The 57,671-nt window shown below is 46.7% G+C and carries 54 protein-coding genes (1 of these 54 cut by a window edge); 14 read left to right on the top strand and 40 right to left on the bottom strand.

Annotated features, from left to right (window positions below):
* The 5 genes from A8709_RS22190 to A8709_RS22170 form a co-directional block, all read left to right on the top strand.
* Positions 1 to 1,257: the 3' portion of a YheC/YheD family endospore coat-associated protein gene (locus tag A8709_RS22190; protein WP_065855258.1), read on the top strand. 132 nt of this gene lie to the left of the window's left edge; only the last 1,257 of its 1,389 coding nucleotides appear in the window; its start codon lies beyond the left edge, outside the window; it ends in the stop codon at positions 1,255 to 1,257.
* Between the two features lie 14 nt (positions 1,258 to 1,271).
* Positions 1,272 to 2,378: a YheC/YheD family endospore coat-associated protein gene (locus tag A8709_RS22185; RefSeq protein WP_208607730.1), complete on the top strand. Its 1,107-nt coding sequence runs from the start codon at positions 1,272 to 1,274 to the stop codon at positions 2,376 to 2,378.
* A gap of 103 nt (positions 2,379 to 2,481) precedes the next feature.
* Positions 2,482 to 3,846 carry a YheC/YheD family endospore coat-associated protein gene (locus tag A8709_RS22180; protein WP_065855254.1) on the top strand — a complete coding sequence of 455 codons (1,365 nt, stop codon included), beginning with the start codon at positions 2,482 to 2,484 and terminating at the stop codon, positions 3,844 to 3,846.
* The gene (locus tag A8709_RS22175; RefSeq protein WP_065855252.1) at positions 3,846 to 4,973 is read left to right on the top strand and encodes a YheC/YheD family endospore coat-associated protein; all 1,128 of its coding nucleotides are present in this window, start codon (positions 3,846 to 3,848) and stop codon (positions 4,971 to 4,973) included. The genes A8709_RS22180 and A8709_RS22175 overlap by 1 nt, the downstream gene beginning before the upstream one ends.
* 6 nt (positions 4,974 to 4,979) lie before the next feature.
* Positions 4,980 to 6,089, top strand: coding sequence for a YheC/YheD family endospore coat-associated protein (locus A8709_RS22170; RefSeq protein WP_065855250.1), 1,110 nt, complete (start codon positions 4,980 to 4,982; stop codon positions 6,087 to 6,089).
* A gap of 62 nt (positions 6,090 to 6,151) precedes the next feature.
* Here the strand turns inward: A8709_RS22170 and A8709_RS22165 are convergent, their stop codons facing one another.
* The 4 genes from A8709_RS22165 to A8709_RS22150 form a co-directional block, all read right to left on the bottom strand.
* Complete coding sequence (locus A8709_RS22165) at positions 6,152 to 6,526, bottom strand: ArsR/SmtB family transcription factor (protein ID WP_065855248.1); 375 nt, start codon at positions 6,524 to 6,526, stop codon at positions 6,152 to 6,154.
* A 28-nt stretch (positions 6,527 to 6,554) separates the two neighbouring features.
* The gene (locus A8709_RS22160; RefSeq protein WP_065855246.1) at positions 6,555 to 7,601 is read right to left on the bottom strand and encodes a cation diffusion facilitator family transporter; all 1,047 of its coding nucleotides are present in this window, start codon (positions 7,599 to 7,601) and stop codon (positions 6,555 to 6,557) included.
* A 207-nt stretch (positions 7,602 to 7,808) separates the two neighbouring features.
* On the bottom strand, positions 7,809 to 8,042 hold the full coding sequence (locus tag A8709_RS22155; RefSeq protein ID WP_244163288.1) for a spore germination protein: 234 nt from the start codon (positions 8,040 to 8,042) through the stop codon (positions 7,809 to 7,811).
* A 65-nt stretch (positions 8,043 to 8,107) separates the two neighbouring features.
* The gene (locus A8709_RS22150; RefSeq protein WP_065855244.1) at positions 8,108 to 8,779 is read right to left on the bottom strand and encodes an HAD family hydrolase; all 672 of its coding nucleotides are present in this window, start codon (positions 8,777 to 8,779) and stop codon (positions 8,108 to 8,110) included.
* A gap of 255 nt (positions 8,780 to 9,034) precedes the next feature.
* Between A8709_RS22150 and nagB the strand changes: the two genes are divergently transcribed.
* Both nagB and nagA read left to right on the top strand, forming a co-directional pair.
* Positions 9,035 to 9,763, top strand: coding sequence for a glucosamine-6-phosphate deaminase (gene nagB / locus A8709_RS22145; protein ID WP_065855242.1), 729 nt, complete (start codon positions 9,035 to 9,037; stop codon positions 9,761 to 9,763).
* Positions 9,760 to 10,938, top strand: a complete 1,179-nt coding sequence (nagA, locus tag A8709_RS22140; protein ID WP_065855240.1) for an N-acetylglucosamine-6-phosphate deacetylase — start codon at positions 9,760 to 9,762, stop codon at positions 10,936 to 10,938. The genes nagB and nagA overlap by 4 nt, the downstream gene beginning before the upstream one ends.
* A gap of 1,257 nt (positions 10,939 to 12,195) precedes the next feature.
* Here the strand turns inward: nagA and A8709_RS22135 are convergent.
* The 11 genes from A8709_RS22135 to A8709_RS22085 all read right to left on the bottom strand — a co-directional run bounded on the left by A8709_RS22135 (position 12,196) and on the right by A8709_RS22085 (position 23,542).
* Positions 12,196 to 12,765: a manganese catalase family protein gene (locus tag A8709_RS22135; protein ID WP_065855239.1), complete on the bottom strand. Its 570-nt coding sequence runs from the start codon at positions 12,763 to 12,765 to the stop codon at positions 12,196 to 12,198.
* Positions 12,766 to 12,780: 15 nt separating this feature from the next.
* A complete protein-coding gene (locus A8709_RS22130; RefSeq protein ID WP_065855236.1) occupies positions 12,781 to 13,047 on the bottom strand; it encodes a spore coat protein CotJB in 267 nt (88 codons plus the stop codon).
* Positions 13,044 to 13,280, bottom strand: a complete 237-nt coding sequence (locus A8709_RS22125; protein ID WP_065855235.1) for a spore coat associated protein CotJA — start codon at positions 13,278 to 13,280, stop codon at positions 13,044 to 13,046. Before A8709_RS22125 ends, A8709_RS22130 begins: the two co-directional genes overlap by 4 nt.
* 157 nt (positions 13,281 to 13,437) lie before the next feature.
* Positions 13,438 to 14,487 carry a sporulation integral membrane protein YtvI gene (ytvI, locus tag A8709_RS22120; protein ID WP_065855233.1) on the bottom strand — a complete coding sequence of 350 codons (1,050 nt, stop codon included), beginning with the start codon at positions 14,485 to 14,487 and terminating at the stop codon, positions 13,438 to 13,440.
* A gap of 14 nt (positions 14,488 to 14,501) precedes the next feature.
* Positions 14,502 to 15,839, bottom strand: coding sequence for a hemolysin family protein (locus A8709_RS22115; protein ID WP_065855231.1), 1,338 nt, complete (start codon positions 15,837 to 15,839; stop codon positions 14,502 to 14,504).
* 26 nt (positions 15,840 to 15,865) lie between these two features.
* On the bottom strand, positions 15,866 to 16,993 hold the full coding sequence (yfkAB, locus tag A8709_RS22110; RefSeq protein WP_065855229.1) for a radical SAM/CxCxxxxC motif protein YfkAB: 1,128 nt from the start codon (positions 16,991 to 16,993) through the stop codon (positions 15,866 to 15,868).
* Between the two features lie 130 nt (positions 16,994 to 17,123).
* On the bottom strand, positions 17,124 to 19,349 hold the full coding sequence (locus A8709_RS22105) for an MMPL family transporter (RefSeq protein WP_065855227.1): 2,226 nt from the start codon (positions 19,347 to 19,349) through the stop codon (positions 17,124 to 17,126).
* A gap of 74 nt (positions 19,350 to 19,423) precedes the next feature.
* Positions 19,424 to 20,557 (bottom strand): HD-GYP domain-containing protein, encoded by a 1,134-nt coding sequence (locus A8709_RS22100; RefSeq protein WP_065855225.1) that lies wholly within the window; start codon positions 20,555 to 20,557, stop codon positions 19,424 to 19,426.
* A 117-nt stretch (positions 20,558 to 20,674) separates the two neighbouring features.
* Complete coding sequence (locus A8709_RS22095) at positions 20,675 to 21,487, bottom strand: undecaprenyl-diphosphate phosphatase (protein WP_065855223.1); 813 nt, start codon at positions 21,485 to 21,487, stop codon at positions 20,675 to 20,677.
* Positions 21,488 to 21,549: 62 nt separating this feature from the next.
* A complete protein-coding gene (locus tag A8709_RS22090) occupies positions 21,550 to 23,004 on the bottom strand; it encodes a bifunctional metallophosphatase/5'-nucleotidase (protein WP_065855221.1) in 1,455 nt (484 codons plus the stop codon).
* Between the two features lie 67 nt (positions 23,005 to 23,071).
* Positions 23,072 to 23,542 carry a molybdopterin-dependent oxidoreductase gene (locus A8709_RS22085; protein ID WP_065855219.1) on the bottom strand — a complete coding sequence of 157 codons (471 nt, stop codon included), beginning with the start codon at positions 23,540 to 23,542 and terminating at the stop codon, positions 23,072 to 23,074.
* A gap of 123 nt (positions 23,543 to 23,665) precedes the next feature.
* Here A8709_RS22085 and A8709_RS35490 point away from each other — a divergent pair, with 123 nt between their 5' ends.
* From A8709_RS35490 to A8709_RS22070, 3 genes are read left to right on the top strand one after another with little or no spacing between them, the layout of a single operon-like run.
* Positions 23,666 to 24,367, top strand: a complete 702-nt coding sequence (locus tag A8709_RS35490) for a molybdenum cofactor biosynthesis protein (RefSeq protein WP_065855217.1) — start codon at positions 23,666 to 23,668, stop codon at positions 24,365 to 24,367.
* A gap of 25 nt (positions 24,368 to 24,392) precedes the next feature.
* A complete protein-coding gene (locus A8709_RS22075) occupies positions 24,393 to 25,457 on the top strand; it encodes a ThiF family adenylyltransferase (RefSeq protein WP_065855215.1) in 1,065 nt (354 codons plus the stop codon).
* Positions 25,458 to 25,503: 46 nt separating this feature from the next.
* Positions 25,504 to 26,553, top strand: a complete 1,050-nt coding sequence (locus A8709_RS22070; protein ID WP_065855213.1) for an HD-GYP domain-containing protein — start codon at positions 25,504 to 25,506, stop codon at positions 26,551 to 26,553.
* Between the two features lie 20 nt (positions 26,554 to 26,573).
* Here the strand turns inward: A8709_RS22070 and A8709_RS22065 are convergent, their stop codons facing one another.
* The 7 genes from A8709_RS22065 to A8709_RS22035 all read right to left on the bottom strand — a co-directional run bounded on the left by A8709_RS22065 (position 26,574) and on the right by A8709_RS22035 (position 31,584).
* A complete protein-coding gene (locus A8709_RS22065; RefSeq protein ID WP_065855211.1) occupies positions 26,574 to 26,963 on the bottom strand; it encodes a DUF350 domain-containing protein in 390 nt (129 codons plus the stop codon).
* A complete protein-coding gene (locus A8709_RS22060) occupies positions 26,960 to 27,610 on the bottom strand; it encodes a hypothetical protein (RefSeq protein WP_244163287.1) in 651 nt (216 codons plus the stop codon). The genes A8709_RS22065 and A8709_RS22060 overlap by 4 nt, the downstream gene beginning before the upstream one ends.
* Positions 27,607 to 28,803: a glutathionylspermidine synthase family protein gene (locus tag A8709_RS22055; RefSeq protein ID WP_065855209.1), complete on the bottom strand. Its 1,197-nt coding sequence runs from the start codon at positions 28,801 to 28,803 to the stop codon at positions 27,607 to 27,609. The genes A8709_RS22060 and A8709_RS22055 overlap by 4 nt, the downstream gene beginning before the upstream one ends.
* Before the next feature lie 4 nt (positions 28,804 to 28,807).
* A complete protein-coding gene (locus A8709_RS22050; protein WP_141692623.1) occupies positions 28,808 to 29,476 on the bottom strand; it encodes a hypothetical protein in 669 nt (222 codons plus the stop codon).
* Positions 29,473 to 29,694, bottom strand: coding sequence for a hypothetical protein (locus tag A8709_RS22045; protein WP_065855205.1), 222 nt, complete (start codon positions 29,692 to 29,694; stop codon positions 29,473 to 29,475). The genes A8709_RS22050 and A8709_RS22045 overlap by 4 nt, the downstream gene beginning before the upstream one ends.
* Before the next feature lie 120 nt (positions 29,695 to 29,814).
* Positions 29,815 to 30,924, bottom strand: coding sequence for a C40 family peptidase (locus A8709_RS22040; RefSeq protein ID WP_065855203.1), 1,110 nt, complete (start codon positions 30,922 to 30,924; stop codon positions 29,815 to 29,817).
* A 126-nt stretch (positions 30,925 to 31,050) separates the two neighbouring features.
* The gene (locus tag A8709_RS22035) at positions 31,051 to 31,584 is read right to left on the bottom strand and encodes a hypothetical protein (RefSeq protein ID WP_065855201.1); all 534 of its coding nucleotides are present in this window, start codon (positions 31,582 to 31,584) and stop codon (positions 31,051 to 31,053) included.
* A gap of 202 nt (positions 31,585 to 31,786) precedes the next feature.
* Here A8709_RS22035 and A8709_RS22030 point away from each other — a divergent pair, with 202 nt between their 5' ends.
* Positions 31,787 to 32,212 (top strand): PH domain-containing protein, encoded by a 426-nt coding sequence (locus A8709_RS22030; protein ID WP_065855199.1) that lies wholly within the window; start codon positions 31,787 to 31,789, stop codon positions 32,210 to 32,212.
* Positions 32,213 to 32,289: 77 nt separating this feature from the next.
* Here the strand turns inward: A8709_RS22030 and sufB are convergent, their stop codons facing one another.
* From sufB to A8709_RS21995, 7 genes are all read right to left on the bottom strand, one after another.
* On the bottom strand, positions 32,290 to 33,687 hold the full coding sequence (gene sufB / locus A8709_RS22025) for a Fe-S cluster assembly protein SufB (RefSeq protein ID WP_065855197.1): 1,398 nt from the start codon (positions 33,685 to 33,687) through the stop codon (positions 32,290 to 32,292).
* A gap of 55 nt (positions 33,688 to 33,742) precedes the next feature.
* Positions 33,743 to 34,177, bottom strand: a complete 435-nt coding sequence (gene sufU, locus A8709_RS22020) for a Fe-S cluster assembly sulfur transfer protein SufU (protein ID WP_065855195.1) — start codon at positions 34,175 to 34,177, stop codon at positions 33,743 to 33,745.
* A complete protein-coding gene (locus tag A8709_RS22015) occupies positions 34,164 to 35,390 on the bottom strand; it encodes a cysteine desulfurase (RefSeq protein ID WP_065855193.1) in 1,227 nt (408 codons plus the stop codon). Before A8709_RS22015 ends, sufU begins: the two co-directional genes overlap by 14 nt.
* Positions 35,387 to 36,682 (bottom strand): Fe-S cluster assembly protein SufD, encoded by a 1,296-nt coding sequence (gene sufD, locus A8709_RS22010; RefSeq protein WP_065855191.1) that lies wholly within the window; start codon positions 36,680 to 36,682, stop codon positions 35,387 to 35,389. The genes A8709_RS22015 and sufD overlap by 4 nt, the downstream gene beginning before the upstream one ends.
* Before the next feature lie 51 nt (positions 36,683 to 36,733).
* Positions 36,734 to 37,564: a Fe-S cluster assembly ATPase SufC gene (gene sufC / locus A8709_RS22005; RefSeq protein ID WP_065855190.1), complete on the bottom strand. Its 831-nt coding sequence runs from the start codon at positions 37,562 to 37,564 to the stop codon at positions 36,734 to 36,736.
* Between the two features lie 166 nt (positions 37,565 to 37,730).
* Positions 37,731 to 38,300 (bottom strand): DUF1802 family protein, encoded by a 570-nt coding sequence (locus A8709_RS22000; RefSeq protein ID WP_065855188.1) that lies wholly within the window; start codon positions 38,298 to 38,300, stop codon positions 37,731 to 37,733.
* A gap of 129 nt (positions 38,301 to 38,429) precedes the next feature.
* Positions 38,430 to 38,609 carry a hypothetical protein gene (locus tag A8709_RS21995; protein ID WP_065855186.1) on the bottom strand — a complete coding sequence of 60 codons (180 nt, stop codon included), beginning with the start codon at positions 38,607 to 38,609 and terminating at the stop codon, positions 38,430 to 38,432.
* A gap of 294 nt (positions 38,610 to 38,903) precedes the next feature.
* Between A8709_RS21995 and mtnK the strand changes: the two genes are divergently transcribed.
* Positions 38,904 to 40,124, top strand: a complete 1,221-nt coding sequence (mtnK, locus tag A8709_RS21990; RefSeq protein ID WP_065855184.1) for an S-methyl-5-thioribose kinase — start codon at positions 38,904 to 38,906, stop codon at positions 40,122 to 40,124.
* Positions 40,121 to 41,200, top strand: coding sequence for an S-methyl-5-thioribose-1-phosphate isomerase (gene mtnA / locus A8709_RS21985; protein ID WP_065855182.1), 1,080 nt, complete (start codon positions 40,121 to 40,123; stop codon positions 41,198 to 41,200). Before mtnK ends, mtnA begins: the two co-directional genes overlap by 4 nt.
* Positions 41,201 to 42,171: 971 nt before the next feature.
* On the opposite strand, the gene A8709_RS21980 is transcribed toward mtnA, so the two are convergent.
* Together A8709_RS21980 and A8709_RS21975 are read right to left on the bottom strand one after the other, a co-directional pair.
* Complete coding sequence (locus A8709_RS21980; RefSeq protein ID WP_065855180.1) at positions 42,172 to 43,134, bottom strand: helix-turn-helix domain-containing protein; 963 nt, start codon at positions 43,132 to 43,134, stop codon at positions 42,172 to 42,174.
* Positions 43,135 to 43,168: 34 nt separating this feature from the next.
* The gene (locus A8709_RS21975) at positions 43,169 to 44,185 is read right to left on the bottom strand and encodes a Gfo/Idh/MocA family protein (RefSeq protein ID WP_065855178.1); all 1,017 of its coding nucleotides are present in this window, start codon (positions 44,183 to 44,185) and stop codon (positions 43,169 to 43,171) included.
* Positions 44,186 to 44,523: 338 nt separating this feature from the next.
* Here A8709_RS21975 and namA point away from each other — a divergent pair, with 338 nt between their 5' ends.
* Complete coding sequence (gene namA, locus A8709_RS21970) at positions 44,524 to 45,528, top strand: NADPH dehydrogenase NamA (RefSeq protein ID WP_065855176.1); 1,005 nt, start codon at positions 44,524 to 44,526, stop codon at positions 45,526 to 45,528.
* A 62-nt stretch (positions 45,529 to 45,590) separates the two neighbouring features.
* On the opposite strand, the gene A8709_RS21965 is transcribed toward namA, so the two are convergent.
* The 9 genes from A8709_RS21965 to A8709_RS34720 all read right to left on the bottom strand — a co-directional run.
* Complete coding sequence (locus A8709_RS21965; RefSeq protein WP_084225304.1) at positions 45,591 to 46,448, bottom strand: M15 family metallopeptidase; 858 nt, start codon at positions 46,446 to 46,448, stop codon at positions 45,591 to 45,593.
* A 194-nt stretch (positions 46,449 to 46,642) separates the two neighbouring features.
* Positions 46,643 to 47,938 carry a homocysteine synthase gene (locus A8709_RS21960; RefSeq protein ID WP_065855174.1) on the bottom strand — a complete coding sequence of 432 codons (1,296 nt, stop codon included), beginning with the start codon at positions 47,936 to 47,938 and terminating at the stop codon, positions 46,643 to 46,645.
* Between the two features lie 226 nt (positions 47,939 to 48,164).
* On the bottom strand, positions 48,165 to 49,046 hold the full coding sequence (locus A8709_RS21955; protein WP_065855172.1) for an ABC transporter ATP-binding protein: 882 nt from the start codon (positions 49,044 to 49,046) through the stop codon (positions 48,165 to 48,167).
* A 2-nt stretch (positions 49,047 to 49,048) separates the two neighbouring features.
* Entirely contained in the window at positions 49,049 to 51,952 is a 2,904-nt protein-coding gene (locus tag A8709_RS21950) for an ABC transporter permease (RefSeq protein ID WP_065855170.1), read from the bottom strand.
* Between the two features lie 19 nt (positions 51,953 to 51,971).
* Positions 51,972 to 53,006, bottom strand: coding sequence for an efflux RND transporter periplasmic adaptor subunit (locus A8709_RS21945; protein WP_065857258.1), 1,035 nt, complete (start codon positions 53,004 to 53,006; stop codon positions 51,972 to 51,974).
* The gene (locus A8709_RS21940; protein ID WP_065857257.1) at positions 52,996 to 53,664 is read right to left on the bottom strand and encodes an ABC transporter ATP-binding protein; all 669 of its coding nucleotides are present in this window, start codon (positions 53,662 to 53,664) and stop codon (positions 52,996 to 52,998) included. The genes A8709_RS21945 and A8709_RS21940 overlap by 11 nt, the downstream gene beginning before the upstream one ends.
* A 262-nt stretch (positions 53,665 to 53,926) precedes the next feature.
* Positions 53,927 to 55,468: a response regulator gene (locus A8709_RS21935; RefSeq protein WP_065855168.1), complete on the bottom strand. Its 1,542-nt coding sequence runs from the start codon at positions 55,466 to 55,468 to the stop codon at positions 53,927 to 53,929.
* Between the two features lie 4 nt (positions 55,469 to 55,472).
* Positions 55,473 to 57,218 carry a sensor histidine kinase gene (locus A8709_RS21930; protein WP_065855165.1) on the bottom strand — a complete coding sequence of 582 codons (1,746 nt, stop codon included), beginning with the start codon at positions 57,216 to 57,218 and terminating at the stop codon, positions 55,473 to 55,475.
* Between the two features lie 180 nt (positions 57,219 to 57,398).
* A partial coding sequence (locus A8709_RS34720; RefSeq protein ID WP_167357151.1) for an integrase core domain-containing protein occupies positions 57,399 to 57,671 on the bottom strand: 273 nt, incomplete at its 5' end.

The following is a 57,671-nucleotide window of genomic DNA, read 5'->3' as shown; positions in this document are numbered from 1 at the left end:
GGCTCATCTAAACAGGATGTCAAAGTGGTCACCGCTGCTGTATCGAATAGCCTCCGTCTCGACCCTTCACTTGCATCTAAGATCGGTCTTCAACAAGGGGCACGGCTTAATCTCCACTATAAGCCCACTTCGAATATCATGTCGATTGGACCGTTGATTGGCGTCATGATCAGCCGCGTTAATACGAGTTCACCAAGCCGCCCTTTCGGCGCGATCACTACGTTTTGTAAAGAACTGACCAACGCTTGTGAACAAATTGGGGCAAGTGTGTGTTTCTTCCCGCCACGGGAAATGCGCCCTAACGCTACCTCAATTGCTGCATATTCGTATGCGAATGGCTCTTGGATCAAATCAACGTTCCCGATTCCGAACGTAATTTACAACCGGCTCACTTCACGGAAGTACGAGAACATGGCTAATGTTCAACAATTCATGAAGGACGTCAAAACCCGCTATGGGACGGAAATTTTCAATGAAAAGTATTTGAATAAAACCGAAGTCTTCGAGGCTCTGCGCAAAGAAAGCTCCTTGCATACCTATTTACCAGAGTCTTACCTGTTCAAAAACTTTCAAATGCTGAAATCGATGGCTTCCCGCCATAGTGTTCTCTTCCTTAAACCGATTACCGGAAGTCTTGGCAATGGCATTATTCGTATTCGCAGAGAAGGCGGCGGAGAAGCGTATACCGCTCACTCCACAAGTCTCGCCGGTGTCCGTAAACAGACATTCCCTTCTCTTCTAGCCACCTTTCAGTCCATTTCCGGCAAGCTCAAAACGCAGCGTTTTCAAATCCAACAAGGACTCGATCTCATCACCACAGACGGCAATCCGATTGATTTCCGGGCACTCGTGCAGCGAGGGGAAACCGGAAAATGGGAGATCACATCGATCGTGGGCCGAATTGCAGGTGCGCAGCACTTTGTCTCTAACCTCGCCCGTGGCGGCTCACTATCAACGGTACCTGCCGCTTTAGCCAAAGCTGGATTTTCCACAGCGACCCGCAACTCGATTAAACAACGATTACGTAAAGCCTCCCTGGATATCGCCAAAGGAATCGAGACTCAAATCCCTAGTCATTTCGGTGAACTAGGCATCGATCTTGCCGTGGATCGTTCAGGCCGCGTATGGCTGCTGGAAGTCAACTCCAAGCCATCTAAAGATGATAATACTGCGCTGAACACCGACACGAATAAAAATAAAATTAGACCCTCTGTTCGAACGTTGGTCAAATACGCTCGTTTTTTAGCGAAGCATTGAGGTGAAACATGCGATTGCGAACACAACGCCCTTCGTTAGGCATCATGGTAACCGAACTGAATCGAGAACTTCCTTTTGCCAACTCGAATTTCTATCAGAATCTCAGTTACCACGGCAGTAACGAGGGGATGGATGTAATTGTTTTCTCGCCAAATCGTATCAACTGGGAACAAGACATGGTCAGAGGATACATGTACGAGCGAGAGACACAAACATGGATCGCCAAGCTGTTTCCACTTCCTTCGCTCATCTATGATCGCTGTTTCTTTTCCAACAAACAGAGCTATCTGATGTATCAATCTCTTGTTCGCAAGCTGCGCGAGAAGCCTCACATTCGATTCCTTGGCTACGGGTTAGGCGGAAAGTGGGAAGTCGGTCAGATTTTACAGAGGGATGCAGACCTGCAGCCTTACTTGCCCGAAACCAATCGACTTCGGAACAAACGCCAATTAGAAGCGTGGCTGCATAACCGAACAGACGCTTTCTTGAAGCCGCAAGGGGGCAGCCAAGGAAGAGGCGCGCTTCACGTACACAAAGAGGGGCTTTTGTTTCAAGTTCAAGGACGGGATGGATCCAACCATCCCATTGCCCGTGATTTTATGGATTGGGATTCTTGTTGGCAGTGGCTGAAGAACCTCATTGGCACACGCCCATATCTTCTTCAAGAATACTTACATCTCCATTCGTTGAATGGCATGGCTTATGATGTACGATCTTTGGTACAAAAAAATGGCCGCGGATATTGGGAACATACGGGCATGGCCGTTCGTATTGGTAAACCTGGAAGTATCACCTCCAACCTGCATGGGGGAGGCACTGCCGAGGATGTCACTGATTTTCTCGCGAGAGAATTTGGGGAGACGAAATCACAACAGCTGTTAGACACGATTGCGACACTTTCGAAGCACATTCCTACATTGCTCGAGGCCTCTCATGGTCGTCTTGTTGAGCTAGGTATCGATCTGGGCATTGATACCAGTGGACATGTGTGGATTCTTGAAGTGAATTCCAAGCCGGGCAGGACGGTTTTTGCCCGTTTGCATAATGAGCGAGCACGTATGAAATCAATTACAAATCCGATCCACTACGCAGGATTTTTGCTTAACAAACAACTGAGCTGAAGCCAGCTAAGCTTTGTTTGATCGTGCTCATAAGGCAGAAGATCATCTCTGTCTTTTTAGACACGGAAAGCCCGTAGGGCAACAAGTTTAGGAGGGTAACCTAATGAGTTTGACATCGTGTATGCTCCACGCCGTACAACGAACAGATAGATCGGTCTACTTAACGAGTGATCTCGCCAAAGCTTTACGGTTAACCGGGACTAAAACCATTACTGTAAGGGTTGGGAGTAAAAGTACTACGTTACCGGTCCGTCTGATCAAAAAAAGTGGTCAGCATATGTACATCCCGCTTTCCTTAATGGCCTCCTTACGTATTCCTCGCACAGGGAATGTGTTAGTTGCTAATACCAGCAATAAAGAGCTTCGTATTGGTCCGCTTATTGGAGTTCTTACCAATATCGAGAATGGCACCTCGCCTTTCGGCAGCAAGACCGGCTTCATTCGCCAAGTCATTAATACAGGTTCAAGCCGTTCCTTTTCCTTCGCATTCTCTCCCAGGAGTGTAAACTGGGTGCAAGAAACCGTCATCGGTATGGTCCCTAAAGAAGGCGGGGGTTGGATACGCAAAACGTTCCCGCTGCCTGATGTCATATACAATCGGCTTTCGAGCCGTGCGGCGGATAAATCAGCGAGTATGGAGAGCTTCAAAAATCGGTTCGTACGCCGAGGCATCCCCCTCTTTAATTGGAGCTTCTTCGACAAATGGGATGTTTATAAAATGTTAGACGGCGACGATGCCTTTCGTTTTGTCCCTGAGTCCCGCATCAATCCTTCAGCGGAACAGCTCAAAGAAATGTTAGATAAACATAAATTTATCTACTTGAAACCCACCGCTGGAAGCTTAGGCATCGGCATTTATCGCGTAACCTACAATCCGAAGCGAGGTTATTTCGTCCGTTATCGGAAAGGAAGCAAGAATGTCTTGATTCGTTTCTCCAAATTTGAAGGGCTGATGCAAATGTTGGGTACGGGGCGGGGCCGCCTTACCAACTACGTAGCCCAACAAGGCATTCGACTCATTGAAATTGATAATTGTCCTATCGATTTCCGCTTTCATTTAACAAAAAACGGTAATAACCAATGGATTGTTGCTGCCATTGGCGCCAAGAAATCCGGAAAAGGCAGTGTAACTACGCATATCCGTAATGGCGGTCAACTGCTGACTCCAGAACAAGTATTGCGCCACGTTTATGGCACTCGTGCGGAGTCCATTCTTGACAATGCCAAAGACACAGCCATTAAGCTGGCTGAAGGCATTGAGAAAAATTATGATCATTTGCTTGGGGAATTAGGCTTTGATATTGGGATTGATCAGAATGAGAAGGTGTGGATGTTCGAAGCGAACGCCAAACCAGGACGATCGATTTTCAAGCACCCTTCGCTTAAAGATGGCGATTATGCCACCATACAAAGCGTTTATGAACACTGCCTTTATTTGAGCCGCTTCCGCTCTAGGAGGGAAACCTAATGAGTTTGACCCTTCATGAGAAAGGACATAGGCCAACGCTTGCGATCCTCACCGTCAAAGACAGCTCACGTGTATTTCGAGGTAATTTGGACAATTTTCTAGACTTAATCGCGACAGGTGAGCGCTACGGTCTCGACGTCTATGTCGTAACAACGAAGGACTTCAGTCTATCGAGCTCAGAGCTCTATGGATATCGCTATCATCACGCAGCCAAGAAATGGAGCAGGGAACTCGTTCCCGCTCCTCAGGTTGTCTATAACCGAATTCCCTACCGTAAAATGGAAATGAGACCCGAGGTCCAACAAACGATTCAGGCTTGTAAACGCAGCACCAGTGTGCATCTATTTAACCCTTCTTTTTTCAACAAATGGACATTATTCAGCTGGTTAAATAATGCGAAAGAAAGCAAACCTTACATGCCTGATACACTGCAATTAACCGAAGCAAGTGATATTACGAAGTTATCGCAAAAGCACCCTGTTCTCTACCTGAAACCAGTAAAGGGAAAAGCAGGCAAGGGGATCATGCGAATTGATCAGGTTCAACCTAAAACCAGTTCCGGGCAATTTCGTCTAAGTCGTCAAGAAGACAAGAAAATGGTATACAGCTACCATAACTCCATGGATGAACTTTGGAATGAATGGAATCGCCATCGGGGATCCCATGATTATATCGTGCAGCAAGGCATTGCCTTAACCAGGTATAAAGATAGAGCCTATGATCTGCGTGCATTAATCCAGAAAACCTCCAAGGGAAATTGGAGCGTATCCGGCATTGGCGCACGTGTAGCTGGCAAATTAAGTATAACCACACATGTGCCCCGCGGCGGCTCGATCGATGAGCCTCAAAAACTGCTGACACACGCTTTCGGTTCCAAGGAAGCCAAAAACATTCTGCAACGCGTTCGCAAAGCCGTAGTCACCCTTGCTACTCAAATAGAGAAATCCTCCGGCAGTCCTCTTGGCGAAATGTCCATGGATATCGGTGTTGACACCTCTGGACACATCTGGTTTTTTGAAGCCAATTCCAAGCCAATGAAATTCGATGAACCCCGAATTCGTCGAAAATCGTTAGATCGCATAATTCTATACAGTCTGCATTTGATTAATAATCGGAGAAGAAGGTGATTATGCTTGGCTCAAGAACGACTAGGCGTACTCGCTATTTATATAAGCAAATCAAGATTAGAAGAACTTGCGTATTTCAAACGATTGAGCAAGGAAGGGCAAAAACTCGGTGTGCAAGTCGAAGTGTTCACCCCATCGGATGTACAGGGAAATTCAGTACGAACACTCACCTATGATTCTGAGCGCGGAAGATGGTTGCGAAAGTCTACATCTTTCCCGCCCATTATTTACGATCGGTGCCGTTATAAAGCCGCGGCGAATTATCAAATGCTCAAAGCTTTTCGTAATCGACATTCGAAACTCATCTATCTCAGCAAACCACTGGCCAATAAATGGGCAATGCACCAAATCCTTTCACAAAGCGCGACGATTCGTCCCTATTTGCCTGCAACCGTCCGCTTCAGTACCGTTCAAGAGCTCATGAAGTTCCTAAAAAAATATAAACTCATCTATGTAAAACCGAAAAATGGCACAGGTGGAAGGGGGATTCTGCGCATCGAGCAGCTCTCTCGTGATCTTTATCTTTTGCAAGGAAGAAATCAATCACGATCGATCATCGCACCTTTCCGCGCCAACGAAAGTCAGCTTTCGATTAAGCTCCATACCCTGAATCTGAGCCCAGACTATGTCGTGCAGCAAGGCATTCATTTAACATTAAGCGATGGCCGTGTGCATGATTATCGTTTGCTTATTCAAAAGAATGGTCAAGGAGAATGGGAAGTGACCGGCTGTGCAGGGCGAATTGGCCCCCATCGCAGTATTACCTCCAACCTGCACGGCGGTGGAATCGCGATCACCCAAGACCGACTCTTAGGATTTCGTTTTAACTCATCGGCGAAAATAGAGGATATTAAAGAAGAAATGAACAATTTCGCTTATAAGCTTGCTGACTATTTAGAAGTTAAGTTCGGTAAGCTGTGTGAATTGGGCATGGACATCGCCGTCGATCCCAAAGGAAATGTGTGGCTTCTTGAAGTGAATCCGAAACCGTCGCGAGAAGTTTTCCGCAGAATCGGCCAGAACAGCACGTACCAAAAGGCCGTGACCAGACCGCTTGAATATGCCCTTTGGATGCTGAAGCAAAAAAATAAAAGCACGGATGAGATGATCGATTAAAACTAAAAAACCTGAGATTGGGGTGAAAGTCATCCCGCTCTTCAGGTTTTCTTTGTGTTGTGTTATCTATGCCCCAGATGGCCCATCGTCTGTACGAAAATCTGCTCAATGTGTTCATCGTCTAAAGCGTAATACACGGTTTTGCCTTCTTTACGTCTTTTGACGATATGCAAATCCCTTAAATACCGTAATTGATGGGAAACAGCCGATTGCTCCATACTAATTCTAGTTGCAATATCATGCACACAGAGCTCCTTCCCGAGCAAGAAGTTGATGATTTTAACACGGGTTGGATCTCCTAAAGCTTTGAAGATTTCTGCAATCCCAACTGCTTGGGCATCGGTTAGTTCGTTCTGGTGCTCTGTCGAAGATCTTTCTGCAAGCTGACAGTCGCATTCTTCAATAGCTGGCCTCGCGTCTAGCAATCCTTTGTCCATCGTTAACCCTCCGATCATCACATGCTAATTACACGGGTAGAGCACCGTGGTTGATTGTAGATTTCTCAATTTGAATCGTCGCATGCGTGATGCCAAATGTCTTCTCAATCGACGTTAGTGCTTGTTGAAGAACCGCTTGACTATCTTGCGTATCGGCAATCCGTAAATGACAGCTCAACGAATCGATACCGGATGTAATTGTCCACACATGCAAATCATGCACATCCACGACACCTTCTAGTCCCTCCAAAACGTTCTGAACAGACGCAAGTGAAATCGCACTCGGCGTACCTTCCATCAAGATGTGCAAGGTCGATTTCAAGATGCCCCAAGCACCTTTTAAAATAAGAAGAGACACGATGATACTGATGATAGGATCTGCCGTGTACCACCCGAAGAGAAGCATCACAGCGCCTGCTACAATGGCCCCCACTGAGCCTAAAGCATCTCCTAAGATATGCATATAGGCGCTGCGCAAATTGAGATTGCCGTGCACATCTCCTTTACGCATGAGGGACCAGGCACTAATTAAATTGGCCAAAAGCCCTACACTAGCAATCAGCATCATAGATCCGCTGGCAACGGTTGACGGATGAAGGAATCGTAAAATGGCTTCCCATATAATAAGCCCTGCTATGACGAAGAGTGTCACGGCATTAAAGAGTGCTGCTAATATTTCAAATCGATGAAATCCGAAGGTCAATCGTGCTGACTTCGGCTTCGCCGCAAACCAGAATGCAAGGAGACTTAAGGCCAATGAACCTGCGTCACTTAGCATATGGCCAGAGTCAGATAGCAATGCCAAGCTGTTTGTCCACAAACCGCCAACAAATTCAAGTACCATGATCCCTGCCGTTATGAGTAGCGCAATGAGAAGTCCTTGTTTATTTCCTGCATGCCCATGATGATGTCCATGACCGTGATGGTGGTGCCCGTGACCATGATGATGATCGTGTTGCGAATGCTGATGATCATGTTGATGATCCTGGCCCTTATGGGCATGATCATGACCCTGTTTCTCATCCCCGTGGTGATGTTCGCATGCGTTTGATTTTTCCGAATCATGCTGATGCATGGCATTCCCTCCCTAGCTGACACGTTGCATCGCAGGATGCGACCGCAATAAAGTAGTTCAATACATATATGAATGATTGCTCATATGTTAATAATAATGATACTGACTTGCCCCTGTCAATAGGCTTCTCCAAAAATAAAAGACCGATTCATCTACTCACCTATCATGAGCTTGAATCGGTCTATGTCTTGCTGCTTAGGCGCTTAGTTAAGTCCCCGTCGCTACTTTATTCGCACCTGCATCGACCACGTCAGGATCGAATGTAATCGTAGCATTAAATAACGTTGTGGATACAGAAAAATCACCCGTTATTCCGCCACCAGCGCCCGCATATGATTTCGATGCACTTGTTGGGGCAATGATACACGTATCTCCGTTAACCAGGTTTCCTTCATTTCTTATAATATTAAATATTCCTACAAAAGAAGGCATTCTGATCATCACCTTACCTCTCAATGTGCTACAGTGTATGCCCATTGATCCTGCTTTGCGACAACCTGCGAAGATTATGCAAGGTAATCAAGCAGCTCGGTGAAATGACCGATTCGGATATGTGCGCCCTCCAGCTCTCCAGCTTCCCGGAAGCCCGCATAATCACAAGCAACGACAGTTAAGTTATTGCGGAGTCCTGCTTCAACATCAGAGGAGCGGTCGCCAACCATCCAGGCGTTTTGAATGCCATGTGTTTCAAGCAGCATTTTGACTAGATCCACTTTCGATCTTGTTTGATACTCACCAGCACTGTATAAGTTTTCAAAAAGAGGAGCCAGCCCCTTTGCTGCGATGACTTCCTTCACATAGGATTCTAGCCCGTTGCTCGCTACGAATAAGCGAACTCCTTTGTCATGAAGGGTCTGTAACGTTTCCGCTACGCCTTCATATAAGACACCTCGACCTTCGATCAGTCCTTGCAGCTGATGATGGATCAATAATTGATCCGCTTCTCGATGTACTTCCGGAGATGAATCAGGCATCACCCGCATCCAAATATGTTCAAGGAGCATCCCCAGCGCACCTAAAATACGCTCCTCAGGCGGTGTCTCCCCTGTATAAATTCCTTTTGCTTTTAACTCATCAAATGTCGCATGGTAAGCAGGAAGTAATAACGTTTCTGTCTGAAATAGTGTTCCGTCCAAATCAAAAAGCATCGCTTCCGGCAATTGTCTTCGAGTGCTCATCGTGCAGCTCCTTTATCATAAAAAATAGTTGTAATGATCTTAGTTAAGAATGGCAAACATACCCATGTAAGTCAATGTTCAATCATGGAAAAATGGTTATTGCCGATCTCAAAAAAAACAGTTATGATTGAAATGAGAATAATTTGATCAAAAAATGAATCTTTTATGCAAAATAATTTTATCTTCATCAAAAATTTTAAATAGCTTAGCCATCACATTGCGAGATCTCGTCCATGAAAGAGAGGAATAACAACAATGAATCTTCATATTTTCCAGAATCAGCAAGAACTGAACGAAGCAGGTGCAGGAATTATCACCTCCCTCGTACAAATGCAACCGAAAGCCGTGCTCGGCTTAGCAACAGGTGGTACACCTGTCGGTATTTACGAAGAGCTTGTGAAAGCCTACGATAAAGGTCGTGTTAGCTTTAAACAAGTCACTACCTTCAATTTAGATGAATATGTCGGCTTACCTGTCGATCATTCTGAGAGCTATCATGCTTATATGCAACAGCACTTATTTGCACATATCGATCTACCTGCAAGTTCCGCTCATATCCCGAATGGCAATGCACCCGATTTGGAAGCAGAATGTGAACGATTCAATCAACTTCTTGATGATGCGAAGCAAATTGATTTGCAAATTCTTGGTCTAGGCCATAACGGACATATCGGCTTCAATGAACCTGACGATGCGTTAATTAGCGGTACACACCGCGTCGAATTGAAAGATGAAACACGTGAAGCGAATGCGCGATATTTTGATTCTATTGAGGACGTGCCTACACACGCGCTGACGATGGGGGTTGGTACCATTTTGAAAGCCAAAACCATCCTACTAATCGTTCGCGGCGCTGATAAAGCCGAAATCGTTCATCGTGCACTCACAGGTCCGATTACGACAGAGGTTCCTGCTACCTTGCTTCAAACTCACCCGCACCTTGTCGTACTATTGGATGCTGAGGCAGGGAGGCTTTTCGAATGAGCGAACTTCTCATCTCGGGTGCCAAGATCGTAACTGAACAAGGCATTATTGAAAATGGCATCGTGCATGTTGTCGATGGTAAACTGGCCTTCGTAGGCGAGCATACATCGTGGAAGGCAGATTCAGCTAGTCCACTTGCCGAACGTATGGATGCCCAAGGCAAATGGTTATTACCTGGCTTCATCGATGTTCACGTTCATGGCGGTTATGGCGCTGACTTCATGGAAGCCAATCCCGAAACGTTAGATACGATTACTCGTTTCCATGCCTCCCATGGCACCACTTCCATGCTCGCTACGACGATGACAGCTACACACGAAGCTATTGAGCGTGTGCTTGGTGAAGTTCAAAGCTATATCAAGCAGCCGATGCCTTATGCTCAGCTGCTTGGTGTGCATTTGGAAGGGCCTTTCATTTCGCCCAAATGGGCTGGCGCCCAAGACCCGAAACTCATGGTCACGCCACAGCTGCCATGGCTTATTGATTGGCATGAGCGTTTCCCGCAGCTCATGAAGCAGTTGACCTTAGCCCCCGAACGCGAGGGGGGCCATGAAATGATCGCGTGGCTGCGCGATCATGGCATCGTAGCCGCATGCGGCCATACGGACGCCTCTTACGCCGACATCCAGTCGGCAGCGGACGTGGGGCTCTCGCATGCGGTGCACACCTTCAACGCGATGAAGCCGCTGCATCATCGCGAACCTGGTACCGTCGGTGCGGTGCTCACCGACGCACGCATCAGCGGCGAAGTCATCGCTGATGGCATTCACGTGCATCCAGCAGCGATTAAGCTGCTGACGATGGTGAAGCAGCCACATGGCTTGCTGCTGATCACGGACGCCATGTCCGCCGCCGGGCTCGGCGACGGGCAGTATGACCTCGGCGGCCAGGCCGTTACCGTGCAGTCAGGCGTGGCCCGGCTGACGGAGGGCGGCGCGCTCGCCGGCAGTACGCTGACGATGATCGAGGCGCTCCGGTTTATGGTGCGCGAGGTTGGCGTCAGCGTCGCAGACGCGAGCCGCTATGCGAGCGGCAATCCGGCGAGGCTGCTGGGCCTCGAAGCGTCCCTCGGCTCCATTGCTGAGGGCAAGCAGGCCGACCTGCTGCTGATCAGCGCGGACGCGGAGCTAGCGCTTGAGCAGGTTTGGGTGCGCGGCGCAGCAATGAACATATAAGCGAGTCCAGCGGGTTACTCGCTGAATAAATATAATGAGGCTATCTCCAGGTTGAAATAACCATGGAGATAGCCTTTTTTATGAAGTAAGATCTTGGCTTCTGCTTCTTGTGCAAGATCCACTTAAACGTCTTCGAGAAACAGGCCACTACGCACACAGTTACTCGATATATTCGACTATCTCGCCGTGAAACAGGCCATTCCGCACACAGTTACTCGATATATCCGACTATCTCTCCATGAAACAGGCCACTACGCACACAGTTACTCGATATATTCGACTATCTCGCCGTGAAACAGGCCATTCCGCACCAAGATACTCGATATATCCGACTATCTCTCTGCGAAACAAGCAACTCCGCATGCAGTTGCTCGATAAATCCGACTATCTCTTCGAGAAGCAGCCACTCCGCACCTAGTTACTCGATATATCCGACTATCACTCCATGAAACAAGCCATTCCGCACACAGTTACTCGAAATATCCAACTACCTCTCCGTGAAACAGGTCACTCTGCACCAAGTTACTCGATAAATCCGACTATCTCCCTGTGAAACAGGCCACTCCGCACGCAGATGCTCGATAAATCCGACTATCTCTCTGTGATACAAGCCACTAAGCACCGAGTTACTCGATAGTTCCACTATCTCTCCATGAAACAGGCCACTCTGCACCAAGTTACTCGATAAATCCGACTATCTCTCCGTGAAACAGTCCATTCCGCACCGAGTTACTCGATATATCCGACTATCTCTTCGAGAAACAGGTCACTCTGCACCAAGTTACTCGATAAATCCGACTATCTCTCCGTGAAACAGTCCATTCCGCACACAGTTACTCGATATATCCGACTATCTCTTCGAGAAGCGACCCTCTCTGCAGGTTAATTAGTCCATTAAATCTACTTCCCCCTTCACGATTCAAGCGCTCACCTGCCTGCATGTCCATTAAATTGACTTACACTTCCAAATTCAGGCGCTCCGCTGCCTGCATGTCCATTAAATCGACTTACACTCCCAGATTCAGGCGCCCCACTGCCTGCATGTCCATCAAATCGACTTACACTTCACGATTCAGGCCCACCGCTGCCAATAAGTCGATTACAATAAGTCGATTAAATCGACATCCCCTTCCAGTCTCGAGGGCCACTACAAGGAGATAAATCATAAATCTAATAACAAAGGAGCTAAACACGCACACGCCGCTTAGCTCCTTCTGCATTCCCTATCCAATCCAGAGAATTGAAACTAACACCACCTCAGAAAATCTTCTTCTCCTCCCGATCCGCCTTCAATATCTCAACGGCCTCCCTGAAGCGAAGTGAATGCACGATTTCCCGCTCCCTGAGAAACTTCAAGCTATCCTGTAAATCGACGTCATCAGTCAAGTCAATGAGCCATTGGTAGGTTGCTCGCGCCTTCTCCTCGGCGGCAATATCCTCGTAAAGATCCGCAATGGGGTCTCCTTTGGCTTGTATGTAGGTTGCCGTCCACGGCACGCCTCCGGCACTCTGGTAGAACAGTCCCCGATCATGAGCCACATAGTGATCATCAAGGCCTGCAGCCTTGATCTGCTCCAACGTGGCGTCCTTCATAAGCTTATAGACCATCGTAGCTATCATCTCTAAATGAGCGAACTCCTCCGTCCCAATATCCGTCAGTAAGCCTACCACTTTATCCGGTATGGAGTACCGCTGATTTAAGTAACGAAGCGCAGCCGCAAGCTCACCGTCCGCTCCCCCATACTGCTCAAGAAGTAGTTTAGCCATACGAGGGTCGCATTTGCTTACCTTCACAGGGTATTGCAGCTTTTTCTCATAAATCCACATCGGCTATCCTCCTTCTCAAACTTGCCACGGCCATGGCGTCTTCACCCACTGCCACGGGTGTTTCGTGAAGCTATGCCCATACGCCATCAGAGGCCCGAACTCCAGCTCGAACTGTCCCACCATATTCATCCGTTTCTGTGCAAACTGATTGTATTGTTGAATCACACTCAAATCATCCGGATGTGTGTCCAGATAAAGCGTCAACTCGACCAAAACAAAATCTACTGCTTGCAGATCACGCAGCTGCTTGTAATAAGAATCAGGAAGCATATGCTCACTCATGTCGCAAAGCCTCCCTCATCAGTTCTGGGCTCCTGATACATCGGATAAGGCCCATAAAGTGCCGGCCAGAGTGTTCCTATCCTTAAGGCGTCATAAGGGCTAAATTGCGGCAATCCAGGCGGTTGAAAATGTATATATAACTGAGGCGCGGTATTATACCATTTCACCCGGATCGGTGGACAGGGGTCGCATGGGCCGATGTAGGGATACCAACTTTTGAATTGCGTGTACATACGTCTCCTCCTTTTTAGAGCCTATGTCACGTTATATGCGGCATAACTTGACCAAAAGCACTATATTTTTCCGAGAAACGTTGCGAAAAAAGCCCCAAAACAAAAAAATCTCTCCCCGGCTGCACATCGCAACCCGAAAGAGATTTGATTATAAGCATTATTCGTCTAACTTAATATTAAAGTTCAGTACTCCTGCTTTACGCAGCGACTGATAAATAATGACGACCAGAGGTCCGAGGAAAAGTCCCGCTAGCCCCAGCCATTCGAAGCCAATATACAAGGAAATCAGTGCCGCTAAGGAATGGATGCCCACTGCATCGCTAAGTACTTTTGGTTCAAGAATCCGCCTTAGAATAATTAATACTAAGAACAGAACAGATAAGCCAATACCCATCCCGGTATGTCCAATGAGCAATTGGTAGATGATCCAAGGGATAAAGATAAGCCCTGTACCGATGATCGGCACAAACTCCATCACCATGACAAGTAACGAAATAGCTAGCGGGTACTCCGCCCGGAGGATAAGTAAACCAATAAACGTCACTAAGTATGTAAATATCGCCATGATGAGCTGAGCGCGAATGAAGCCAAATATCGCTTTTCGTAAGTAGACAAGGACATTCTCCATTTTGATTCTGGATTTCGGTTCAAAGATGGAGAGAAATGCGGTCTTCATACTCGGCAAGCTATACAAACACAAGTACAATGCAATGACATAGACGATCAACAGCATGAACCAGTTCGGGATTTTACCAGCCATATTGAGGAAAAATCCTGAGATACCGCTGAGCGTGCTCGTTAACGCGCTTGTTATCGTCTCTGTGCTCCGTTCGAGCCAGCTTTGAATCTGGGCAGCCATTTCCGGTGATAACGAGTCATAGAACACTTGGGTGCGTGCAACAGCTTGATCCACATAACTATTCACTTGCTCCATATAGTTAGGGGCTTTGCGACCTAGATCGATGAGCTCAGTGACCACATTCATCCCAATGAAATAGATTAATGCGATTGTCAAAAGCGTAAATACCGTACTGATAATCGTTGCTGCGATAAATCGGCTCATTCTCCCAACCCGCGCGAGTAACAACGTTACGGGGTCTAAGAAAATAGCGGTCACCAATGCTAACAGGAATGGCAGTCCTACGGTGAATGCTCCGTACATCAGCAACAGTCCGAGCACGATGAGTATGGCTGTCTTAGGCGACATAGGAACTCCTCCGATTATTCATTTGCCGGTTTAACAGGATCAATATTCGTTATATGTATACGGACAATACGCAACCGATCCACCTCGGTCACTTCGAACACATGATTACCATAAGGGACTTTTTTCCCTTTGACTGGCGCGCCCTCTACTTTCTTAAAAAGCCATCCGCCAATCGAATCCACATCATCGTCTTCAATTTGAAGCTCTAGCATATCATTCAGATCTTCAAGCAAAACGCGGCCATCCACCGATGTGTATTTATCCTTCACTTCTACGCCAGGACGTTCATTGATATCGAATTCGTCGTGCAGCTCACCTACGATTTCTTCGATGATATCCTCTAAGGCTAACAATCCAGCTGTCCCTCCATATTCGTCAATAACAATAGCCAGTTGGGAATGTCTTTTCTGCATTAACTTGAGTACACGACTGACTTCCATCGACTCCGGTACATTGAGAATAGGCCGAATGAAGGTTTTGATTTCCTGATCCACATCTGGATCCGCCGTTAATAAATCAGCGATATGGACAAAGCCTACAATATTATCTTTATCCTGATCAGCTACGGGATAGCGCGTATGTTTCGTTTCATGGACGATCCTTAAATTATCGATAAAGCTTAGCTCCAGAAACAGACAGTCCATATCTGTCCGCGGCAGCATCACTTCACGTGCTATGAGGTCGGAGAATTCGAAAATATTATCGAAAAGCGTCATCTCATCTTGATTAATAATCCCGCTTTTGACACTCTCATCCATGAGAATACGAATTTCTTCCTCGGTATGGGCAGCTTCATGCTCACTAGCAGGCTCTACGCCAACCATCGCTAGGAATTTGTTCGCCGCGCCATTAAGCAGCCAAATGATCGGTCTAAAGATTTTATAGAAGTACAGTAACGGTGCTGAAAGCCATAGCGACGTTAGTTCCGCCTTCTGAATGGCAAAAGATTTAGGAGCAAGTTCTCCGAGCACAATGTGCATGAACGTAATGAAGCCGAAAGAGACAATAAATGATAAAGTCGTCGTAAATACCGAGGTTTCTAGGCCTAATGTGTGGAAGAGCGGCTCCATGATCAGCTCCGAAATTGCTGGTTCTCCCACCCAACCGAGACCCAAGGATGCCAGTGTAATCCCTAACTGCGTCGCAGATAAATAAGTATCCAACTGCGAAGTCACGGTGCTTGCAAATTTGGCTTTACCGCTGCCTTCATTGACTAGCTGCTGGATCCTGGAGTGCCGTACTTTAACAAGTGCGAATTCCGCTGCAACGAAAAAACCATTTAACAGCACGAGCACAACAACTAGGAAAAGATTAAGTACGATAGAACCGAAATCAAACGACGTATGTGGCAAAATGTATTTCTCCTTCAGAAAGATGATTAGATAATAGCTTTGCGGCTTTTGAAATCAACATTTCGGTAGTACGAGTCAGCAACCAGCAGGTTGGGACCGCAGCAGGAGGCGGCGCTACAGAAGCAATTCACGCGCTGATTCAAAGGGTTATTCTCCCAGCGAGCAAAGATGTCATCAAGCCCATCCTTGTGTATATTTCCAAGCGGCGGTTCATTGGCAAAATCGGTAACGAACACCTCGCCTGTAAAAGTGCTCACATTCAGTCGGTTTCGTCCATCGGGATCATTACGGACCGTTACGTTCGGCTCCTCGCGCAGCCTTTTAACTAACTTGCGATCCTCTTCAAGCTCATTACAAGCGAAGAATGGTAACGTTCCGAACAGCATCCACATCTCTGGATTCCGCGTATCTAACAAGCGATGTATACTCGCACGCAGTTCATCTGGCGAAACCATCGGAAGATGGGAAGCAAAGGAGCTCGCATACATGGGATGTACTTCATGTCGCTTACAGCCCATTTCATTAATGAGTTGATGAATCTCCGGCAATTTCAGATGTGTGCGCGTGTTAATCATCGATTCGGCAGAAACGTACAACCCGCCTTTGCTCAGCGCAATCGTATTCGAGACCATTCGCTCATACATGCCGGCAGCAGTTGCTTGCCCAACAGGACGCTGCGAATTAACAAAACCAACTTGATGGAAATCGTCCGCATTCAAATAATTGAAGGAGATGTGCATGACATCCAAATAAGGTGCCAATAGCTCATACCGTTCCAAATCCAATGTTAAATTGGAGTTGATTTGCGTACGAATTCCCCGCTCCCGCGCATATTTGAGGATGGGGAGCATGTAGTCCTTGACGATCTTAATGTGATAGGAAGGTTCTCCTCCCGTTAAGCTGATCGTTTCCAGATGCTCAATTTCATCCAGCTTTTGCAAAATGACAGGCAGTGGAATGCGCGGCCCTTCCGTCATCGTAAGTGAATCCCCAACCGCACAATGCTCACATCGCATATTGCACAGATTGGTGATCGTAAGTTCTATACTTGTTAAGACATGTTTCCCGTATTTCCGATACGACCGAATGGGGTCCCAAGGGTCATAATGGGGAGTTAACTCCGGTAAGATGGAGTGTGATGCGTTCCTATTCATGCTGTTTACACCTGACCTATCATTTCCTATTCAACAACGTTTGACTACCTTTTATGCCTATACCTATGCCCTTTATTGTAACTTATGATTCACAAAAAAGGAAACATCCGCAGGAAATGCGGCTCTATCCCTACGACTTATCTACTTTCGTTTGCGGCTTAACACGCAGCCACTTGGGTGCCCACCAGTTGGCATCGCCAAGCAGCTTCATCAGTGCGGGAACAAGCATGACGCGCACAATTGTCGCATCTATTAAGACAGCTAAACCCAATCCTAGACCTAGCGCCTTCATAATTTCAATATCCGTAAATATAAACGATCCCACAACAACAACAAGAATGAAAGCTGCGCTTGTAATTAAACTACCCGTTTTTTTCAATCCTTCAGCCGTACTTCGATCGTTATCGCCACTCGCTTCATATTCTTCCATGATCCGTGAGATGAGAAACACCTCATAATCCATAGAAATCCCAAATACGACACAGAAAATAATAACTGGCAGCGTCGCACTCACATATCCAATAGAAGTGATATGCAGCATATCCGCCATGTAGCCATGTTGAAAGACGAGAACTACAACCCCTAAGCTTGCCCCCAGGCTCAACATATTCATGAGCACGGCTTTGAGCGGGAGAATGACTGATCTGAAAGCAAATAGCAATACCAAATAGGTAATTCCCATGACAAAAATTAAGACGCCTGGTATCTCATTTTGAATACGATCTATAATGTCCAACCGATAGGCAGGACCACCGGTAACAGCCGTCTTTACCCCATCTTGACTCAGCTTGCGAAGGTCTCTAACAAGGGTATCCGTCGCGGGATCATCCGTGTCCTTCTCCGGAACAACGATTAGCAAGGCGGTATGTCCCTTTGCGATTTGCGAATCCTCGAGCTGCTTTTTAACATCGGCGCTGCTGAACATGCCAGTTAGCTCTGCATCTGTATGTGTGCCTAAGGCGCTCAGATAGCTTTGAATTTCCTTCACACCAGCAACTGCTTTGACCTTATCACTATAGGCATGAATTTGGGCTATAGAGGCAGCTGACCATACCTCTTCGTCCGTATGTACGACGATTTGAATGGGTCCCATCACCCTAGGATCATAAGCTGTTTTGAGCAGCTCAGCGCCATAGCGGGATTCATAGCTCGGAGGAAGTACCTCTGCATTCGGTACACCTAACTTCATTTGACCGATGGGTGTCATTGTATAAATTAAAGCACCCCCTACAAGAACAACCAGCAGGACGGGACGTTTCATAACTGCATAAGCGACCTTTTCCCAGAACATGGAGGTTTTCTGCTTACGGAACCGTTTGGGTACAACCTGCAAGGAGTTGATTCGATGACCTAGTGCACCCAGTAGAGCTAATAACACTGTATTCGCCACAACAACGGAAATAGATACAACGATCACGCCGCCAAGACATAACGAACGGAAGAACGTCAGATCCACAAAGAGCATCCCCAACAGACCGATAAGGACAGCAATACCCGAGAAGAAAATCGACTTTCCTGCGGTCTGACAGGTCATCGCAACAGCCTCGGCCACACTTCCTTGTACCTTCAGCTCTTCACGGAAACGGCTCACCAGGAATAGCGCATAATCAATACCGACGGCAAGCCCGAGCATGGTAACCATATTGGGTAAAAAGTTCGATAAGGATTGATGCTGTGCGATAAAATAAGTGACTCCGAGCGTCAATGTGACACTCATGATGCCAACAATCATCGGGAGCAACGCAGCCACGAACGTGCCAAAAACAAACAAAAGGACAATGAGGGCAATCGGCAAGCCAATCGCCTCGGATTTGGCAATATCATGCTTGCTTGCTTCTTGCATATCGTATAGAATCGCCGGTCCACCCGTCACGTAAACTTTCATATTTGCAGGTGCATGTACAAGCGCCTTGAGTTCCGGATATTTCTCTAACGCGGGATCCGTATCTAACTTGAGCGAAACGGTAACACCTTGCACGTCCGTATGACCTTCGTTTCGCGCAGCGGTTATGAACTTCACACTTTCTACATAGGGAAGTTTTCTGAGCTCACCTAGTGAATCCATAATCACTTGCTGTTGATCTTTCCCTGTTAAATTGAGACCGTTCATTCCCGTATACACAATGTTCAGCTGCGTTCGTACCACGCCAAGGTCATCATGCATCTGAATCAAACCGAGATCAGACTCGCTGCCCTTAGGGGTAAATCCATTGTCTTTCAGTATGCCTGGCGTTTTTTGTGCAAAAACAGCAAAACTAAGCATGAGAATAATACCGATGGCCAAGACCAGCCAACGAAACCGAAACATGGCATAGCCCCACCGCCAGAACTTGCCTTTACTTGTTGATTCCCGCATCGTAGCTCCTCCTTTATCTACAAAAAGAACCTGGTTTCCCAGGTTCTTCATCCTCTAGCTGCTATGTGTGTGGTCTATAGAAGTGTAGGCATATTGGCATCTAACTCGACATCGCTAACCTTAATTTCCCCAATTTCGGAAATTAATATCGATAGCCTCGTTGAAAGATCGATTTCATACGGTTCCTTTAAGACAGTGCCTCCCTCATTCTGAAGCACGCGAACCGTCGGCCGGTGTGGCACCGACATATTCAATTTCGATACAATTCCGTATTCTCCTGTATTCAAACGCACCGTGATGCCCAACGGATAAATGGCAATTTTGTCACGGAATAATGCGATCTGACTTTGATCATACATCGTACCTGAACCCGCGAACAGCTGTTCCATCGCCTCATGCGGCAATAATGGTCTCCGGTACACACGTGTTGTCGTCATGGCGTCGTAAGAATCGACAAGGCCAATCCATCTCGCGAACTCATTAATTTCATTCCCATGAATCCCGCGCGGATATCCACTGCCATTAATCCGTTCATGATGCTGTAAGGCACAGTGGGCGGATAAGATTGGGATATTGGGTTCGTCTTTCAACAGATTAAAACCATAAGTTGTATGATTCTTCATCTCATTAAACTCGTCGGACGTTAACTGCGAGGGCTTGCGCAGGATACCTAACGGCACCTTCGTTTTCCCAATATCATGCAGCAACGCACCAAGGCCCAATGCTTCGAGCTTCTCACGGCTATATCCATAGCTTATTCCTAGCATAATCGCATAAATACTGACATTCACCGAATGCTGAAATAAATAATTATCTTTCACATTCATATTATTGAGCATCACCATCGCACCTTCATGTGCGCTGAGATCGTCAATAATCATTTTCATAACATCACGGAAATTACGTCCAATATCGTAATAGTTAACGGCCCCACGTTTATTGGAATCTTCCATGACCTTCTTAAAGGTATTTCGAATCTCAATAACAGCTCGTGATCTCGTTTCATCTTGAATCACATCGGCTTGAATAATATCATCTGTTCTAGCATCTTCTATGTAAATATAATCAATCCCATAACTAAATAAGCGGTCGATAAGTCTCTGTGTAAGCTCAACATTAACGGCCAGAAGGACCATACCATCGTCGTTGTATATATTCTTGGCCAGCCTCATTCCAGGATGACACATGTTGATCGGCATAAACAGCATTTCAGGACCCCCGCATAGGTGAGCATTACGTTCTAATTAAATGTAATAGATTTCACAAAAAAGTTCAACATAAAAAACCGCGTCTTTCGACGCGATTCGCTAGTTTTCCACCATTTTCTATTTCAAATACATATAAAGCGCAAAAATAATCGCTACTGCAAAACGATAATATGCAAAATACGTTAATTTCATTTTCTGAACAAGCTTGATGAAGGTAACGACTGCAAGTAAAGCCACAACGAAAGCCACAAGGAATCCTACGATGAAAAAAGCTAAATCGTTCGATGACAGCGCATCGTAATTTTTCAAAAAGTACACGCCTGAAGCTCCGAACATAATCGGAATCGCCATGATGAATGTAAAGTCAGCCGAAGCTGCGCGGGATACACCCGACAACATCCCTCCAGCAATCGTGGAGCCAGAGCGAGAAAATCCAGGCCAAATGGAGATCAATTGCCATAGACCAATGGCAAAGGCTTGACGATACGTCAGATCATCCAGCACCATCGTCTTCGGTTGTTCCTTCTTCTTCTCCGCAATGATCAAGAGAATACCGCCAAGCACAAGCCCTACCAGTACCGTCGTTGTATTGAATAGCTTCTCATCTACCACATCATTGAATAGAACGCCAATCACACCAGCGGGAATGATCCCAATTAGAATGTGGATCAAATTCAGTTTTCTTCCCACTCTGCTTTCACTTTTCCGCTTCACAAGCCCAAACAACGAGAGGATTCGTTTCCAATAAATAATCACGACTGCCATAATCGCACCTAATTGGATCACGAAATCAAAGGTTTTCATGACTTCATCGTTTTGCGTGTTTAATAAACTTTGCGCTAGAATCATATGTCCAGTTGATGATACAGGTAAAAACTCCGTCAAGCCTTCAACGATCCCAATAATGATCGCTTCAAAAATCGTATGCATAATGGCCCCCTATTAACATGGTTATTGCAGGATACACTTGTTCCAATTATCTATTCTACCTGCTAACGACTAGGTCTGACAATACCTGCGAATCTAACCTGGTGACTGTCCGCTATGGCTGCCTCATCTTGCAGCTGATCGGCTAGGACATCCCTGATAAATTCCGGCAGCATGTAGACGATCTGCTGCCCCCGGCTCAGCGATAAATAGCCGGAGCCGAACGTAAACATATCGATCGTCCCTACGAGATAGGAACGCTCCAGATCTAACTCCGCCTCGCCTACGTGAACGGCGAGAATACGTTCATACGGAGGGCGCGTGGCGTCGACTTGGACGGTTATCCCGTCCACACAGAGCACGCCGAGCACCTCCCCGCGGAAGCCGAAGCCGCGAATCGGCTTCTCCATGAATTCGTCAAGCAGCGACTCTTCGAGCGCTTGACGAATATCCGCGCCGCTGAGCAGCATGCGGCAGGGGTTGATCGGACCGGGGCAGATTTCCAGCAGCCGGCCCCGGGTCAGCCCGCCCTCCTTCAGTCCCTGAAGGAGCTGCCCGCTATTGACCAGCCCGATCTCGGCGCTGGTCCAGCGGCGGATCCCCGCGGCAAGCAAGTTGCCGAGCGGGGATTCGCCGTACCAATCCAAGCGCAGCGGCTGCCGCAGCTGCGCCACCTCCACCGCCAGCGACGCTGCGCTGGCGATGCGGTAGTGCTCCAGCAGCGTGGTCACGCTGCTGTCTTCTTCACTATCGGTCGTCATCGGGACGACACGGCCGTTCAGTTCGACGATCCGGCGCTGCGCCGGGTCGAATGCAAGTTCAATGTGGCCGGCGTACTGACCGAACTTGCCGGCCGCACAAATATAGGTGCCGCCGAGCAGCAGCGGCTCTTCAAGTAAGTGATGCGTATGTCCGCCTAGGATGACATCGATGCCTTCCAGCTCCTCAGCCATCCGCTGATCGGTCCTGAGGCCCAGATGGGACATCACAATCAGAATATCCACTTGTGGCCTTAGAAGGCTTATGTGCTCGCTCACAGCCTGCATCGGATCGATCACATGCCAACCCAAGAGCTCATAATAATCCTGATACGCGGCTGTAACCCCGATCAAGCCGATGCGCAGACCGGATTTATGCAGGATAAGGCTTGGCACCAACCAATCCGGTGTCTTTTGGGTAGCGATTTCGGTAATATTGCTGCCAATAATGGGAAATTGGGCATGTTCCATCATGACCGATCTTAACCAGTCCGGCGTGAACGTTAACCCCTCATTATTTCCCAGAACCATGGCATCATAGCCTGTCGCATTCATGATTTCCACATTGGCAATCGCATTTGTACCTTCTGTTTCCGGAAACATCCGATCCATATGGTCGCCAATATCCAGTGTTAACACCTGATTAGACGGCCAGTGACGGCGAACACGATCGAAATAGGCACTTATTTTGGGCATTTGTTCAAAATGACTATGAATATCATTCGTATGTAAAATAACTAACCGTTGCAAGGGGTCAGACATCCCGCTCACCTCTCTTCGTAGTCAACCAGATCCAAGCATGTCTATAAATATGCAGGTTGATCCCTGCTCATTTCTTGATTTTCAACTCTTCCAGGGAAACTTTGTTTTTGAACCCGTAGGTTGCTTCTTCCCCCAAGCTTGCGTCCCGAAGGAACCATATCTTTACAATACTTTTCACATTTAAGCATTCACTGCTACCATCAGGTACGTAAAGCCGAATTGGATAGCCTTTCTTCAGCGGTTGTCCCTCCTGTGCATATAGAAAAAGGGCTTGCTCCACCTGAGACCAAGGCATCAATGCTTGGAATTCGTCCACAGCTTCAACTTTCACATGCGTCGGTTCTTCTCTCTCTTCTACATGATGCGTATTTTTCCAACTTCGATACCAGCCTTTCAGATCAAAAGCTTCCCCTTGCACCTCTGGCACGCGATCCTGGCTATTCAACTTCTGCTCGGCTAAAGCCACCATCTCATCAACGGTAAACGTTTCGGTCGTACTATGTATGTCTGACACGTGTATACATAAATTGGTGGTCATGCGTTCGTCCCCTTCCATTCCCCATGGACATATTCCCCCATAGTCCCTATCCATTATACCATTTTCAGGGCAAAATATGATATGCTGTAAGGGATTCTAACATCTATCTCTAGGAGAACCACATTGAACTTACACATCCAACTTTTCGCAGGTCTTGTCGATCTTTTTGGAACGGCTACTCTCACGATTTCCGTTGATCAAGATTCGATTACAATCGCACAATTGAAGGAACGAATCCTTTCGGACTATCCTACCGCTTCCGAGCAGTTATATACCTGCTTTTTTGCCAAAAATCAAGCTTATGCCGGCGATCAGGAATCCGTTTCCGCCTCGGATGAACTTGCGCTTATTCCTCCTGTTTCAGGCGGACAGCCCGTTCGATATGAAATTACCGATTCAACCATAGATATCGCAGCGGTAACGGCTAAGGTCAACCACCCGAATCACGGGGCTTCCCTTGCTTTTATTGGCACGACCCGAGAAATGACGTTCGGGCAACGAACGGTCCTTTTGGAATATGAAGCTTATCGGCCGATGGCCTTGAAAACCATGGCAGCCATCGGCGAAGAAATCGACGCCAAGTGGCCAGGGACCCTCTGTGCCATCACGCACCGACTAGGTCAGGTTGCGATTGCTGAGGCCAGCGTTGTCATCGCCGTCTCTTCTCCGCATCGGGCGGATTGTTATGAAGCGAGTCGCTATGCGATTGAGCGTTTGAAACAAATTGTACCCATTTGGAAGAAAGAAATTTGGGAAGACGGATCGGAATGGAAAGGCAGCCAAACGGGCCCATGGAACCCGCTCCAAGCACCCTTAACTGACTAATTTATCTGATCGGAGATGATCCTGCTTGAACTCACATGTACATACAGATTCTACCCCTGAAGTTGACGCTCGTTATTCTAGACAAGTTCTCTTTTCCCCGATTGGCCTTGACGGTCAACGAAAGCTTGGAGAAGGTCGCGTAGCAATTGTTGGGATGGGTGCACTCGGCACGGTTCTTGCGAATCATATGGTTCGCGCCGGGGTCGGATATGTCCGTATCATTGATCGTGATTTCGTTGACCTAAGTAATTTGCAGAGACAAATGCTCTACGATGAAGAAGATGCTGCAGGTACGGTACCTAAGGCAATTGCTGCGGCTGCACGTCTACAATTGGTGAACTCAGCCGTAGTCGTCGATCCTCATGTCTGTGATCTAAATGCTACGAATGCTGAACAATTGCTGCATGATGTGGATCTCATTTTGGATGGCACGGATAACTTCGCTGTTCGCTTTTTACTAAATGATATCAGCATCAAGCTGGGCATTCCTTGGATTTATGGTGGCGCTGTTGCTTCAAGAGGTGTTTCATTGACCATCCTGCCAGGACAAACGCCTTGTTTACGCTGCCTTTTCACACAAGCCCCTGCCGCAGGCACTACGGATACGTGTGATACGGCTGGGGTGATTGGCGGCATTATTCATGTTGTCGCTTCATTCCAAGCTACAGAAGCGCTCAAATTGCTAGTTGGCGCTGCGGAACAGCTTAATCTCAACATGCAGCAATGGGACTTATGGTTCAATCAGAATTCATCTATCCGGGTAGCTGGTGCGAAGAAGTCAGATTGTCCCGCCTGTGCGAATCAACAGTTCGACTACCTAGATGCTCATCTAGATAGCGATACGATACAGTCCTTATGCGGTCGAAATTCTGTTCAAATTCATCCTATCCTTCCGAGCACCCAGCCTTTAGACTACTGGGAAGAGCGGCTAAAGCCGCTTGGGCTGGTCGAGAAGAATCGCTTTCTACTTAAGTTCCATGCCTCGGCTGATATTCAAATGATTCTATTCCCTGGAGGTCGTGTTCTCATTCAAGGGACAGAGGATTTAATTCAGGCCAAAAGTCTTTACAGCCGTTATATTGGGATGTAGTATTACAATATACCTACGTGATAATAGGACTTGGAGAGGAGCTTCTATGCGAGTACATGTGCTTCAGCTTATCGTTGGCGACAAATTGAATTCCGATTCCTACAATTCAGTAGGGTTAAATCTTCTCTCAGCAGGCACGGTTCTCGATGCTGGGGACATTTCGATGCTCAATCGCCACAGTGTGGATTATGTTGATATAGCTCCAAGAAGCAGTGAGATTGAGAATGTCGTTGAAGAAACGCCATCACAACAAGCGAATGTCTTACAAGTGACCTCATTTAACAATGCAATAGCTGGAATCAAAGAGATATTTGAAACGTTACAAGACGGAGGTTCCCTTCGTAACGAATCTGTAGAATCCGCTTTCAATCCAATGATCGAGAGCATTCAAGAAGAGAAAGATCTGGTTTCCCTGCTTTTATCCTTGAACAGCCAAGATGACTATACCCTTCAGCACAGTGTGCAAGTAGGTATGTTATCCTATTTTATTGCCAAATGGATGAACAAATCCGAAAAAGAAGCTTTAGTCATTGGTAAAGCCGGCTACTTACATGATGTCGGGAAGTGTAGAATTCATCCTGATATTCTAAATAAACCGGGCAAGCTAACGAGGGATGAGTTCGAGGAAATTCAGAAGCATACGATTCATGGCTACGATATCATTCGCAAATCGCTCAAGGATGACACGCTCGCACTGGTCGCCCTCCAACATCACGAGCGGATGGACGGATCAGGCTATCCGCTTCGGAAAACAGGGACGGACATTCATTCCTACTCTCGTATCATTGCGGTTGCAGATATCTACAGCGCCATGATCTCAAGCAGAGTCTATCAACAAAGACGTGATCTTCTCTATGTTCTCAAAGAGTTGCATCGGATGAGTTTCGGTGAACTAGATCCCAAAATCACGCAAGTGTTCATCCGGAATATGATTCCTAATTTCATTGGGAAAAAGGTGTCTTTGAGCGATGGACGCGAGGGTACGATTATCATGACGAACCCTACCGACTTCTTCCGACCGCTCATTAACATCAATAATCAGTTTATCGACCTTTCGCAATTAGCTCATGTCGAAATCACAAAAATCGCCATCTAGTGGACGCAATTCAGCGCAACTTAAATAATAAGACTGCTTATGGAAATCGCAATACCGATATATACAGCAGAGAGTAATATCCCTACTGCCACATTACCTTCTTTTAGCTGATCTGATAGCTTCATGCCTGGGGTTACCCAATCAAAAACCCAGTATGAGGCTATTAAGCATGCATATCCAACTGCAAACCAAAGACTCATGTGCCAGATGGAAGAATTCGTATAGGCGGCGATCGCCAGAATGATCGCTGTTGCTACGAATTTGCCCCCCATTGTAATACCGACAGCTACATTTCCATTGTTGATTTCTTCCATATCCCGATAGGGTGTCATGAGACTAAAGATATACATCCCCGCAAATTGCAGCAGAACGATAACAAACAAACTAATAATAAGATCTACAACGATCACTCTGCCCACCCCCGAAATTTAGCCATGGATTGATCATAATCCGTATAATCATGCACTTCTTCCAGCACAACCTCGACTTCTTTCTTACTTTTAAAATTCGTGTAGCGCTCCTCCGAAATCGGCTGCTTCACCTTCTGACCTGTTGGTAATTCCGCAACGGCAAAATATCGGAAACTACCATCTAGCTCTGTTTTATACACACCAATCAGTTTCACATCTGTCTTAATTTCTGCCTTTAATTCCGCAATATCTTTATCTGCATCTTCTTTGGTTTTGTACGACTTGATCGGTTTCCATTGCGATAAAGTGACATCGTTTTTCCCTTGGCTATCTGCTTTCATCGTAGCCTGCATATAGTCCAGCACCCAAATGGTATCACCCGTAGCAAAGTTCTGATCATTGGAAATCCGTTCATTGCCCGGCAATAGCACCATATCGCCATCGATTAAGTCTCCGACCTTCACTTGCTGAACCTGATAATCCCACGGCACTTCACCTGTTAAATTAGTTGAAACCGTCGCTGAGTTCCCCGATGCTGAACTGCTCAGCACAGCTGGCTTCTTATTAAAGGCCATGCTGATCAACCATACGATGAGGATGACGCCGATCATCCCAACAGCCAAAAGTATAAATCGCCCTTTTCTCAAGGTGCTTTCACTCCAATCGCCACAAATTGACTTGCATTCCCCGTTATCATACCGCCAGCTCTGCCAAGAAGCCCGCATGGTGTACCATTCAGTACAAATAGTCCCGTCAATAAATGCCCGTCTCCATGCGCAAAGGAAAGCTTAGGCAGGTCTGCTCGCTGCTGATAGACGCGCTTAAAAAACACACTCGTATCAAAGCCCTCCTCATCTTTGTAAGCCAACTCTCCTTGTTCGTTGTATAGCTCTACGGATCCGCCTTCGCGGCCGAACATCGACTTGGACACATAATTGCCTGCCAGAAGCGGTTCCATGAAGGTAGGCAGCATATACCTGCCAATCCATTGATGCTCCTCTTCTGTGAACAAGGTAGATCGGTTCTTGTGTAAGTCCCAGATAAATGCCTGTAATCCTTTGGATTGCAAAATAACAGCAGCTAAGGGATTAAACAGGTGAATGAACTGTTCCTCTATCGCATAAGACAAGGCTTCTCCTCCGTCGTCCACGCCCATCCATTCCTTTGGATATAGAGCAAACATTCGCTCGATCTTCTGATCAGCACCTATTTTGACAACACCTTCATCTATCCACAAATCCAAACAGTCCACACAGGTCATCTCTCGCTGACTATGCGCGACCAAAGCATCTATTGTACCTGAATCCTCCACATGCTGCCCATAGCCAATACAAGCCGCGTAATCAGGAGCCTCAATCGCCCAAGCCGCTTGGATGAGGTCCTTCATCTTCACATTAGGAGAGTTCAGCTCGTATTGCTCGCACAACCATGGTGTAGCAATTGCAGCCTCTACATACCCTGTGGGTGTATCTGCGTTCAACTCAAGCAGCTTAATCGTGCCGTCAAGACCGACCGTAAAATCAAATCTAGCATATCGGCTTATAAATCCTTCTTCATTCAGTTCAAGTCGATCTAAACCATCCCATAACACCTGGGGTATGGACAAGTCGGCATAGAGTTCCCTTTTACCACTAACGTATCGAGCCGCTTTATCGAACACTTGCCACAATCCCGCAGCCGCATGAATCAGCTCTTGATAGACCTCATGATCCATCACGACCAACTGGTCAATCCAGTAAGCTTCCTCCTCCACATTTGCCCAAGTAAAGCCAAGTTCACTTAATTGGTGTACTCTGCGTTCTCTATCGGGATTTGGCGTTCCTCTCACCTCAAAAACCATGCGATTAACCCCCAGAACTTGAACTGGAGGATGAACTGAAACCACTTGATTTCCCACCAATACTGCCCGTTGACGTTGACGTGGATTTCGAGCCAGATGACGTACTGCCGCTTGTACCTGAGCTGCTTACCGATCCCGTTGTACCTGATTTATTGCTGGATGATGATTTATTCGAGGTGAATGTCCCGCTCCCGCTTGATGTTGTGGGTGTCTTCGTTGTGGAACGATTCGTAAACGAGCTGGGCTGATACGTTTTATTCACATAAGGGGTATTTGAACGATAATAATAGGATCGATGACTGCTTCCCCAGTAGCTTGACGAGTACGGGCTCACGGTGTTAAAAATCAGATGATACAACAACAAGTCATCCCATCCAAAACCGCCGCCATATCCGCCGCCTGAAACCTGATTGATGATAATTGGCGCATTGCTGCTTCCGGTAGGCGTTGGTGTCGGTGAGGCTGTTGCGGTGCTCTTATCTACAGGTGTCGGCAAACTCCAATCCACTTGTGGATCGTAGTAAGCTTTCACGTCGTCATTCGACCACTCCACTAATTTAGCCCCCCCCGTGTTGGGGCTTGGTGTTTCCGCCGCGTGAACCGAAGCTAAGGCCATCTGACCTAGGAGCAGCAAAGTAAGTGAAGCCGATAATACTTTCAGGGGTCGTTTCACGCCTTGTTCCCTCCCCCTTCTGAGCCTGCTGCAACAAGAAGCAATTCAAATATATCGAGATCTAAATTCAATCGACCCTCAATCATTTCGTATTCCTTCCCTGCAACGACAATAAAGTTGGCTACATTGAGAGCTTGAATCAGCTTATCATCCCAGGAGCGAACACCGATCTTGAGCAGCTGTCCATCTAGCATTTTTTCATATAGTACGATTGTCATACTGCCATGCCTCCTCCACAAAAAACATCCTTCCTATTCTAACGCACAACGACTTCATTTGTTTCAAAAACGATAAAAATAAAAGCCTATCCCGAGGATAGACTTCTACCATTTCACTCATTAATACGCAACTCGCTTGGCTTTCAGAAATGTTTTCTTCCAATAGGCTTTATCGATGCTTGATATCTGTACACCATTCTTAGGTTCTGGCGATGCGTGAAGCATCTGCATATTCCCAATATAAATGCCGACATGTCCAACTGTCTTATTCGATTTGAACCGGCCTGGCACGTAATAGAACATGAGATCACCTTTACGTAATGATTTACGTGAAACCGATGTACCCAGATATCCTTGTTGACGTGCTACCCGCGGCAGCTTGACGCCATATTTGCCGAAAATATACTGCGTAAAGGTTGAGCAATCGAAACGACCCGTATTCGGATAGGCCCCTGTTCCAAATTTATATTTCACACCTAAATATTGCTCACCTTTTCGAATCAGCGAGTTGATATCAATGTTTTTGATAACTGGTAGATCTTCCTGCTCTGCATAAGAGGACCACACTGGCAAATCCATTGTTGCGTTAAAAGGCAGTAAAGCCGTTCCTGCACTTGATCCGTTGCCTTTGAATGGATCGGACGGATCCTCCCCGAAATTCAGCTCTGGTGCATTCCCGCGAGGATCAGGATCATCTTCATGTTCAATCACGGCGACTGGCGAAGCATGGATAACCACCTCACCTTGTCTCACATCGTAAGACATATCCTCTTGAAAAAGATCAGCCAAGTCCGAGACTGGCAAATATGCGGTCTTGCCCTCTTTCACGATCGGTTGACTCAATTGGATTGCTGCGCCGTCTTTCATCGCTTTATTCGAATTCATAATAAGTTCGAAATTAGCATCATTATCGCCTATGAGCAGTTTTCCTTCTGCATCTTCCCACTCCGACTGAAATTTCAAGGTTCGAATCAGTTCTTGCGCTGACACATAGTTCACATTGCCGATCTGTTTCATCGGGAGAACCGCATCATTAGTCCCTAGGGCAATAATATCTTTACCCGCTTGTGACAAGCTTTTGGTAACCGAATTACCTGCGCCTGCTGGGCCAGTTGAGCTCGCAGATGGTGTTACACTCCGTGGAGTTACTTGATCCTTCCCACAAGCTGTCGTAATCGCCACCATGACAACCATACTGCCTATAGCTGGTACCTTTAGCTTCTTCCACATGACATTCTCTCTCCTTAAAGGAACACATTATTATCCTTTATAGAGTGAGACAAGCGGCCTACAAATATGCATATTTGGCAGTAAGTCCCCGTATGGAGCATGTTGGAAGAAACCTTATGTATTGTACTATTTGCTTGTAAACAGACCTTTCACCCAATTTGCGAAATCGGCCGTAATCGGGATCAGACCCAGTCCGTGTTCACCGATCGCTACAACACCATAAGCGGTTTCACCAATGCCTACAGCTCCTAGTGCGAACTGGCCTATGCCAACAGCCCCTAATGCAAATTTGCCTATGGCTACCGCTCCGATTGATGCATTGCCAATTGCTACCGCCCCGACAGAGAGACCATGTGAGATCGCGACTGCCCCACCTGCCAAATAGGTTGTCAACGCCACCGCGCCAAACGAAGCGAGCCAAGATACAGCCACAGCACCGAAAGAAACCACACCTACACTTATCGATCCTGCAGATATCAACCCAATAGCAACATCCCCAACTGCGATCACACCCACCGCTACGCTGCGACCCATCTTCTGCGGTCCACCAGTCTTAATATTAATAATTGGCCATTTCGCTGAAGGCCATTGATAGTCGATTTCTCGTAGATTCCAGCCCTTCGTTTCCCACATGCCATTGAACCAATTGGATTTACTCATGACGAAAGCCTCCATTTTCACATCGATTAACGTCAAATCAGTTACTTCTAAGCATATCATTTTCTTTCCAATTGCATAACCGTCTACAGATGGCTTACTCCTCCGTCTGTAGGCGGAGCCGAGCATCCAAAAGCGAGCAAAAAGGGAATTCATTCTAATTGTTGAATATATACATATAGTGGCATGAGGAGGAGTGATAAAAGTGGGTATTTTTAGTGGATTATTAGGCAATTTATCGGAGGTTTCTGTTGAGGAACTGACGAATCAGTATGGGGCATATTTAATGCCAAATGAAACCATCTCGACAGGTTTCAAACTCATTAGGGATTCATTCATCATTACGGACGAGCGAATTATCTTAATTGATCATCAAGGGGTAACAGGCAAAAAAACAAGGGTTACAACCATCGATCTAGACTCCATCTATGAAGTAACGATGGAAACGGGTGGGACAGGCTTTGATGACAGTGAGCTAACTATTCACTACATTAAATCTCCTTACTATAAAGCAAATACCATTACAACAGCTTCTTATAAATTTGAATTTAAGAAAAAATTCAATATTCAAGGACTTTATGTAGCTCTTCAAACATCGGCTACCCAAAATCTTAAACGAATGAATGGCTAAGTTTCGCCATGCGAACAAATGAAAAAAGCGTGCCAGAGGAGACTCTCTGGCACGCTTTTTTGGATATCTGGGACGGATTAACCGATGGATCCTTCCATCTCGAACTTGATGAGACGGTTCATTTCCACGGCATATTCCATTGGAAGTTCTTTGGTGAATGGCTCAATGAAGCCCATTACGATCATTTGCGTAGCTTCAGCTTCTGTAAGACCGCGGCTCATGAGGTAGAACAATTGGTCCTCTGATACTTTGGATACAGTCGCTTCATGCTCAAGCGTAATGTTATCGTTCAAGATTTCATTGTAAGGAATTGTGTCCGATGTCGATTCGTTATCCAAGATCAAAGTATCGCATTTGATGTTGGCTTTGGAGCCTTGGGAGTTACGCCCGAAGGAAGCCAAACCACGGTACGTTACTTTACCACCATGTTTGGAGATCGATTTGGAAACAATCGTCGATGTTGTATCCGGAGCTAGATGCGTCATTTTCGCGCCCGCATCTTGATGTTGACCTTTGCCGGCAACCGCGATGGAAAGAACCATCCCTTTAGCGCCGCGGCCTTTAAGAACAACAGCTGGATACTTCATTGTAAGCTTGGAACCGATGTTACCATCAACCCACTCCATCGTAGCGCCTTCTTCAGCAACCGCACGTTTAGTAACGAGGTTGTAGATGTTAGGTGCCCAGTTTTGGATCGTTGTATAACGAGCACGGGAGTTTTTCAAACATACGATTTCAACTACTGCGCTATGAAGGGAGTTCGTGCTGTAGATTGGAGCTGTACAGCCCTCAACATAATGCACAAAGCTTTCTTCGTCCGTAATAATCAATGTACGCTCGAATTGACCCATGTTCTCGGAGTTAATACGGAAGTAAGCCTGCAAAGGCACTTCACATTTAACGCCTTTCGGTACGTAGATGAAAGATCCGCCAGACCAAACTGCGCTGTTCAATGCAGCAAATTTGTTATCGGAAGGAGGAATAATCGTTCCGAAATATTGTCTGAACAACTCTGGGTATTCACGAAGAGCTGTGTCTGTATCCGTAAAGATGACACCTTGATCTTCAAGCTCTTTTTGCATGCTGTGGTAAACAACCTCAGATTCATACTGTGCAGATACACCAGCTAGGAACTTTTGCTCTGCTTCCGGAATACCAAGCTTGTCGAAAGTTTCTTTAATTTCTGTAGGAACTTCTTCCCACGTCTTACCTTGTTTCTCGGAGGGACGTACATAGTACTGGATATCGTCGAAATCCAAGTCATCCATGTTTCCGCCCCAACGCGGCATCGGCATTTTGAAGAACTGCTCAAGTGATTTCAGACGGAATTCCAACATCCATTCTGGTTCGCCTTTAATTCTGGAGATTTCTTCAACGATTTCACGAGTTAAGCCTTTACCGGATTGAAAAATGGATTTGTGCTCATCTCTAAAACCATATTTGTAATCCTCTAAATCTGGCATTTGTTTTGCCATGGTTGATTCCTCCTTAACGTTCTCTTACTAACTTACTTATTCCATCGCAAATGCGTTAGTTATCGGTCTTATGGGAATGTTCAATCCCTTTGCGAAGAGCGTTCCACGCAAGCGTTGCACATTTGATCCGTGCTGGGAATTTGTTCACACCAGAGAGAGCCTCTATATCTTCATATTCAAATTCTACAGATTCGCCCTTCATTAAGCCAGAAAAATCATCGGCCATCTTTAGTGCCTCTTCAATGGTCTTCCCTTTGATTGCATCCGTCATCATGGAAGCAGAGGATAAACTAATGGAGCAACCTTCACCTGTGAATTTGGCCAACTTCACGATACCATCTTCCACTTGCATCTGAAGTGAAATTTTATCACCGCAGGTTGGGTTATTCAGATCAATGGTAACAGACTCGCCTGATTCAAATTTCCCACGGTTGCGCGGTGTTTTATAGTGATCCATAATTACTCTACGGTATAAATCATCCAATTGCATCGCCGAAGTACTCCTTTGTTTTCTGTAAGGCCATCACAAGACGGTCTACATCATCTTCCGTATTATATAGATAAAAGCTGGCACGCGCTGTGCTGCTAACTTCTAACCATCTCATGAGCGGCTGACAGCAGTGGTGACCGGCTCGAATTGCAATACCCATTGAATCTAGAACAGTTGCTACATCATGAGGATGAACATCTCCAAGATTGAAGGTAACAAGTCCAGCACGATTTGTAGTTGGTCCATAAATAGATAGATCTTCGATGTGCATCATCCGGTCCAACGCATAATTCGTAAGCTGCACATCGTGTTTATATATATTATCCATCCCAACTTCAGTTAAGAAGTCGATTGCGGCGCCAAGTCCAACTGCTCCTGCAATCATAGGTGTTCCGCCTTCGAATTTCCACGGAAGTTCCTTCCAAGTTGACTCGTAAAGATCGACATGATCGATCATTTCGCCGCCAAACTCAACGGGTTCCATGTTGTTTAACAAAGACTTCTTCCCATACAATGCCCCAATGCCAGTAGGCCCACACATCTTATGCCCGGAGAGAGCATAAAAATCACAATCCAAATCTTGCACATTCACTTTCATATGTGGAGTGCTTTGCGCACCATCAACCATGATCTTCGCTCCATGCTTATGAGCAATCTGAGCGATTTCTTTCACTGGATTGATAACGCCAAGCACATTGGACACATACACAACCGAAACAATTTTCGTGCGATCGGTAATGGTGTTCTCTACATCTGCCAGGAGAATGGATCCATCTGGCTGCAGCGGGATATATTTCAGAACGGCACCTGACTTCTTAGCAGCTTGCTGCCAAGGAATCAGGTTGCTGTGATGCTCCATCGGTGTAAGGACGATTTCATCGCCCTCACGAAGTACCGATTGGGCAAAACTAGATGCCACAATATTGATTGCTGTTGTCGTGCCACGAGTAAAAATAATTTCCTGCTCACTAGCTGCTCCGATGAACTTAGCCACTTTGGCTCTAGCTCCTTCGTAGGCATCCGTTGCTCGGGAACCTAGGGTATGCACACCGCGATGAACGTTCGCATTATCCCACTCGTAGTAATGCTTCAGTGCTTCAATCACCTGAATAGGTTTCTGGGAAGTAGCAGCACTGTCCAAGTAGACCAGTGGATGACCGTTCACTTCTTGCTTAAGAATGGGAAAAAGTTCACGTATATCGGCAGTTATCATTGTCCTAGCTTCCTTTCCACTAAGCTTTGCAGCTGTTCTTCAACACTCTTCACTGGGATCTCTGAAACGACTGGCGCCAGGAATCCATAAATGATTAAGCGTTGAGCTTCCTCTTTGGTAATACCACGAGACATTAGGTAGTGAACTTGCTCTGCATTCACTTGCCCAACACTCGCTGCATGGCCCGCTTTTACATCATCTTCATCAATCAGAAGAATCGGGTTCGCGTCTCCGCGAGCTTTCGGACTAAGCATCAAGACTTTCTCGGTTTGTTGACCGTTACAGCCTGTTGCACCTTTCTCGATCTTCGTGATTCCGTTGATGATCGCTGTGGAGCTGTCACGCATAACGGCACGGGTAATCATATCACTAGTTGACGCTTTGCCCCAATGAACGGCGCGAGTCGTCAAGTTCAATTTCTGTTCATGTGTGCCAACACAGATGATTTTGGCATCGGAGTCAGATCCTTTACCTTTGAGAATGGAAGTCGTATCAGACATCGAGTTCCCATAGTTCAACTCACCGACAACCCATCCGATTCTTGAATCATCTTCAAGAATTGCACGACGGTATGTCAAATCAGTTACGGATGCTTCCAGGCTGTGAATGGACGAATAGCTTACGCGTGCACCCGGCTTCACAAACACTTCAACGATTCCGTTCTGTACAAGAGCTGCGTCGCCAACGGCGGACACAAAGTTATCGACATACGTAACGGAGCTGAATTGCTCAGCAACGATCAGAACATGCGGTGCAAACGTAGCTTCTGCATCATCTGCAACAAATAACGCTTGAAGTGGGATATCCACAACCACGTTCTTAGGAACATAGAGGAAGATACCGCCATTCCACAAAGCTGCATGCAAAGCAGTCAGTTGATTCTCATTCGCTTGAACAGCTTGCATGAAGTAGGGCTTAACCAAATCGCCATGCTCACGAATCGCTGTTTCAAGATCTGTGAAAATAACTCCTTGTTTCTTCAATTCTTCCGAAACTTGATTGTACACGATACCGGAGTTGCGTTGCACAATGAGGTTCTCGGAATTTGTTAAGCCTTGTGTTACTTCAGGCAATGCCTCAAGTGAACTCAAAGCAGCTTGCGATTTATAGGAACCGTAAGCGGAAATGCTCCAACGGTCAATTCTTGTTTTTTCTAGTATAGGTAATTCCAACGAACTAGCTAACGCTAAACCTTCAGTACGAAGGGCTGTCATCCACTCCGGCTCTTGCTTGCTGCGGGAGAGCTCAGTAACAGCGTTAGAATCGATGGAAAGTGTTGTTTTAGTGCTCATGATTTCCTCCATTTATAAGGATCTTTGACCCTGAGATCAAAGTCTCATCTCCTAGTACTTCGGCCCTGGTGTGTTCATTGGAACTTTGAATTCTTCAACATCTTGACCAACGGTTTCATCCACGATGCCAAGTTCTTCTTTGATCCAGTCGTATCCTTCTGCTTCCAGACGTTCAGCAAGCTCAGGACCACCGGATTTAACGATGCGACCTTGCATCATAACATGTACAAAATCAGGTTTAACGTAGTTCAACAAACGTTGGTAATGCGTGATGATCAAGAATCCACGTTCTTCACTGCGCATTGCATTAACACCTTCAGCTACGATACGCAAAGCATCGATATCTAGACCGGAGTCAATTTCATCCAAGATAACGAATTTAGGCTCAAGCAAAAGCATTTGAAGAATTTCGTTACGTTTTTTCTCACCGCCGGAGAAGCCTTCGTTCAAATAACGGTGCATGAACTCAGGGTTCATTTCCAGTTGCTTCATCTTCGCTTCCATTTGACGGATGAATTTGATCAACGAAATTTCGTTACCTTCGCCGCGGCGAACGTTCATTGCACTGCGCAAGAAGTCAGCATTCGTTACGCCAGTGATTTCACTTGGGTACTGCATAGCTAGAAACAGACCAGCGCGTGCTCTTTCGTCAACAGCCATCTCAAGAACATCTTCACCATCTAAAGTAACAGAGCCTTCTGTAACCTCATATTTCGGGTGACCCATCAATGCGGATGCCAATGTACTTTTACCAGTACCATTCGGCCCCATGATTGCGTGAATTTCGCCGCCTTTGATTTCTAGGCTAAGACCTTTCAAAATTTCCTTTCCTTCGATGGTCGCTTTCAGACCCTCTATTGTAAATGTTGATGAATTTGCCATTTTCTTTAAGCCTCCATAATGTTTGAGTGTACTAGATAAATGACAATCATATGAAATGATTATCACTGATTCTCATTAGAATAATTCTATTATAACTTACTGTGACAAATCAAGAAAGGGCAATAGCGTGAAAAAGGAGATCGTTTTGTGAAAAGCTACATGAAATTTACGCCAAAGTACGTTTAATTTCAGCAACTTGCGCCATAAATTCTTCCTCATTCAACACAGGAGTCATCGCGGAAGCTTCCGGAACCGATACTCCAAGCTGGATCCATGATTTGCAGCCCATATAGGCCTGTTCGATCGGAATTACTATAGGTTCATGAAGTGTATATACCCTTAACAACATAATATGCAGCGGGTTTTTACGTTTCCACTTTAATCGCTCTTCTGTGAAATTTTCAGTCCAAATGTGAAAAGGAAACAATTGATTCAACTGCTCTTGATCGCTAACCTCAATATCTTCGACCAATCTGGCGAATGAGCGGATCGTCACTTGCGTGTCCGCCGCGCTCCATTTCGTCAACGTCTCATCGATCAGACCTTGATGCTGCTCTTTCAGCAGCTCCTTTCTCTGATGTTCATAGGTTGGATAGAGAAAGAAATCAGTCGATTCCACTTGAAAATCTCTTGTTTCTTCAACAATACCTCCTTTCCGCATAATAAAAACTTGAGAACCGGCTTCTAAAGCTCTTACTGCCGATGCCCATTCTTTCAATGCCATCCCCTGCCCCATAACGCCAACTCCTCGTTCTCCTCATTAATCTATCTATTATAAATAAACTTTGTGGTCAAAACAAATGCGAGGCAAAGAACGTGCAGAAAACAAAAAGGAACGAGCCTAGGTTCGCGCTCATTCCTTCATTCACTTATTTGAGTTAGCGTAATAGGGCGGCTGCATTCGGGTAAACTGTTCTTGATTCTGCTGCATCGGGTTCGGATTGTGAACAGCGCTAGGCGGATCTGCTTGATAAGCGATCAATAAGAAAGCGACACATGCAACAACGGCAAGTAAAACATTCACCATTTTGACCATAACCCACATCCCACATCCTCCGAAACGTTCTTGTCTCTAGGATATCTAACATTCATTCGACGAGTGTTTGTGCAACTTTAAGCTTATGTAAACATGGCGTCCGCACACGTTAATTTACGATTATTTCGCCGATTTTATGTAAAATAAGCAACATTTCTGAAAAGTGTATTTCATGCAGAAACAATTTGTCTTATACTAGGTAAGAATAATTAATACTCAGTAAATTAGTTGGAATTAATTCCAATCACTTAAGAGGACCCTTACGAAGTCAGTTTTTGACGAAAACTTTTAGGAGGTTTACACATGTCAACATATCATCCGTTATCGGAAGAGCAAGCCATCGCATATTCACGTCAGATTCCACAATTATTCCAACCAGGTGCTGAACTGACTAGTCAGGAAATTGGGGATGGTAATTTAAACCTCGTATTTCGTATAAGCGAAGCGGCGACTGGAAAAAGTATTATTTTGAAACAAGCGCTCCCTTATGCCAAAGTCGTTGGGGAATCATGGCCGCTGACACTGGATCGTGCCCGCATTGAGAGCGAAGCTTTGATCATTGAAGAAGCTTTAAATCCAGACCTGGTTCCGCATGTGTATGCCTATGACGCTGAACTTGCCCTTACGGTTATGGAAGATTTGAGCGATCATGTGATTATGCGCAGAGGTTTAATTGAAGGCAATCAATACCCGCTTTTCGCGGAGCACATTGGGCGTTTTCTAGCAACTACCCTTTTCTACACATCTGATTTAGGTAAAAATCAGCAAGAGAAGAAGCTGCAGCAAGGGCGCTTCATTAACCCTGAGCTGTGCAAAATCACTGAAGATTTGATCTTCGATGATCCTTACCGCGATGCCGAAACGAACAATATTGAAGCGCCAATCCGTGATGCGGCAGAACAATTATGGGCTGACACAGAGCTTCACTTCGAAGTCGCGATTTTGAGAAATAAGTTTTTAACTGCGGCACAAGCTCTCCTTCATGGAGATTTGCATACGGGCAGTATTTTCATCAAACCAGATTCAACGAAAGTAATTGACCCTGAATTTGCTTACTATGGGCCGATGGGCTTCGATATTGGTGCCGTTCTAGCGAATCTGCTTCTGAACTTCGCTGCTCAAGAAGGTTGGAGTAAAGATGAAGTGAGCCGCTCAGCATATCGCGCTTATTTAACACAAACCGTTAAAGATGTATGGACACATTTCGAAGAAAATTTCCGTGCGTTATGGAATGAGCATGGGGTTGATCGTGTTTTCGCAACGCCAGGCTATCAAGATTATTTCTTGACCAACTTGCTGCGTGATACGGTTGGATTCACGGGTGCCAAAATTGTGCGTCGTGTTGTCGGGCTAGCCCATGTAGCAGATATTGATAAAATTGAGGATGCAGCAGCGAGAGAACGCGCTCAGCGCATGGCATTAACGATCGGCACAGCCAGCATTCGTGCGAACCGTCAGATCTCATCGATCGATGAGCTTATTGCAATCGCAACACGAGCAGCAGAAAGAGGTTATGTACTATGACGAATACAAATAGTGTGGAGCAAGGACAGGAGCAAGGTGCTTTGCAATCCTTGCGTTGGAATGGCCAGCAGCTTGATCTGTTAGATCAACGACTCCTGCCAGAGGAGATTGTGTACTTGCCGCTGGAGACACCGATTGAGGTGTGGGAAGCGATTCGGCACTTGAAAGTTCGCGGCGCACCTGCGATTGGGATCGCCGCCGCGTATGGCGTTTACCTCGGCATCCGCGGCGTGGATGCTGCGGTTGATGGGCTTCTGGCGGAAGTCCAGAAGCAAGCGAACTACCTGGCGACATCACGTCCGACAGCGGTGAACTTGTTCTGGGCGCTCGATCGCATGCGTGCGAGAGCGGGAGCTTTGGCAGCCGAAGGCGTGAGCCCGGATGCGTTCAAGGCTGCGCTTCTGACAGAAGCGCAAGTGATTCAGGCGGAGGACGAAGACACCAACCGCCGTATCGGCGAACATGCGCTCACGCTGTTCGAGGATGGGTTTGGCGTGCTGACGCACTGCAACGCCGGCGGTTTGGCTACAGCCAAGTACGGCACGGCGCTAGCGCCGTTCTACTTGGCTAAGGAGCAAGGGATGAACATCAAAGTGTTCGCCGATGAGACACGGCCCGTGCTGCAAGGCGCACGGCTCACCGCTTTTGAACTGCAGCAAGCTGGCGTAGACGTCACGCTGATCTGTGACAACATGGCCGGCGCGGTCATGGCGAAGGGCTGGATCCAAGCGGTCATCGTCGGAACCGACCGCGTTGCGGCGAACGGCGATGTCGCCAACAAGATCGGCACCTACAGCGTGGCTGTGCTGGCGAAAGCCCACGGCATCCCGTTCTATGTAGCAAGTCCGCTGTCCACGATCGACTTGAACACGCCAACTGGCGGGGATATTCCGATCGAGGAGCGTCACGAGGATGAGATCACGCAAGGCTTTGGCAAACGTACAGCGCCAGTTGGCGTGAAAGTGTTCAATCCTGCGTTCGACGTTACACCGAATGAATATGTAACGGCAATTATCACGGAAAAAGGCATCGTTCAAGCTCCGTACGGCGAAAACCTGCGTAAGCTTTTTGAATAGACTTCACTTTATTTGTGATTAGATGGAAAACCTACAGTTATATTCTCAATTTATCGCTGAAATGTGAATTTAGCTGGAAAAACTACAGTTAATCCAGCTAAATTCGCTCCATATGATTAAAACACCTAGAAATAACTGGAGGTTCTCCAGTTATTTCTTTTTTTACGTGGATTTCCGCCAAAATAGCTGGAGATTTTCCAGCTATTTTGGCGGAAAGAGTGTTTGTGTGCAGGCACTGTTGCGGTTAGAGTGGCGGTAGCGCTGGGGTTACTTGGCTAGTACGTAAAACCTTTAGTAGCCTAGTGCGTGGCGTTGGCGGTGACAGTAGTATATAGCTGGTAGAGTGACGCTGGCGATGACGTTAATTGGCTAGTAGGCAGACCTTGAGTAGCAAGTGTGTCGCGTTGGCTGTGACAGTAGTATATAGCTGGTAGAGTGAAAATGGCGATGACGTTAATTGGCTAGTAGGCAGACCTTGAGTAGCAAGTGTGTCGCGTTGGCTGTGACAGTAGTATATAGCTGGTAGAGTGAAAATGGCGATGACGTTAATTGGCTAGTAGGCAGACCTTGAGTAGCAAGTGTGTCGCGTTGGCTGTGACAGTAGTATATAGCTGGTAGAGTGAAAATGGCGATGACGTTAATTGGCTAGTAGGCAGACCTTGAATAGCAAGTGTGTCGCGTTGGCTGTGACAGTAGTATACAGCTGGTAGAGTGACAGTGGCATTGAGGTTGCTTTGCTAGTAGGCAAAACCTTGAGTAGCAAGTGTGTGGCGTTGCCGGTGGCAGTAGTATACAGCTGATAGAATGGCGCTGACGGTGACGTTAGTAGCAACTAGTTAATCAGTAAATGATTACTTCTTAAATCACTAAAAAGAGCTGTCCGTGAAGTAGACAATCTAATCTACTTCTGGTCAGCTCTTTTTCCATATGATGACTAAATTACTACATCGCCTTGTTATCCCTAGGCACCCTCACTGGTGCTGAAGCAACCTACTCTCCCGAAAGGCATTCGGGGTTGTGCCGTGAGCTTTTTTGAACACGTAGTGCAGGTAATTGCTGGAGGTGAATCCGCTGCGTTCGGCGATTTTTTCTAGTGTTAACGTGGTCTGTTGAAGCTCGCTGCATACAAATTTAAGGCGGACTTGTTCCAGATACTCGCTGAAAGATACGTCGGCTTGCTCTTTGAAAATCCGTTGAAGCTGCCTCGAGCTGATCTGCACCCGCTCCGCTACGCCTTCCAGCGTCAAGGGTCTGCGGAAATTGTCTGCGATGAATTGAATCGCTAGCTGGTAACGGTAGCTTTTCATATCACGTGCTGGCAGGTTCACGCCTTGTTGATCCGGTCGATAGGCACTCACGGTTCGCAGGAGCATCTGGATGATCGATTGTTTAATAATCGTATACTGACCCAACTGATTATTACGCCATGCTTCATAAGCGACTAGAAAGCATTTCATCGCTTCATGGCGATCTAGGGCTGGGATATGCGGCAGTTCGCTCAGTTGGCTAATGCAGGCTTCCGCTTCAGCGATCTCCCACTCTTCTCCCCAACCTGGCGTCCGAGCAGCCGTAGGCGCGCTTTCATCCGCATTCGGATTCAGTTTAACGATATCCACATGCAAGCAAAGCTCGCCCATCGCTTCTTCTTCATCAGCTTCCTGTCGATGAATGACACCTGGTGCTGTCACATAGAGCAGTCCCTCATGCAACGGATGGGTGATTCCATCCAGGATGACTCTCCCTTTGCCGCTGGGAATATAGTGAATCTCGTACTCGGAATGCTGATGATAGTCAATCGTTGTACCTGCTGCAAAGGAAGTTAGGTGGCATCGCAGAACGCGAAGCCCGTAAGCCCCCCAACGAAAGCTTAATTCTAGGCGATCTAACGCCATCGGATTCTCTAACATGGGTTCAAAGTAAAAGGGCTGACTCATCGCGATGACCACCGTTTCCTTTCCAGACTTGAAATTAGTTGACTAACGAATCTAGTCGAACCTGACTTTTGCTTGAAACAGATAGATTAGAAGCTTCCATTAGCTTCGTTAAGTCCACAGCTAACCCAATATTTTCGGTGGCTTTCGTGCCATTTTGAATATGAGCAACCCATTGATCAAAAGCAGTTGGCTTCGCTTCAGCTAACGACTCATAAGCTTGCCATTGATCTGCTGCTCCCTCTAACTTGCTCGTACGCAACAAGATGCGTCCGTCATGTTCTGAATATAACACGCTGCCTGCGGTCCCGTGAACTTCAATCACAAAAGGTGAGAAGGCATTCACGAAGCCTGCTTCAACAATGCCTAGGGCACCATTCTCATATTGCAGCAATGAAACCGCATTGTCTTCTACTTCTCTACCTGTCACATAACCATAAGAAGCGCTTACAGCGACAGGCAAGCCTAGCAGCAAACGATTAAGATACATCGGATGACATCCAAGATCAATCAGTGCGCCGCCGCCACATTGTTCGGCATTGTAGAAATGCTGCGGCAACCAGCCGTTCGGGTTGGCAGTGGTAGAAATTCCGCCATTGTGTGAGAGTCTTGTGCGAACGAGGGTAATTTGCCCTAGCAGCTCTTTCTCCACAATTTCTTGAATGGCCAACGTAGACACCGAGTTCAATCGCGGCAAAGATACGGTTAACGTAATGCCAGCTTTCTCGACAGCAGCCAGAATTTCATTTACTTCACGAAGTGTTGGAGCAATGACTTTCTCTGTGAATATATGTTTACCTGCCTGAGCGGCAGCGATCATGACATCACGGTGCAGGTTGGTAGGTGTATCTACGACAACGGCTTCAATGTCTTGATTAGCCAAGAGTTCATCAAGGCTTGCATAGAACGTTACGCCCCGCTTCTCAGCCTCTCTCTGTCCTCTTTCGGCAATTTCGTCCCAAACTGCAACAATTTCAGTATCTGGATGCTCATCAACCTGTTTCGCATAATCCCCTGCATGTACGTGCCAGAAACTCAACATAGCTACCTTCATTCTAAATAACCTCCAAATAAGTGACTTGGGTTCATTGTATCATGAGGCAGAAAGGTGATAAATTTCGAATAAGCGACAACGTAGGGTGCAAAATTACGACATAGCCTCTCTCCAATTATAGATAGCGTAAGATATACAAACTGCCATGTCAAAACTTTTTCAAGGCTATACGATCAAAACCTAACTGACTATTCCCGCCATTCGACCAGCTTTGCGTCAAACTTGATAATTCCAACAGGATTAGTATACAATTGAATCAGCATCTATTATCTAGCCAGATCCACAAAGCTATCATGGCTTGCCCAATCCTATCATTCTTAGCAAGGAGTTGTCGCCTTATGTTATTTACCCCCTACCGCATTGCCAATATCACGCTCAAGAACCGTATTGTCATGTCACCCATGTGTATGTACGCTTCTGATGATTCCGGCGAAATCAAAGATTGGCATCATGTTCATTACGCTACCAGGGCCGTTGGCCAAGTTGGGCTTATTATATTTGAAGCTACTGCCGTCACTGCTCAGGGACGGATTTCAACACGTGATCTCGGCATCTGGCAGGATGGTCATATTGAAGGATTGAAGCGTGTTGTCGACTCGATTCACGGCCATGGTTCTCATGTTGGGATTCAACTCGCCCATGCCGGCCGCAAAGCAGTGCTCGATACACCGATCATTGCACCATCCGCCATCCCTTTCTCAGATACATTTAAAACACCTGAGGAAGCTACCATAACTGATATTCATAATACAATTCAGGCATTCGCTGACGCAGCAGACCGCGCGAAGCAAGCTGGATTCGATGTCATCGAAATTCATGCGGCGCATGGTTACTTGATCAATGAGTTCCTCTCCCCTCACTCTAATCATCGTCAAGATGCCTATGGAGGTGACCAAGAAGGACGTTTCCGTTTCTTGCGTGAAACGGTTCAAGCGATCCAAACACGGTGGGCAGGTCCTTTGTTTGTTCGCATTTCTGCACACGAATACGTAGAAGGCGGACTCACGCCTCAGGATCACCACTATTTCGCGACAGAGCTCAAAACACTCGGCGTCCATCTGATCGATGTCAGTTCAGGCGGCAATGCGCCTGTGGTGCCTACGACTTTCCCTGGTTATCAAGTACCTTATGCCGAAGAAATCCGCGCGCATGCTGATATTCCCGTCGGTGCTGTTGGACTGATCACGGAACCTCAGCAAGCAGAAGAGATTCTGCAGAACCATCGTGCTGATCTCATCTTCCTTGGCAGGGTGCTGCTTCGAGATCCTTACTGGGCAAGAAAAGCCGCTCATGATTTACGTGTTGAACTTGCTCCTCCAGCACCTTACCAACGCGGCTGGTAAACAAAATCCCCTCACATGGACAATAAATAGCGTCCATGTGGGGGGATTTTTGCCTAATTAGATCATTTGCTGACGGGAACCGTATGATAAAATTCTTCCATCGTCAAACTTTTCGCTTGAATTTCTTTGGACACATCCGTACCTACATATCGAATATGCCAAGGCTCATATTGATAACCTGTAATTGCGGCTTTGCCTTGCGGGTAACGAATAATAAAGCCGTAATCTGCAGCATGCTTCTCAAGCCAGACCGCTTCCTTCGTTCCTCCAAAGCAATCCTCTGCCGCGCACTTCCCATTGCTGCCCGTCACGTCAATCGCAAGCCCTGTTTCATGCTCACTCGTTCCTGGAACCGCGCTGTACGTTTTAGCTTTTTCTTCGCCGTCTTTTTTCACATAGCTTTGAAAAACAGATTTCTGAGTGGCATAGGAACGATACGCCGATACACCGGCCAAATGGATGCCATCCTTTTCCGCTCCGGCAAATAGCTTCTCAATAGCGGTAGCTGCGACTTGGCGCATTTTGCGCTTTTCAATTTTTTCAGCAAATGTGAATGGAATATTCGGATAAACAAGATCCGCCGGCTCATAACTCGAAGGCAGTGAATTCTGCTTATTGACGAGTACGGTCACACTCTCCGGTTTAGCCACGACTTGAACCTCTCCACTCTTAGGTGGAGCGCTGCTTGTCACAGGAGAAACAGTTGGGCTTGCCGTTGGTTTCTGCGTTGACCCAGCCGAAGGCGTTGTGACAGGTGTTGGACTCCCCCCGGATGGACTAGGTGAAACTGTTGCTGTTGCTACAGACGAGGGAGATGCCGAGGGCGAGCTAGTTGGTGCGACATCCCCTTTACTACCACAGCCTGCAACGATAAATAACGCCATCAGTAGGACGATGGATCCAGCCATTTTGACTTTCATGGGTGTTGTCATGCCTCCTTGAAATTGTACAAGCTTCATAAACAAATAGACTTCTATAAGGGTAAAAAAGTTGCATGTCAGCGAATTGGCGAATGCCAAAAAGAAAAAGACTGCATTTAGGTTGAGCTCCTAAATCGCAGCCTTCTCATATTTTATGCGGAACGGGTTCGCGTTACAAGTTTTACTGCAAGATGCTACTTCTGACTAGCGATAATCGCTTGCTCCAGATCGTAGATAATATCTTCGATGGCTTCTGTACCAACAGATAAACGAATAAGTCCAGGAGATACGCCAGCGGAAGCTTGTTCTTGCTCATTCAACTGGGAATGCGTTGTGCTTGCAGGATGAATGATCAAGGATTTGGAATCTCCCACATTCGCTAAATGAGAGAACAGTTCCACGGCATGAATCAACTTCTTGCCCGCTTCTACGCCGCCTTTGATACCAAAGCTTAAGATCGCGCCTTGACCTTTCGGCAAATATTTCTGAGCTAGCTCATAGGACGGGTGACTCTCAAGTCCTGCATAGCTAACCCATTCTACGGACTCATGCGCTTCTAAATATTTGGCAACCTGCAGTGCATTCGCACTGTGACGCTCTAGACGTAGATGTAATGTCTCCAAACCTTGCAGTAAAAGGAAGGAGCTATTTGGTGACAGGGATGCCCCTAGATCACGCAGGAGTTGAACACGTGCTTTGATGATGTAAGCAATGGAACCTACAGCTTCTGTATACACCACGCCATTATAGCTTGGATCTGGCTGGGTCAAGCCAGGGAATTTGCCGCTTGCCGCCCAATCGAATTTCCCGCCGTCTACGATAACGCCGCCAATCGTTGTGCCGTGTCCGCCGATAAACTTCGTTGCCGAATGGACAACAATATCAGCGCCATGCTCGATAGGTCTCAGCAAATACGGACTTGGGAACGTATTATCAACGATAAGCGGAATGCCATTCTCATGCGCAATCGCAGCGACTGCTTCGATATCTAGGACATCCCCTTTGGGATTTCCGATCGATTCAGCATAAATTGCTTTCGTTTTCTCGGTAATCGCGCTGCGGAAATTCTCTGGGTTGCTTGCATCAACGAACTTCACCGTGATGCCTAGTTTCTTTAGTGTATTGGCAAATAAGTTATAGGTTCCACCGTACAAAGCTGAAGCGGAAACGATTTCGTCACCAACCTCGGCGATATTCAAAATCGAAAATGTGATGGCTGCTTGGCCGGACGCAACAGCAAGCGCTGCAGGTGCGCCTTCTAAAGCGGCAATTCGCTGCTCAAACACATCCGTCGTCGGATTCATAATGCGTGTATAAATGTTACCAAATTCCTTGAGTGCAAATAAGTTGGCTGCATGGTCGGTATCATTAAAGAGGTATGACGTCGTTTGGTAGATCGGTACAGCTCGGGAATTCGTTGTAGGATCCACCTTTTGACCTGCATGAATCGCTAAAGTTTCTGGTAAGTGCTTACGTTCAGAATTTGACATGAGCGTGCCTCCTAGGATAATGGGAATAGGTATAAGTGGTCAAACAAATTAAAGACAATAATTCCTACCTGAATAGTATACTATAATATTAGTGGAAATTATTAACTAAAGTCAATATATCACATGAGAATATTTTAAGCATATAAAATAATGGATCATCGCCTCTTGAAACTGTCCCTCCACATGCTAAAAGCCACAACCGAATCTACTTCGATTGTGGCTTTTCTTATTTATCTGACGGGAGAATAATGATGCGTCCATCCTCCATCTCCACACGCACCTTATGCGTTCGGGAGGCGCCAATGGACTCCAGATAGTTAGCTGGAATCTGCAATCTGCCGGCCTTGTCAACGACCGCGTATTCCATATGTGAATCAGCCTCTGAGGAGACGATCCCCTGCTCTAGCTCCAGCAGCTCTTCCTGATAGGATTTGCGTCGCAGGATTTCGGAGGAGGTTTTGCCGTCCCGGATCGCGACTACGCGATCTACTTTCTTAGCCAGCAGCGGATCATGCGTAACGATAACAACGGTTAAACCGAAGTTGCGGTTCAACTCACGGAACAGATCGAGAATTTGATTGGCCATCTTCGTATCGACAGACCCCGTCGGTTCATCCGCCAGTAGGAGCTTCGGCTGATTCGCAAGCGCGATGGCAATCGCTACCCGCTGCTGCTCACCGCCGGAAAGCTCATTGAGCTTATTTTTGCTGCGATGGCTCAAACCCACAGCTTCCAATAGATCCAAGGCTCGATGGCGCTTGCGCCGTCCCTGGAGCAGAATGGGCAATTCCACATTTTCCAAGGCGGTCAAATAGGGAATTAAATTTCGGGCATTATTTTGCCAAACGAAGCCTACGGTTTCTCTTTTATACGTGACCAAGTCGGATTCTTTGAATTTCAGTAAGTCTTTCCCATCCACACGGAGATTTCCCGCTGAAGGCCGATCTAACCCTCCCAGCATATTCAACAGCGTTGATTTCCCGCTACCGCTATTGCCGATAATGGCCATCAATTCTCCTTCTGCGATGTGGAGGTCAAGTCCCTGTAAGGCAACGACTTCAATATCAGCAGCTTTATAAATTTTCACTAGATTCTCGCAATGAATCATGCTTAATCCTCCCCAAGCTTAACGGCTTGATGTATCTTGATTCTGGAGAGCATCGTGCCGAGCAGCAGGAGACCCATGCCTATCATGACGATGACGATTAGGTATAAATGCAGCTGATCTCGCGGATCAAAGCTAACTTGAAACGGCGGCACTTGACTTGAGGAATCGAATGTTAATTGGAACAACGGGACGAAGAGTCGGCTCGCTGTCTTCCCCGTGACCATCCCAATCAACACAGCTGTTCCAGACGTAAGCAGTTGCTCTGCTGTCAACATGCCAATCAATTGAGCATAAGAAATGCCCATCGCGCGCAGCACACCGAACTGCAAGATGCGCCCATGCAAGGAAAGCAGCCAATACAGCAGAAAGCCAATGAAGCTGATTCCGATCGCGATTAAGAAACCAAGCGTCATGACACCGTTCACAGCTAGCTGGAAGGGGTCATTCTTGGCACGAACCAGCATCTGCCTCGTATCGGATAGACGGGAGACCGACATATGTTTCTGTTCCAGTCCCTCATATAGGGCCTGACTAGTCATCTTGGGCTTCAGCTTCAGCCATACATCATAGGGCTCCACGGCCAAACTATTTTGAATATAAGAGAGGTGTCCAATGATGAGCTTAGGTGCGTTTACTTTACTCTTAGCAGAGCTTGCGTTGCTTCCCGCATTCGTCGTTGCCGTCAGAATCGGGTTCGGATTCCAGCTGGGCCAATAATCAATAATGCCATAGATGACGGCCGTGGCGCCTTCCACATCGTCCCAGCCGATGCGAACCACATCGCCTACCTTCGCCCCCGTTTCCTCGGCAATCGACCTCGAAATGAGTACGGCTTTGGAATCACCAGCTAACAAGTTCAAATACTCATAGAAGTGATGATCAAGCAACCCGTCCCTGAACCAAGCTGTTCGACCGAAATCATCGGAATCGATCCCCATAAGCGTTGCTTTTTTGGCATCATCGCCTACAGTTATATAAGCATCTTTTTTCTGAAATACACGAGCAGCGGATTCGACTCCAGTCAATTGTGTGAAAGGCATGAAAGGCGGCTCCACATATTGGATACGCTTTGGAGCACTCTGCTCCCCAACAAACGATTTAGTACCCGCTGCTGCTATCGGCGGACCTGACTTTGGAGGCGGCGCATCGCTGTCCCATGCGGTTTGCAATACAATATCGGCACCATTCTTGTAGTCGATTTTCTCTTGGATATTGGCATTCATTGTTCTGGCAGCGCTAGCACTGAACAAGCCTGTAGCCAGCGTCATCATAATAAAAAGCATAATAAACTGGTATTGTGTAGCGGATCTGCCCACTTGAAGCAGCGTTGAATATAAGTAGGGGGGCCACCATTTGCGGCCGATGGTATAGATCAACTGAATGACCCACGGATAAATCCTTAGCAGGAACAAGCCCATAGCGAAAATGAATAGGGCTGGCACAACGAATAAAAGCGGATCCACTTTCATATCCATCGCGTCTAGGCCAAGAGCTACGAGATCACCCATACGTCGATGAAAGCTTTGTAAGGCATAGATCGAAACCGCCAATAAGAGAACATCTAAGAATATTTTATGGGCAAAAGAAAGCTTATTCTTCCTCGCAAGCGTTTGCTTATGACCAACAATTGTCGCGCGCGTTGCAATAATAGCAGGAACGAGCGTCATACAGACCGAAGCGGCAATCGCAATTAAGCCGTATTGATAGGCTTCTGAATTTAACTTAACGTCCATCGAGGCACGCTGAACAAACGACAGAAAGCCATTTGAGGCACCTAAGATTTTCGTTAGTTGAAGACCAAGAAATGGGCCAATAAGCAGGGCAATTCCGCCTAATAGAACACCTTCTAGCACATACCCCATCAAGATCTGCGTACGGCTTGCTCCTCGGCTTCGCAACACGGCTATCTCTGTTTTCTGACGTTCCGTAATTAGATTGGCCACCATGAATAAGTAGAATGCGAGTAAAAGGCTCACTGGTACATTCAGGGACCACAGTAAAATTCGGAGTCTTTTCTCTTTGTCTGTATACGTCTGCATAGTAGTGATCGTCGGATTACTAGTTGTAAAGGATTCTAAATTGGCGTTAAAATACGATACAATTGCCGAATATGTCGTCATGTAGGTTTCTTTACCTTCTAATTTCAACTGATGATAGTCAAGTAGATAAGTCCAATATGAAAACATATCAACAAAATTGCCATGCTTCGTAAAATCTTGCTCAAATAAATCAAAAGGAATGAAAAGTCTCGAATTCAAGTCAGTTGTACTATTCAACCAATACAAATCTGCGTAATCGGCACGATCAATGACAGCAACAGGCTTAATTCGAATGCTTCGGTTCAGATCTTTACTAACAATCGTCATTTCATTGCCAAGTACGATTTTCAACTTTGTTAATAGTTCTGGAAATACCATCGCTTCATAGACACCGTCAACGGGCTTAGCAGCAGGCATAACGCCATCAACAAGCCGAATATGGGACTCCAAATCTGTCATGGCTGCAATCTCACCAGATCGATCAACTTTGGGATCTACACGACTTGGATCGCTCGGAGTCAGCGGGAATGTCTTGGTGCTGCGCCTAATAGAGGATAAGAGGATGGGCAAGCCAAATCGTCTGCTCTGTTCAGCCATAAAAGCATCCGTTTCCGCTAGCAGTTTATCACCGTCCTTGCCTTTACCCATTCCTACAAAATAACCATGATTGGCCACTTCCCCAGGAAATTGCTGTGTTTCGGTCTGCATAACTTCCAAATCCTTAATCAACATACGCTGTAAAATGGCATGTGTATAAATCGGCATGGAGCTCGCCAGCGCCACTGAAATGATTAACCCAACCAAAAGGCTAAGTTCCAGCCAGCGGTTCTTTACCATTTTACGGAGAATCATCAGAAATAAAGCCATTGTAATCCTCCTAGACGTACTAATTATTTAAAATAACTTGCTGGCCTTCCGAGAGTCCTGAGCGAATTTCGACTTCCGTTGCAGTCACAAGCCCCTTCTCAACATCGATTTCCTTCCGGCTCTCCCCATTCAATACTTGCACATAATCTCTGCCCAAATAGGAACGTAAGCCTGCTCTCGGAATTAGAATCACATTCTCTCGTTTCTCTACAATTACTGTTATGTCCCCAGAGGCGCCGATCTTAGCTCCCTCGGTTCCATCGGGAACGCCTACGATAAGCGTTTTGGCATTGCGTTCCGTTTCGGCCTTATTATCGGTTCGAGGCGCGCTTGAAGGGGTTTGCAGTACTTTACCTTGAATCATAGTGTCGCTGGTTCCAATCTTCACATCTACTTTCATCCCCACCTCGATACCTGAGAGAGAAGAATTATCTGGGGCTTCATAAGCAAGCTGAATGGATGTAGGATCAGACAATGTTACCAAGGAATTGTAAGCATCTATGACGTTTCCTTGTACGGCATCCGTTAGGTACGTTACGATCCCACCGGATTCGGCAATTAGTTTAGTTGTCGCCAGTTGAGCCTGAAGTGCGGACAACTGAAGCTGAGCAGCTTCAACATCAATGTCCTTTAACCGAATTGCTAACGTCTGCCCAGGATCGGCCTGTTTGACTTGCATGCTAGCAATCTGTGCCTTCTCGAGATTTAATTTCTGCAGGGCGATGCGATTGTCTAAATCACCTTTTTCCAATTCACCGAGGAGATCTCCTCGTTTCACTGTGTCACCTAATTTGACACGCATCCCGGCCAAACGATGATTAGACTCCGTGAAATAATAATTCGTTGTTTTATTCGATCGGAATGTCGCAACGGCATTGAACTTCCGAGTAATGTCCCCTTTTTTCACCTCGTAAAGTTCGAAATTTTCCTTCACGGGTTTGACGAGAGGCGGTTTCAGCGCTTCCTCTTCTTTGGGCAATAGCGAACACCCCGCTAATATACATACAACAATTGCTATCAGAACGAGCTTAGAAGCGAAAGCATTAACCCTCATCGACAATGGTACCATCCTCCAATGCATACACTTCATCTACAATTTCCATAATCGCCAGATCGTGCGTGGTCATCATAATCGTCATTCCTTCTTGGACTAAATCTTTGAACAGTTTAAGAACTTGAAGTCCCATTCGACTATCCAACTCCGCTGTGGGCTCATCAGCCAAAATTAACTTAGGTTTATGCGCTATTGCCCTGGCAATGGCAACCCGCTGCTGCTCTCCGCCAGAGAGCTCGTAAGGCCGATGTTTCATTCGCTGTTTCAATCCAACGAAATCTAAGGCTTCTTCGGCGAGTGCTTTGTAGTGACCTGCGGGAACGCCTGAAATACGCAACCCAAACTCGACATTTTCATAAGCGGACATATAGGGTACCAAAGCAAATGATTGGAATATAAGACCAATGTGTCTCCTTCTAATCTCATCACGTCTCGACTCTGATAGTGTACTGATCTCCGTTCCGTCCAAATATACGGCTCCCTCTGTCGGTCGGTCCAGCGCACCAATGATATTGAGCAAGGTTGTTTTACCAGACCCCGACCTCCCTCGCAAGGCCACTAAACGACCTCTTGGGATACTTAATTCGGCACCTCGCAACGCGTGAACAGCCTCATTACCTTTCCCAAATACGCGTGTCACCCCGATGGCCTGCACCATAGGTATTTGTGTTTCATGCCTGCTCAAAGTTAACACCTCATTTCCAATTTCATCCTAGTTCTTCTGCTTCCTTAAATGTAAACCTTTACATAACAAATAAACAGACTGCCTTTGTTCGAAAAAGGTGTCTGTTTGTTCGGTTATTAGGGAGGGGGCTGTATGTGGGACTGTATGAGAGACTGTATGAAAGACTATATGAATGACTATATGAAAGACTTTCTCGTCCTCTGCGGACGAGTTCGTGAAAGTACAGGAGTATCCGCTACAATGGTTTTTCGAATTCTTTTGGGGAACAACCGACCACGCGTTTGAACGTCTTGGCGAAGGATTTAGGATCAGGGAAGCCTACAGCTTCCGCCACTTCATATACTTTCATCTCACCTGTTCGCAATCTGCGCTTTGCTTCCTCCATACGGATGCGGGTGAGTGTTTCACTCAAAGATTCCCCCATTTCTTTGCTGTAAAGATCACTTAAATAACTGCGACTCAGCCTGACATGTTCAGCCATGTCTGATGTGGAGATGGGGGAAGCATAATTCTCCTTCATATAGCTGATAACTTTGCGGATAAATGGATTGTTACTGCGGTAGGTTTGCTCAAACCCGGTGGCCAGCTTCGTCTCCATGAGCATGCTCAACGCCTGTTGAAGAAGCTCCATGACCTGTTCGAAGCTGCCGCACAGGCTAACCGCATGATTATGCACGAACAGCTCTTCATAGCGTTCAATTTCCTCATACCCGCGCTCGCGCGCATAACCAGCCGCTAGCGCGAGCAGCTCTTGGATAAAGATCAGCAGCTTCGTCTTATCCGGCTGATCCTGGCTTAATCTGCGGCCAAGGATGTCCGCATGATGCAGGTACCCCTCGCTGTTATCGTGCACGATACAGCGCAAGAGATCGCTGCGTATGTCATACGGCAGCGGGGCATTGCGTGTGCTTGCGAAGGCCTCCGGCGCAAGCATCACACGGCTGCGATTCCGGCTGGCGCCGTAGAATCGCTCCTGCAGCTGCTGCGCGTGAAACGCCGCAGCAGGGTGCACGTCTGCGAGCCGGCGTAGGACGACGCCGGCTCCGATGAACCAGTCCGGCGACTGCGTGAGCCGGACCTCCGCGGCGCGCGCCAGCGCCGCGGCAGGGTCTTCTGCTGCTGCCGGCATGAGCAGCAGCGCACTGCCGGCGGCTAGCGGTAGCGCCGCCAGGCAGCCGGTCCAGCGCCAGCCATCGGCGATGGCGCTGGGCCCGGTGTGCAGCAGCAGGCTGACCAGCGGGCAGACTGCGCGGTTCGGCTGAGCGCTGAAGAGCTCAGCTTCTAGCTCGGCTGCGCCAAGCCCCGTCTGCACATAGGTCTGCAGCTTATTCGAAAGCTGCATCTCCTTCGTGGAGGCAAGCTCAAGCTCCTTCTGAGCGAATTCCCGTTGCTCATTTCTCTGCGTTAGAAGCTCTTCCTTCACATTCAACAGAATCTCGATTAATGATTCTGGCTCCATCGTTGGTTTGAGCATATAGTCCTTCGCCCCAAGCTTCATCGCTTCTTTCACATAGCTGAAATCATCCATGCAGCTCAGAACGACGACACTGATCGGTCTTGCTTCCTCTTTTAACTTACGGATAAGAGCTAACCCATCCATGCGCGGCATCAACAAATCGGTAATGACGATATCGATATGCCGTGTTTCAAGAAGCTCATAGGCTTCCAAGCCATCCTCTGCCTCACCTGCATAGGTAAACCCGTGCATTTCCCAATCTACCAACTGCCTTAAACCTTGACGAATAATAGGTTCATCATCAACAACAAGCACGTTCATCTTGTCACTCCTCGCCCTGATGAATGGGAAGAAACATCCTAATCGTCGTTCCCTCTCCTGGTTTGGATCGAATATGTAGTTTAAATTCGGGACCATAGATTAACTTGATTTTTTCCCTAATATGACGAATCCCTATGCCGCTCATCCGTTCCTTTAACATGTGATCCACTTTCGTCGTTTTCCCCTCAGCATCCATCGTTTCCCCACCGAAATTGCCCTCTTCGAGCGGCATCCCAACACCGTTATCCTCGACTTGGCAAAATAAAAGATCACGATCTAACCAAGTCCTTATCGTAATCATACCTTCGCGTTTGGCTGGACCAATCCCATGAATGATCGCGTTCTCCACAAGCGGCTGCAGAAGCATCCTGGGGACTAAACAGCCCAACGTTAATTCATCAACCTGTGTTTCTAGCTGAATGCGATCGCCATAGCGAAACTTCTGAATTTCCATGTAATCATGCGTCAGGCCGATTTCATCTCTTAAAGTTATGAAATCCCCTTTCTTCCCTAAGCTCGCCTGCAAAAGGCGAACTAAGCTGCTCACCACCTCAGAAATCTGAGGTGTTTTATGTATTTTGGCCACCCATTTAATCGTATTCAGTGTGTTATAAAGAAAGTGAGGATTCAACTGATAGTGGAGCGCTTCCATCTCGGCTTCCTTCTTGAGGGATTCTTCCCGCTTCACCTGTTTGATGAGGTCTTCCAAACGATTTAACATCTGATTGTAGCTCTCACCGATGTGCGTCCATTCTTTCGATGCTTTGGATGTCCAATACGCGCGGAGATCGCCTCGTTCGGCTCGGTTCATTAATGCTTTTAGCTCATGGAGAGGTTGGGTTACATAGGTAATGAAGAGGAGTATGCCTCCGATACACAGCATGAAGACCAGGGCAAATAAGGTAAGCAGCCACATGCGATAATGCGGGAATGTTTCATTCAGCCTAGGCATAGGAGCTTCGAAGAAAGATATCCATGGCGTTTGCGTATTCATGTCTACTTGCTTCACCGATTGCACTGTCGTTCGGTCAGCTGACAACGAATTGCTTGCACTTTGAACGGGTGCCAACCCTCCCGTAAATACACCATTCCGATAAACCACCCGCTGATCCGGATCCATGAACACGTAAGCTTGAGCGCTGTTTTTCACCGATACAACTTTCCATAACGTGTTCAAATTGAACCAGATCGTTACTCGTCCGAGTTCTTGTGTATTTCCTTTATCAAGTAGTGACTCGGAATAAGTCATAAGATAGACGTTATCGCGATTTGACTCTACGCCCAAGGGTTCGAACCGTTGGTTAGCTGCTCTCACATGTGTATCCAACGCCCCAGCCTCGTCAGAGCTATGCGCGCAGAGTGTACGGTTCGATGCTTGTATCGTCAAACAAATCTGCTCGACATAGCGGTTTTGAAACGTTTGCTCGGAGAGTAGGTTATTTGCATAGTCATTCAATGTTTTGGCTTCTTGCGAAGTTGTATCTTTGAGTTTGGCTAACGATATCATGCCATAATCTTTCGCATTGCGATGTGCCATTTCCGCGATATGACGGAATTCCTGCTGCCATCCCTGAATAATGTGATCGTGCTGCTGTTCCGCCGAACGCTTGGTTTCTTGCTCCAGATTTGCAGTGAATTGCTGATTATACAGGTAAAGCGTAAGTAAGAGCGGCAATGTGATGGCTAAAAGTAGATATAGAAGCACCCGGAGTTGGGAGCGCTTACCTACATATGCGAGCAGCGCTGACATAAATCACCTAACGTTTCATGTAAAATATGGAGCCTACTCAATTATCATCGCATATTGGAAATTTTTCCATCTCTATTTTGTAAATAAGTCGATATCATCGATATATTCGCTTGCACAGGCCTTGTTTCTCTCGTGTATGTCGATTTCTGCTCTTCTGTCAAGAAAGTAGACGTCACTAAGTTAAGCCACCCGCTGGTAATATAGCTGCTCAAAGAGCGCTGGGGACATGTAACCAATTGTGCTATTCGACCTTGTCCGGTTGTAAAAGAACTCAAGATACCTGTACAGCTTTTGCTGGGCTTCTTGTTTTGTCTTGAATTTTGGGCTGCTGTAGATGAATTCACGTTTCAAGATGCTATGAAATGCCTCGATACAGGCATTGTCATAACAGTTACCTTTTCGACTCATACTGGGCGTTATACCGTAGGTTTCTAGCTGGCTACGGTACTCCTT

Source organism: Paenibacillus pectinilyticus (assembly GCF_001700435.1).
Classification (GTDB): domain Bacteria; phylum Bacillota; class Bacilli; order Paenibacillales; family NBRC-103111; genus Paenibacillus_E; species Paenibacillus_E pectinilyticus.
The sequence above is the reverse complement of the archived record's forward strand: the minus strand, read 5'-3'. Positions and strand labels throughout refer to the sequence as shown.

What these genes read in the sequence shown, in the direction of transcription:
- A8709_RS22180 (WP_065855254.1), top strand. Translation starts at nt 2,482, where the DNA reads ATGAGTTTGACATCGTGTATGCTCCACGCCGTACAACGAACAGATAGA.
- A8709_RS22175 (WP_065855252.1), top strand. Translation starts at nt 3,846, where the DNA reads ATGAGTTTGACCCTTCATGAGAAAGGACATAGGCCAACGCTTGCGATC.
- A8709_RS22165 (WP_065855248.1), bottom strand. Translation starts at nt 6,526, where the DNA reads ATGGACAAAGGATTGCTAGACGCGAGGCCAGCTATTGAAGAATGCGAC.
- A8709_RS22160 (WP_065855246.1), bottom strand. Translation starts at nt 7,601, where the DNA reads ATGCATCAGCATGATTCGGAAAAATCAAACGCATGCGAACATCACCAC.
- A8709_RS22155 (WP_244163288.1), bottom strand. Translation starts at nt 8,042, where the DNA reads ATGATCAGAATGCCTTCTTTTGTAGGAATATTTAATATTATAAGAAAT.
- A8709_RS22150 (WP_065855244.1), bottom strand. Translation starts at nt 8,779, where the DNA reads ATGAGCACTCGAAGACAATTGCCGGAAGCGATGCTTTTTGATTTGGAC.
- nagB (WP_065855242.1), top strand. Translation starts at nt 9,035, where the DNA reads ATGAATCTTCATATTTTCCAGAATCAGCAAGAACTGAACGAAGCAGGT.
- nagA (WP_065855240.1), top strand. Translation starts at nt 9,760, where the DNA reads ATGAGCGAACTTCTCATCTCGGGTGCCAAGATCGTAACTGAACAAGGC.
- A8709_RS22135 (WP_065855239.1), bottom strand. Translation starts at nt 12,765, where the DNA reads ATGTGGATTTATGAGAAAAAGCTGCAATACCCTGTGAAGGTAAGCAAA.
- A8709_RS22130 (WP_065855236.1), bottom strand. Translation starts at nt 13,047, where the DNA reads ATGAGTGAGCATATGCTTCCTGATTCTTATTACAAGCAGCTGCGTGAT.
- A8709_RS22125 (WP_065855235.1), bottom strand. Translation starts at nt 13,280, where the DNA reads ATGTACACGCAATTCAAAAGTTGGTATCCCTACATCGGCCCATGCGAC.
- ytvI (WP_065855233.1), bottom strand. Translation starts at nt 14,487, where the DNA reads ATGTCGCCTAAGACAGCCATACTCATCGTGCTCGGACTGTTGCTGATG.
- yfkAB (WP_065855229.1), bottom strand. Translation starts at nt 16,993, where the DNA reads ATGAATAGGAACGCATCACACTCCATCTTACCGGAGTTAACTCCCCAT.
- A8709_RS22105 (WP_065855227.1), bottom strand. Translation starts at nt 19,349, where the DNA reads ATGCGGGAATCAACAAGTAAAGGCAAGTTCTGGCGGTGGGGCTATGCC.
- A8709_RS22100 (WP_065855225.1), bottom strand. Translation starts at nt 20,557, where the DNA reads ATGCTGTTTATGCCGATCAACATGTGTCATCCTGGAATGAGGCTGGCC.
- A8709_RS22095 (WP_065855223.1), bottom strand. Translation starts at nt 21,487, where the DNA reads ATGCATACGATTTTTGAAGCGATCATTATTGGGATCGTTGAAGGCTTG.
- A8709_RS22090 (WP_065855221.1), bottom strand. Translation starts at nt 23,004, where the DNA reads ATGTCTGACCCCTTGCAACGGTTAGTTATTTTACATACGAATGATATT.
- A8709_RS22085 (WP_065855219.1), bottom strand. Translation starts at nt 23,542, where the DNA reads ATGACCACCAATTTATGTATACACGTGTCAGACATACATAGTACGACC.
- A8709_RS22070 (WP_065855213.1), top strand. Translation starts at nt 25,504, where the DNA reads ATGCGAGTACATGTGCTTCAGCTTATCGTTGGCGACAAATTGAATTCC.
- A8709_RS22055 (WP_065855209.1), bottom strand. Translation starts at nt 28,803, where the DNA reads ATGGTTTTTGAGGTGAGAGGAACGCCAAATCCCGATAGAGAACGCAGA.
- A8709_RS22045 (WP_065855205.1), bottom strand. Translation starts at nt 29,694, where the DNA reads ATGACAATCGTACTATATGAAAAAATGCTAGATGGACAGCTGCTCAAG.
- A8709_RS22040 (WP_065855203.1), bottom strand. Translation starts at nt 30,924, where the DNA reads ATGTGGAAGAAGCTAAAGGTACCAGCTATAGGCAGTATGGTTGTCATG.
- A8709_RS22035 (WP_065855201.1), bottom strand. Translation starts at nt 31,584, where the DNA reads ATGAGTAAATCCAATTGGTTCAATGGCATGTGGGAAACGAAGGGCTGG.
- sufB (WP_065855197.1), bottom strand. Translation starts at nt 33,687, where the DNA reads ATGGCAAAACAAATGCCAGATTTAGAGGATTACAAATATGGTTTTAGA.
- sufU (WP_065855195.1), bottom strand. Translation starts at nt 34,177, where the DNA reads ATGCAATTGGATGATTTATACCGTAGAGTAATTATGGATCACTATAAA.
- A8709_RS22015 (WP_065855193.1), bottom strand. Translation starts at nt 35,390, where the DNA reads ATGATAACTGCCGATATACGTGAACTTTTTCCCATTCTTAAGCAAGAA.
- sufD (WP_065855191.1), bottom strand. Translation starts at nt 36,682, where the DNA reads ATGAGCACTAAAACAACACTTTCCATCGATTCTAACGCTGTTACTGAG.
- sufC (WP_065855190.1), bottom strand. Translation starts at nt 37,564, where the DNA reads ATGGCAAATTCATCAACATTTACAATAGAGGGTCTGAAAGCGACCATC.
- A8709_RS22000 (WP_065855188.1), bottom strand. Translation starts at nt 38,300, where the DNA reads ATGGGGCAGGGGATGGCATTGAAAGAATGGGCATCGGCAGTAAGAGCT.
- A8709_RS21995 (WP_065855186.1), bottom strand. Translation starts at nt 38,609, where the DNA reads ATGTGGGTTATGGTCAAAATGGTGAATGTTTTACTTGCCGTTGTTGCA.
- mtnK (WP_065855184.1), top strand. Translation starts at nt 38,904, where the DNA reads ATGTCAACATATCATCCGTTATCGGAAGAGCAAGCCATCGCATATTCA.
- mtnA (WP_065855182.1), top strand. Translation starts at nt 40,121, where the DNA reads ATGACGAATACAAATAGTGTGGAGCAAGGACAGGAGCAAGGTGCTTTG.
- A8709_RS21980 (WP_065855180.1), bottom strand. Translation starts at nt 43,134, where the DNA reads ATGAGTCAGCCCTTTTACTTTGAACCCATGTTAGAGAATCCGATGGCG.
- A8709_RS21975 (WP_065855178.1), bottom strand. Translation starts at nt 44,185, where the DNA reads ATGAAGGTAGCTATGTTGAGTTTCTGGCACGTACATGCAGGGGATTAT.
- namA (WP_065855176.1), top strand. Translation starts at nt 44,524, where the DNA reads ATGTTATTTACCCCCTACCGCATTGCCAATATCACGCTCAAGAACCGT.
- A8709_RS21965 (WP_084225304.1), bottom strand. Translation starts at nt 46,448, where the DNA reads ATGAAAGTCAAAATGGCTGGATCCATCGTCCTACTGATGGCGTTATTT.
- A8709_RS21960 (WP_065855174.1), bottom strand. Translation starts at nt 47,938, where the DNA reads ATGTCAAATTCTGAACGTAAGCACTTACCAGAAACTTTAGCGATTCAT.
- A8709_RS21955 (WP_065855172.1), bottom strand. Translation starts at nt 49,046, where the DNA reads ATGATTCATTGCGAGAATCTAGTGAAAATTTATAAAGCTGCTGATATT.
- A8709_RS21950 (WP_065855170.1), bottom strand. Translation starts at nt 51,952, where the DNA reads ATGGCTTTATTTCTGATGATTCTCCGTAAAATGGTAAAGAACCGCTGG.
- A8709_RS21945 (WP_065857258.1), bottom strand. Translation starts at nt 53,006, where the DNA reads ATGAGGGTTAATGCTTTCGCTTCTAAGCTCGTTCTGATAGCAATTGTT.
- A8709_RS21940 (WP_065857257.1), bottom strand. Translation starts at nt 53,664, where the DNA reads ATGGTGCAGGCCATCGGGGTGACACGCGTATTTGGGAAAGGTAATGAG.
- A8709_RS21935 (WP_065855168.1), bottom strand. Translation starts at nt 55,468, where the DNA reads ATGAACGTGCTTGTTGTTGATGATGAACCTATTATTCGTCAAGGTTTA.
- A8709_RS21930 (WP_065855165.1), bottom strand. Translation starts at nt 57,218, where the DNA reads ATGTCAGCGCTGCTCGCATATGTAGGTAAGCGCTCCCAACTCCGGGTG.